Source organism: Flavobacterium jejuense (genome assembly GCF_006491595.2).
GTDB lineage: Bacteria > Bacteroidota > Bacteroidia > Flavobacteriales > Flavobacteriaceae > Flavobacterium > Flavobacterium jejuense.
This window is the reverse complement of the sequence record NZ_VEVQ02000015.1, coordinates 57,672-105,069: the sequence shown is the minus strand read 5'-3', so window position 1 is coordinate 105,069 and position 47,398 is coordinate 57,672. Positions and strand designations below refer to the sequence as shown.

Genomic DNA, 47,398 nt, shown 5'->3' with positions numbered 1-47,398 from the left:
AAAGACTCAAATAAATCATCATATTGCCCTTTGTATGATTCTTCATAAAGTTTGATTAATTCAATGTCTTTCATTTAAGATACGGATGTTTTTTCGTATTACAGGTAACGTTAGGCCGCTTGTGGCAGTTGCGTAAATTTATAACAAAACTTTACAAGTACAAAACTACTCATAGAATTTTCGGAGAAAATTCCGAAATAACCCAAGCCAAGCAATTGCTACAAACGGTGGTTGTAGGCAGTTAAATTACCAATTATGCATTAATTTAAATTTTGCATATTCTTCTTCATTTTGCATATAGAATAGCATAAAATCATCAAGTTCAATTTTAGTTTTACTTTGTCCCATATCTGCTCTTACAAGTTTAATTAATTGAAAATAAGTTTTAAATTGATTTATAGCTCCATTTTCTTTACTTAATTCCAGAGTCCATTTTGTGAACATTTTAAAAACATCGTCTGGTGCGTAAAGAAACATATCTTTTTTAATATCTAATATTCTTTTTAATAATTCACGTTCAGTCATTTTCTTTCCAATCTTTTCACCATTTGCTATATCAAAAAATATATAAATTAATTCAGAATATAATTTATATTTCTTTTCTGAAACAAGATTTTCAATATCTTTTATTTTATCTTTTTGATGTTGAATTCTCCAAATAAGAAAAGTACTCAAAGTACCTAAAATTAATAATAAAATCTCTTTGTATGGAACTTCTGTAATTAATATTTCGTTCATTTTTACGGATTTTTTATTAATTGCCTACAACTTGTATATATGTATGACAAAATCATACAAAGCCATCCAAAAGAAGGTAGATATGTATGACAAACGTCATCTTTTTTTATTTTTTATTCTTACAAATCTAAACGATCGCTTTCACTTCCACAATACGTATAAATACGTATTTTTTGCCTTTTTTTGTACGTATTTATACGTACATGAGTTGTTTTTAGGGATAAAAGTGCGTTTGTACTCTTTTAACTTTGGTAAAAATAAAAAGAAAGAAAATGGTTTTTTTACGGGAAAGCGTAAGGGAGAAAAGTTTTTTTAAAAGAAGGTTCTCGATACATTTTTTATTCCATTACATAAAAAACACTACCATTGACGGGCGAGGAGATTCTGAAACAAGTTCAGCATGACAAGTTTGACGATGAGGAGCTTCTTAGTTCGGTTGCTTTTGAAATGGGGTTTTAAAATTCTAAGCGTTTTTTATAGCCCAGATAGCAGTGGGAGTAAGTAGGTACTCGTTGCAAACTAGCATCAGATGGGTGTAATGGTTTCATTTTGAGAATCTTCGTGTGTCTGTTTATTCCCTCTTATGGTAATAAAAACCGTTCTTATTACATTTTTTATTATATATCGTCTATTTTTTTAAATATTTGAATAGAATTAAAACTAAATATTCGTTTGTGTAGCTACTAAGTATTTAATTCGAAAGGCGGATTCTGAAAAGCCTATTTAAATAGAGTAGGATAATTACTAAATTAAATATTATGAGTAAATTAGAATTAACTTCGGAATTATCGGAATCAATCCAAGCTCAACTATCTCAAGATTTTATGGATTCTTGTAAAAATTCAGTTAGTAAAAAAGCTTTAGCCGATTTAGTGTACAATAAAGCAATACAGAACCCTTACGTCCTTGCACCACAACCTGTTTGGACAGGTCAGCTTAATACTTTTTGGGTTGTATTAACTCAAATTGGAATGCATGTTAATTTGGGAGGTACTTGGATTACTTTTGGAGCATATGATGCAAAAGGATTGTATGAAAAAGGTGCATTTTACGATGGAAGTTCACAAATTACAGTTGGAGAAGTAATGGAAAATGCAGTTTGGATGCCTTAAAATGGATTAAGTAAAAAAATGCTCAATGATGAAAACGTACTTATTATTGGGCATTTCTTGATTATAGAGTACCTATTAATAAAAATATAATAAAAAAGTTCGAAAATTTTTTGTAGGCACGAGCTAGATGCTCACTCAAGAGGGGAGCGTTATTATAAAGACAATTTTTTTCATATACTTTTAGAACTGTTTTTTTGTAAAATATTGTTTTGTTGATTTAAGTGTATTTTTTCTTTTTTAAAGAATGAGCCATTTCATTGTAGTTTTTTTTGCTATTCTTTTTCCGAATAAGCGGTTAATTCTAATTCACTCATTGACCCAGCTACAATTATTTTATTGGGAGAAATAGCACAACTAAATTTTGTTCTTACCTCTGAATTTTCATGAAATAATTCCTTTCCTGTTGTAGTATTAAGTCCAAAAAAACCATTTCCCATAGTAGCAAAATAAACCACTTCTTTTGTTACTACCATTTTTCCAATAGTGGCATTGGAATGAAAATTCCAAAGTAAAGACCAAGGTGAAGTAGTAATATTAAAAGCAATAATATGATACCCTATGCAGAGATACAGTGCCGTACCATTATAACATAGATGTAAATTTGTTACTCTATTCTTTACTTCTACTATTTTAGAACTATTCATTTCTCCAGTAATAGGATTTATTTCACATAATTCAGTATTGGTATTTAAATAATATAAATGCTGATTACAATAAATAAGATTTGAACCTATGTTTGGTGTTTTTATTTGCCAAAGAAGTTCATTTGCTTGTAAATCGATACATTCTATTTCTTCTTTACCTAGTTGATTGCGAGTGGTTGCGTATAATTTATTATCTTCAATAATGATATTAATTCTGGCTCCTTTTTTCTTGAGTTTAAAAGAATTTGTCTTTTTTCCATTTTCTAAAGAAATGCTATAAATTGTTTTTCCTGTAAAAACATATATTAGATTATTAAGACAAATAGGTTCTGCAAGTACTGAAGCACTATTAGGTCCTAATCTACAAGTCCAAATTTCTTTGCCAGTATTTTTATCTAAAGCATATAAAGTACAATCTATATAGTACCCTCCAAAAATGATATAATTGTTATTAAAAATGGGTAGAGTAGCCTTTCCAGGTATTTTATATTCCCAGATAAAATCTCCTGTTTCTGGGTTTATTGCATAAAAAGAACCATTAGTTGCTGTATATAAAATACCTTCATAAATGAATGGATCAGCTATGGCTTCAAAATTAGTTTTAGTCCAGTTTTTTTTTAATTTTTTTTTTTGGTGCCTCAACATTCAAAAAGTAATTTCCGTTTTTTAAATCAAATTGTGGTTGTAAGCTCATAATGATTGAATTGAAGGTCAAAATTATGAACATACTATTAAATGTTTATCATCATAAATAGTGATTTTATAGTAGTATTAGAATGATGTTTAGGCTATTTTATTCATTTATAGTTGGGTATTGGTTTCAGAATTTAATTTGTATTTATTTGCAAAAGGATTTATTAAAGAAAGGAAAGAATAGGGAAGTTTTTTAGTTGTTTTCATGATAATTGTTTTTTAGGTTTTTAATTATTTTAAAGAAAAAACAATTATTATTTCATTTTGTGTTGTTTAGGAGGTGTTTTGATTGAGATTTAGTACAAATCTGACATTTGAGTTGTACTTCTAATATTAGATAGTAAATAGGTGCTTGTTGCAAACGAGCACTTGATGGGTTTGCAACGAATTTATGTTCCTGGTTCAGCTTCAGAAATACTGAGAGGAACTAAATCTGATATTACTTTTTGTTTTTCTTTATCCAAGTCATTAAAAGTTTTATTAAAAAACTTTTTTGATTTAAGGTCTCGAAGTTCATTAAATGCTTTTACAATCTCATTTTGAACAGCAATATAAACCTCGTAAGAAGTTTTTTTATCACTATGTAAAGAAATAACACCCTTTGAAGTTTTTTGTTTACCAATAAGAGGTAAATCAATCTCTGTTTTATCTGATTTTTTGACGAAGAAATTTTTTACTATTTCTTTCAATTCAGTAATTGTAGCTATATTGCCATCAACTATTATCTTACTCTCTTCATTTACTAAAACTACTAACTTATTTTGAGTTTCAATTACAATCGGTTTTTCCGTTGAAACTGGAGGTAATTTTCTTGTTAATCCATTTTCAAAATCATCCATTTTTATCTTATTTGCAAACAATACTAAACCTATTGTTCTATAGAAATCATTCTCAAAATCTTGAGCATTAAAGACTTTGAGAAAGTCTTGTGCTATAAGATTTGGTGTGGCATCTTCTTTTATATGTATTGATTCTAAAACACTCATAAGATATTTCAATTTTGAATGAGCTAAATCTACTGAATCAATCTTTGAAACATAAGTAGCATCCTGACAAAGCACACTTGATGGGATGTAACCAATGGAGTTAATATCTTGTATTAGTTGTGAGTTGATGGTGGTATTTAAATCTATTTGATCTCTCATTTGCTCAATTACTCGAATATAACTTTCGCCAGTTTTATCTAGTAAAATTTTATGTTTTATTAAAACGTTTTCAATTTTATCGATAGTGTTTTTAATATCAATATCATTTGCTTTGTGATGTTGATAAAAACATTCAAGAATACTGTTCTCTATTTTGTAGTCATAGTCAGTCTGCGCACATCCTGTTATGATGAAAAATAATCCTATAAAAATGTTGATTTTTTTCATGTAGTTTTTTTGCATTTTCTAAATGGTAACTATTATATTTAAATATTTCTGAGTAATCAAAACCCTTTTTTATTACTGTTTTTACTTTATCATAAGTTCAATAATACATTTGTCTTTATGAACAAAGCTAATAGTACTTAATAAAAATAATAAGATGCCAATTTTAAGTTTCATATTATGTTTACAATTTATTATTGGATACTATTATTTTTTGTCATTTTTATCAATGTAAATTTTCTCCCATGCCTTTTTTTTCATTGTAAAAAGTAATTCTTTTTCTAAATCAAATATAGATACCTCTTTTTCACTCATAACAATGTGTTGTTTCCATTCAACATAATCTTTGTAAAGTAGCAAAGTACAAATGTCAGTTGATGAAATGTATTCTGTTATTACATGTGAGTGAATTGTTGAAACCGTAGGATTTTCTTTATCTTCAGAAGCATATGGAAATTGCAAGATTGAGTTATGAATTTTTTCTTTTTTCTTAAATTTATTTTTCTTGTCGTAATTCAATTTATAATCGTTACCAAGTAATACAATTCCAGAAACTTGAGGTCCAGTTACTATAAAAACGATTCTTTCTTTATCTGTTATTACAGGAATAAAGTTTAGAGAAGTGTTTTCATAAAAGCTAAAAAATTTATCTTCGTTAGAATAGGTTCTTTCTTTTGCATCTTGTCGGATTGCGATTAGATTTTTTTCTAATTCAGTTGCTGTATGGTTTATTGTGTCAATTTTTATGGGTACTGGTTTTGGTAAACTATCAAATTCATATCGTATCAATATTTTGTCAGGGTTAAAACGACTGAAAAAAATAGTATTTATTGTATGTTCTTTCGTTTCATATGATAAATATCCACCAATTGAATCTTTTTTAGTTTGAAACCTAGCCAGCATATCATCTGTGCCATACCAAGAGCCTTTTTCTAATCTAAAAAGTAACTTTCCTTCTTTCAATATTTTTTCAGTTTCCTTATTTTGAGAATAAATAAGTGAACTTAACAATAGCAATAGGATGATGCTTACTTTCTGCATTTGCGTTTATTTTAATTTTGATGAATATTTAGTAATTATAAGTAGAGGCAGAGAGCCAAAACCATTTACAAACAAATATATAGTAAACTTTTTAATTTTAAAGATAGACAAGAACAGCAATTAGTAATAGTCATTTTCTATACCTTTTTTTTATTCTTATTAGTTATTCGAATATAAATCCAAATCGTTAATAAGAATAGCATTATAGAAGTAAATAAAGGAATTGTCCACATTTTTTCAGTTGCTATATTTAGAGTAAGGAGTAATGTGCCAACAGAAATTAGGATTGCCCAAGCAGCATAACCAATTTCGTCGTAAAACCAAGCATAAGGAAATAAATGAGCTCCAGTAATAATAGCGTATGCCATGATGAAATAATCAGGATGCTTGATTAGTGTAAAAATAAGGAAAGGGAAATAAATTAATTGCGCAAAATTAAGCCAAAGCCCTAAAGGTTGTAGTGGATTGTCTTTTACTTTCCAATTTGTTTTTATGATTTTGGATAACCCAAAAGCAAGAGGAAGCAAAATAGATCCTATCATAAAGGTGAAAATACTTTTTTGATATGAAGAATATCCTAAAGTCCAAATATAAGAGATTAGCAACCATACAATTCCAGCAGCTAGAATGAAATCAATTCCGTTTTTGGCTTGTAATTGAATCTCTGATTTTAAATCCGTTATGTTTTTTTGCTTCATGTTATGTTCTTTTTTTATTGTTTTATAGGCTGAAATATTCTTAATAAAAATGTTGAAGTTTTAGTTGTTATATGGTTATGACTAATTTCCTTTAATAGGTGTTAGTTTGTATTATTTATTACTAATCCTTTTTTATAATTTCATATTGTCCAGGTGAAACCTTTATAGGGTGAGGAAATCCTTTACCCAACACTTTCATAAAGTCAGAGTTTAGTCCTTCCTCGTTTTCAAATCCATTGTTTACAACCGCTTGGAAAGACTCATAAGAATCCCAAACAACAATGTTGACATAATTAAATTTATTCTCGCTATTTATAGAACGGTAAAAAGTTGCACTTACAAACCCAGCTTTAGTTTTGAAATAGTCCATGTAAAGGTCTCTAATTTGTATTGCTGTTTCTTCGTGACCATCAGGTACTTCTATTGAGTTGATTACGCTAATTGGTTTCATTTCTAAAATTAGTTAGGTTTTATTTTATTATTTAACAATAGTATCATTACAGTATTTGTTTTTAACAAATTTAAACTTTGCTTTTGCCTTCACAATACTCATTTATGAGTATTTTTTGTGTTTTATATGTGTTTAGGCGTGAGATTTATTAAAAAAAATATCGAATAACATATTAGTTTTGTGCTATAAAGGAGAAAGTTTTATTTAACATTATTCTAATTTACATTTTTATTTTTGGCTCTTTCCAATCTCTATTGTATTCATATTCCCCATTTTTGTCGCTTATTAAAAAGGTTTTTTGGAATATGTTTTTATTAACTATTTGTTTCTCGACTTTGAATGTTTTAGCATCTAGTGGAATTTGGTTTTCGTAGTGCCAAATCGTTTCTTCATCATGTATAAATCCGTAGGAGTCTAATGCATAATTGTTAGGCTGAATGGGAAGTATCTGATCTAAATAGAATACATGATTCTTATCTTTCCCAAAACAAAAGTCCAAGTATTCAAAAGAAATTGGGTCAGCTTCTTGCACTTTTTTTAGGATTTTGTTTTGTAGGATGTAAATGGTGTTTTTGTCTTTCCAGTAGACTGTGTCCCATTTTTCTTTGATATAGTTAAAACTATTTCCGTCCACTTCTTGCAATGCATAATATTCCCAAATGGCATTTGGATTATTCCCTTTTCCATTTTTTGGATTTATATTGGGAGGAGAATGAGGGGCTAATCGAGAAAGAAAGACAGCGTTTTTGTCGGCAAAAATTCCAGAAACATTTCTAAAAGTGAGTGGATCAGCATTTGGAATTTCAATTACTTGATTGGTAAAGGTTCTAAACTCAAAGACTTTGTTATCATAGCTGTAAAATTTGTCAAACAAAGGATATGGATTGGATTGAGTAGCTTCCGCTATTTTTTTTGGCTTTTCGGTTTCTTCTATATAAGACAAATACTTTTTATAATAGGATTTGAAATTTTTATAGAAATAATTACGTTTATTAATTGCTTTATCGGGTTCAGGAAACGAATTGTTATCGGAGAAAGACCAAAACTTATTAGATAAATGAGTGATGGTTTCTGTAGGAACTTCTTTAGTAGTGAGCGTCTTTATTTCGTTCGCTTTTATTTGGTAGGCTGTTAAAACTTCTGGGAAAGTAGTAGCTATAATAGCATAATCTGCAGTGTTTTCATGCTTTAATGTACTAATTATTTGTAAAAGAGACTCAAAGGGTTCAAAAAGAGTTTTATCATATTGATTGACTAGATAAGCGATAAAGCAAGTGGTCGTTTTAGTATCATAATTAAAGATGAAAACACTTTTATTGGTAATACTTTGATAGAGTAATTCGCTAAAATAATAGCCTATTTTTTTACCAAAGGAAACTTTTTTCCACTTGTGATTGAGTAGTTTTTTTAACTGAATTTCTTCTATGTTGAAATTTATAAAAATACCTGTTGCTTCTGCCATAAACCAATGCCGTTTTTGTTTTTTTGATTCTATTTTAGTTTATTATCCAAAAGATAGAATGAGTGACTATCAATTGATGTGTCTAAAATAGGAATTATTTTTCAGATGGTAAGCGTTTGGTTTTAGGTGTTTTAGAAGACTATTTATTGCTGTTTTGAATGAAATATACTACTGTGGTAAAACTGCTAAAAATAAGAGTTTTAATTATCCAATCTAACAGAATATAACCGAATGTTGATTGATACATAGTCCAGGAACTAGGCAAATAATCACGATGAAGAGTAGTTATAATAATCACATATCGTTCAAAATTGAATAGTAACAGGAAGCCTATAAAAAAACGAAGTATACTTTTTTGTCTTACATATTGCAAGCTAAACAAAAGAGAGATTATGATGTAAGTAGCTTGTTGGGCATACAAACTAAACCCGTAAGGACCTTTGAATCGTTGGAAAAGATGTTGGCTGTTTTCAGAATCAGAATTTATAAAAATGAGAGACCAATCGTAAACAAAATTGATTAGATAGATTAGTCCACAAAGGATTAGTGTCGTTGTTGTTGCTTTATCGATTGCTGTTAAGTTTATCTTCTCTTGGATTTTTTTCGAATGTTTGCAAAAGAGGTAAACCAAATTATAAACTCCGAAACCAAAGAAGCAATATTGGGTGAGTTGGTAGATGGTCATTGTTTGGATTTGAGCTTAAATAGCGCTATGAATATTTTTTTATTATAATTTTTTCATATATAATTCCTTTATCCGTTACAATTTTAATGAAATAAACGCCTTCATTTAATTCGTTTAAATCAATACTATTTTCATTAAAATCATTTACTTCTTTAACCAATCTTCCAGTTTGGTCAAAAAAGACTAAACTTAAAGGTATTGAATCTATTATTTTTAATTTAATTTTTCCAGAAGTAGGATTTGGAAAAAGCAAGAGACCTTTTTTATTTTTTTCAAAAGTATTTGTTTCTAAATATGATGTATTTAATGAACCGTTATCTGTATTTGCATAATTATCACATGTCACTTGAGAAGTAGATAATATGATGTGAACATTAATTTGATAGTTTCCTGGAATAGTAAGTGGAATAAAAAAATCATTATCAAATTGAAGAATAGGTAATGTATTATCAAACCAATAACATACTGATAATTCTATAACATTTCCAATTACAGTGTAATCATTACTCAAATACCCTGAACCAGTTCCAGATACAGTTTTGACATTAACATTTATTCCACCACTTACCACTGTTGAATTTAATTCTGTAATTAGAATATTTTGTGAATATGTAGTAGAAATAATTAATAAAAATAATAGAAGTATTTGTTTTCTCATATTTGAGTATTTAAAATTTATTTGTTTGAAAGTTAGAGATTATAGTTCAATAATTTATATTTTGTAATTAACTTGATTTTAGATTTTTTACAAAATCCCTCTTGCTTTAATTTCTAGATATTTATTTATGGTATCTAAAGTAAGGTTTTCAGGTTGTGTTAAAACGGAATAAATACCATATTTTCTTAATTCGTTAACTATTAATCGTTTTTCAAAGGCAAATTTTTCTGCGATGACTTTATCATAAATTTCTTGTACCGTTTCTGCTTTTTTCTCAATTAAATCATTTAATTCTGTATTATTGAAAAATACAATTACTAGTAAATGGTTTTTAGCAATTCCTTTTAAGTAAGGTAGTTGTCTGTGTAAAGCATCTAAGGTTTCAAAATTGGTGTATAACATAATCAAACTTCTGTGATTGATGTGTTTTTTTATGTCTACATACAAACGACTGTAATCGCTTTCGAAGAAATCGGTTTTAATATTGTACAAACTTTCCATGATGTTTTGCATTTGGCTTTGCCTTTTTTCGGCTACCACACGGTTTTCTACTTTTTTAGAAAACGCAAACATTCCTGCTTTGTCTTGTTTTTTAATAATAACATTGGATAAAACCAAAGTCGCATTAATAGCATAATCGAGTAAGCTTAATCCATTAAAAGGCATTTTCATGACACGCCCTTTGTCGATTACCATGTACACGTTTTGTGATTTTTCATCTTGAAATTGGTTGACCATTAACTGATTTCTTTTAGCTGTGGCTTTCCAATTTATAGTACGAATGTCATCACCTTGTACATATTCTTTAATTTGTTCAAATTCCATAGTATGGCCAATACGTCTGATTTTTTTTAAACCATATTGGAACAAATTATTGGAAAAAGCCATCAAATCATATTTTCTCAATTGAATGTAAGAAGGATATGTTGGCACCATTTCATCTTTGCTAAAAGTATATCTTTTGGCAATTAATCGAAGCGGAGAATTGGCATAGAAATTCACATTTCCAAAGACATATTCACCACGTTCTGTTGGGCGTAAAAAATATTGGTATTCATCAGTTGAAGAGGCTTTTACTTTTCTTTTTACTTCAAAACTACGTTGTTGAAATTGAACTGGAATTTCATCTATAATTTTAGCAAGGATAGGGAAGGAGTACTTGTTTTTTATTTTAATTATTATGGGATTTTCATCACCATTAGACAATTTTTCAGGAGTAATTCTTGTGGCTTCAATTTTGTTTCCAAAACCAAACAGTAATAGGATGTCAATGGCTGTAAAAATAAGTAATACATATAGTAAATACCAGCAGGCGTTATAAAACATAGGAAACAAATAAGCAACTACAAATAGGAGAATGATTCCCATGAGGCAATAAAAAAATAAATTATTGAGATATAGTTGTTTTAAAAATTGTTTCATTCTTTACTAAAGCTTAAGATGTTTTTAGACACTTTCTATTTGATTATCTAGGAATCTCTACAGAGTCTATAATTTGTTTGATGATTACTGTGCTGGTTACACCTTCCATTTCACGTTCTGGTGTAACCACAACTCTATGTTGTAAAACAGGAATTGCAGCTTCTTTAATATCTTCGGGGGTTACAAAATCACGATTTTTAAGTGCAGCAAAACCTTTTGCAGCATTTAAAATGGCAATTGAAGCTCTAGGAGAAGCTCCTAGATACAAGAATGGATTTTCACGAGTATTTAATACAATTTTTGCTATGTATTCCACTAAATGTGGTTCGATTAAAATTTGTTTTACCAAACCTTGAAATTCAAGAATATGGCTCTTTTCAATTACTTTTGCAATGGTAGCTAGTTTATCATTGTTTTGCAATTCATTTTCTTTTTGGAGAATAGCTATTTCTTCTGCTAAATTAGGATATTCAATATTAATTTTAAAAAGAAAACGATCTAATTGTGCTTCTGGTAAACGATACGTTCCTTCTTGTTCGATTGGGTTTTGAGTAGCAATTACTAAGAAAGGTAAGTCTAGTTTGTAGGTTGTACCATCAGCTGTAATTTGACGTTCTTCCATCACTTCAAATAAAGCAGCTTGTGTTTTTGCTGGAGCACGGTTAATTTCATCAATTAAAACAAAATTAGAGAAAACAGGTCCTTTTTTGAATTCAAAAGTAGATTTTGATAAATCGAAAACTGATGTTCCAATAATATCTGAAGGCATTAAATCAGGTGTAAATTGAATACGACTAAAATCTAAACTTAAAGTTCTTGAAAGTAGTTTAGCTGTAATTGTCTTAGCTACTCCAGGAACACCTTCAAGTAGTACATGGCCATTAGAAAGTACGGCTACTAATAATTGATCAATCATTTTAGATTGTCCAACAATTACTTTTGCAATTTCCGTTCTTACTTGGTTGATACTTTCTTGTAAAGGTGCTAAATTTAAACGTGTTTGAAAATTAACATCTTCGCTTGTGTTTTCAATTGTGTTTTCTACAGTATTTTCAAAGGATTGCTCCATTTTATTTTCGGCTGTATTTTCGTTTTCGGTATTTTCGAAATTATTTTCCATATGCTTTCTTATTTCTTATTCTTTACTTCTTTTTTAATACATTAGTCAACTTAATCATATATCTAATCTCTCTAAAGCATTGTTAAATATAACTAAATCTTTATCTGAACTTTCTATTTGATTTCTATATTTCTTAATGAGCTGAACTATATTTTCAATTTCTGTTTTGCTTTTTCCTGTCTTTTGATGCAAGCGATTTACAAAAGTTTCGTTCAAATCAAAAGTATCTACTAAATACTCATTTCTTACTTTTTCAAGAAAGAATTTTATTTTTTTATTAATAATATCTTGATGATTTCCTTCTTGAAAATATAAATTACCAATTGTCTTAGTGAAATCGACTGTGGTGTTTTTTAATGGTTCTACAATTGGGATGATGCGTTGTTTTCTTTTGGCATTAAAAAACATAAAAATAAGCATACTAATTATAGCAATTTTCCATGCCCAATTTAAAGCAGGTTGGCTAAAAATATAACCCATTTTGCTTTTTATTTGATCACGGCTTCCTTCCAAATACCAAAAAATAGTAGCATCATCTACATGTGAAAGTACTTGTGCAGCATATTTATAATTGTCTTTTTTTAGCAAATAATAGTTAGTAAAAGATATAGGTTGAGTATGTAAATAGAAATAACCATTAACATGAGGAATTCTTATAAAGTTAGCAACGGAGTCTTTGGTTTTATTTCTTTGGTAACCCAAAATTTCAGTTCTAGTAGAATCAAAATCTGTAAAATAAACATTATCAGTTCCTTTTAAATAACTAAATTCTTTATTTTTTCCTTCTGAAAAATAGAGAGAATCTGCAAAAATATTACTGTAAGCATAATTGAAGTTTAATGTGTCTCTAAATTTTATAGGAAAGTTTGTTGCACTAATAAATGCAGTATTTCCATGAGAGACAAAATACAATAATTCTTGTGCGGATTCATCATCAATATTAGAAGATTCATCAATATACATAATAGTTCCTTTGGTTGTGTAAGTACTATCTTTATATGAATATTTTGGATCTAAAAATTCGTATGGAGTTACACCAAAACGTTCTATTTTTTGTTCATTAAAGAGACTGTCTATTTCATTGTTAAGAACGAATAAACCAAAAGGAATTTTGTCTTTAACACTAAAAGTTGGAGACCAATCAACTGGTTTTGGTTTATTAGCATCAATAGTAATTATTCCTATAAGGATAAGCACTAGAATGGAAATATATATTTTAATACTTTTTGGCATTGTTACTTATTTGCTATTGCTTTTAAAAAGGCTGCTTCTGCTTTTGAAAAATCTTTTTCATTAATTTCAAATTCGCCATACCAACTATAATCGTAGATATAGGATAAATATTTGAAATTTTCTTTTAAGCTGATTGATTGAATTTCGTACAAATAATCTGAATTTGTTTTTTCAATATCCCATTCAATTATTTCTTTATCAGAAAGTGATTTCAATAGCCATAAATAATAATAACGAATACTTAATCGATATTCTTTATCTGTTTTTGCCTTTTTGATAATGTCTTTGAAATCTATGGTGTGAATATTTTCTTCCACCATTTCAGAAACTGTAATTTTCTTTTTCCTCTTACCAAAAACCCATTGACCTTCCTTATTTATAATTACTCTTACAATTAAATAGATAACAAAACCAATGATGATAAAGGCAATTATTTTTATAAAGATTTCAAATCCAGATAATGGAGCGTTAACATTACTAAAATCAAATAAACGTTCAAAAAAATCACCTACTGCTTTCCAAAAACGATCCCAAGCTGTAAGTTGTTTAGCATCGATAACGGTTTCATATTTAAAATCATTGTTGTTATACTTCTCTTTAAAGTTGGAGTTAAAATGTTTTGGATGCACTTCGGAGAGACCTTCTGAATCTTCAAAATATAATGAATCTGAGGGTTCTATCGAGTACATGTTTTGTTCTAACTCATATTCATTGGTTATACTATCAGATTGAGCAAAGCCAAAATGAGTAAAGAGAAAAACGAGTATGTAAAGAAATTTATTCACTGTCTGAACCTATTAAATCGATATCACTTTTTATTGAAATATTCTCTTTCTCGTCAGTAATACTGTAAAAAATAATACCTTGGTTAAGGAAAATAAGATTTTGTAGCGTATAATTTGAAAGAATGGAAAGAACCATTACAACTGAAGCCAAAATACTTATAGTTGAAAAAGCTTCGGTTTTATCTGGATTGGTTTGTATATCTGTAAAAATAGTTGCTAATCCAATAAAATAAGGAACCATAGTAAAAATTGATGATACAAAGTAAAAAATGATATACATAATAATGGTTGAACCTACTATAGGCCAAAACTTTACTTTTAATAAGTCAAAACCATTTCCTACTGATTTTAAATAATTATTCTCAGTTGTAATGTAATCATAATAGCTTAATTTTAGCCAACTAATAAGAGCTGGTCCAATGATAATTAAAAGGGGAAATCCTATTGCAATTATCATAAGTAAGACTAATAATATCATTACAATTGTAATTATCGGAAGAAAAACAAGCAAAGAAGCTAAGAAAAAAAGAATAGTTCTGCCTAATTTTTCTTTCATTAGATTAAAAATACTTTGTGTTGTAATCTCACTTTTTTCACCTATTAATTTTAGATAACTCACTGGGAAAGAGTAATTGATTAAACTTACAAGGATGATTAATACAAATGCTACAAATCCTAAACTTAAAAACAAAGGAATATTATTCATTAAGTTGTTTAAAATGTTGTTAGGATTAGGATTTTGAGTTGCCATAGTTGAGAAAACAGCATCCATATATACTTTCATTAGGAAATAGATGCAAACTACTAGTATAAGTAAGAGTGGTCCATTTATAATAAAATAGTTTTTAAAGTAATTTTTACCTTCTAGTTTTAAAAATTCAAATGTGTCACCAACAAATTCACTAAAACCTCTTTTTTTGTATAATTGAAACATATATTATTTTTTCATTTTTTTATGGACTAAGAAAGGATAAACTAAATAATAAAAGCTAATCATTCCTAGTGTAATTAAAATTATTCCAACACTTAAAAAAATAGGCATATCAATAGAATATCTTGTAATAAAACCTTCTAGGAAACCTGCCATAATTGTAAAAGGCATGGTGCTTAAAAATATTTTGAATGTATTTTTAAACCCAATTTTAAATGAATTAAATCTAGAAAAGGTCTTTGGAAATAAAATACTAGCTCCAAGAGCAAATCCTGCACCCGCTTCTATAACCATGGCAAATATTTCCATGGAACCATGAATCCAAATACCTCGAACACTTTCCCAAAACACATCTTGTTGGTAAAAAAAGGTTTGAAAAGACCCGAGCATAATACAATTTTCTATAAATATTAAAAAAGTTCCTATTCCTATAAAAATTCCTAAAAAATAAGACATTGCACCTACTTTTAAATTATTCCAAGTAATGCCAATATAACTTCCCCAATTAGTACCACTCTTATAAACTGCAACTGGATTACCTTCTTTGATGTTTTCTAGAGTCATATTAACATATTGATCTCCTAAAATAAGTCTTGGGAATGTATCGTCATTTAAAGCAGAAACTACGCCTATTGAAGTTAAGACAATAAAAATCAAAAAAGCATACAAAATATATCTTCTATATTCATAAACCAGCAGTGGAACTTCCGTTTTGAAAAAATATAACAAACGATTCGTATCTTCTCTTTTTGTTTTATAAATTTTTTGGTACGTTTGCGAAGCTAAATAATTAAGATAGACAACTGTCTTGCTTTTTGAATAGTAAGTTTGTGCATACGCTAAATCATTAACCAAATGAATGTATAAACTGGCTAATTCATCAGGTTTTTTTTTAGATTTACCAAAAATTGCTTGTTCAAATTCAAGCCATTTTTCTTTATTTTGCTTAATAAATGCTACTTCTCTCATGAAGTGCTAAAATAAAAAAATATGTCACAATTAACTATAACTACGACACAAAATGTTTCAATAAATTTCACTGCTGCATCAGTGGGAGAAAGGTTGTTGGGTCAAATACTTGATTTACTGGTTATAATTGCTTATTCAGTTGTAGCAGGATATGTTATAGAGTATTCAGGCTTAGAGGAATACATATCTTCAATGGATTATTGGTCAGAGATGGCTGTTTACATTCTAATTTATTTGCCAGTATTTTTTTATACACTCATACAAGAGAGTATTTGGGAAGGAAGAACTATAGGAAAGCGAATTATGAAAATAAAAGTTATAAAGATTGATGGTTATCAAGCAGGTTTTGGTGATTATTTAATACGTTGGTTATTTCGATTAATTGAAGTTTTACCACCTTTAACAGTTGTAGGTTTAATAGCTATAATTTTTAATGGAAAAAATCAAAGAATAGGAGATATGGGAGCAGGAACAGCCGTTATTTCGTTAAAAAATAAAATTAACATCAACCATACTATTTTACAAGAAGTTAATGAAGATTATGTACCAACATATCCTTTGGTAATCAAATTATCAGATAATGATATGAGAATCATTAAAGAAACCTTTGAAATAGCCGTTAAAAACAGAGATTACAGTACTTTAATTAAATTAAGAGAGAAAGTAATTGCTGTAACTGGTATTAAAAATCAATCAGGTAATGACCAAGACTTTATTAGAACTTTACTGAAAGACTATAACTTCTATACACAGAATATGTAGTTATTTGTCCAAATAAAGATACCCATTTAGAGGCTCTGGGTAACTAGGGTCATTTAGATATAAAATATAGAAATAGGTTCCGTCTGGAGCTAATTTTGATCCTATACCTTCTTCAACATAACCGTTCCAATCTGGTTTGTCGTTATTCCCTATCCAAAGTAATTTTCCCCATCTGTTGTATATTTCTAATCTGAAATTAATAAAAATATCGCGTAGACCATCAATAAAGAAGGAATCATTTAAATTGTCGTTATTAGGAGAAACAGCATTATAAACTATCGGGGGACAATTTTTTACTTTCAAAAGAAAAGAGGTTATAGAGTAGCAATTGTATTCATTTTCAATGCGAATGAAAATTTCTTTAGGAGTACTAGTAGCTTCATAGTTGCTAGTATTAAAAATAGGATCTTGTTCATTTTCTGCATCATCATAGTTTTCGTAAAATGTAACTATTTGTGAAATAGCTATCTTTACTTGCTGTTCATAATCTGAAAAATCAAAAATTGCTTTTGTTAATCCTAAATTACAACTCAAAAGCGGTTCGAGAATGTTAAATTCTGGAGAAATTAAAAGTTTAATACCAATAGTATTAGAATTGTTAGTTTCTACTAATTCGGTTACTATACCATTTCCATTTCCAATATCATCAACAACAGCAGTAAGGGTGAAATTTTGGGAAATACTATTAGGTATTGTTATAACAGTGCTTCCAGTTTCATTGTTGCCAATGGGAATTATATTTTGTGTTTGAGAAGCTCCTACCAAAACTCCTTCAACATAAAAAGCAATAGGTGTATTAGCTTGTAAAATTTCTGTACTATTTACATTATAAACGGTATAATTTATTGGAATTTCTCTATTATTACAAGTTAAATCATAATCATCAATAACAATAGTTGCATCGGGTAACTGACTGTTTAACTTGGTTACCACTGTGTTGATCATTATAAAGTCTTGAAAAGAAGATAGTGTAATATTTGCACTTGTATTTCCAATTTGAATATAATTCTCAATGTCATAGATGTCTAAATCCATATTATATAAATCAGTAGCACCAGTGATTGAGTTTGTTCCATTAAAAACATTATTTATAGGATTTGAACCATTACTTATTACGGTTCCATTTATAGCAAATGTTTCAGTTGGTAAAGAAGCATCTCCTTCCCAAGCTATAAACCCAGCAGTTGCATTATTGTTGTCAATAACAAAAAGATTAGTTAAATTGATACTCAAATTGCTTGGTACACCTTGTAAACCATCATAAACGTTTATTTGATTTAAAGGTAAATTACTATTTTCATAAACGATTAGAATTGCCCATCCTGAATAGTTTGTTGAAATTTGTTTGTGATATACTTCAAATGCAGAGATATCTAAATTAGACAAAGTGTAATCTCCATTACCATTGTTTTGAATATAAGTAGTGATGTCTTTAAAAGCACTAAAATACGTGAAAGTTTGATTATTTCCAGAAATTCTACTATGATTGAATGTTCTATCAGGAGTAATTGGGATTCCATTTAAATCCACTTCAAAATCACCATCTCCACTACCAGACCAATATAAAAAAGCTTTTATTACAGTATCATTAGAATTCAAATTTAAATTGGCAGTTGAGGAAGTACCAGTTACTAATCCTGCAGTTATGTTGTTTTCAGCTGAATTCATGGTATTTCCTATAAAAGTAAAATCATATCTACCGTTAATTTGTGTATAAAGCGAAATGTCCTGTCCGTTTAAAAATAAAGGGAAAAGTATAATGGCAAAGTAAATATAAAAGTACTTTTTCTGCTTCACTTTATAGTAGTTAATGTGTTTATTCTTGTCCTAAGATAAGAATTAATTTGATAAAATGTGTTGATATAAATGTAGATGAATTAAAAAATTAGTAATTTTCGGGATTAATTTCGATTTTTTGAAAACGTATCAAGTAAAAAAATACACTACTGACCATTATTTAAAGTGGAATGAATTTGTTGCCAATGCTAAAAATGCAACTTTTTTATTTCATAGAGATTTTATGGAATATCATAGCGATCGCTTTGAAGATTATTCTTTACTAATATTTGACGAAAAAGAAAATTTGAAAGCTATTTTACCAGCTAATAGTGTAGGTGATGTAGTTTACTCTCATCAAGGGTTGACTTATGGAGGATTAGTATTTGAAAAAAACGTCAAATACAGAGAAGTTAAGTTGCTTTTTGAGTTACTTTTTCAATTTCTAAAGACAAATAAGGTTAAGAATCTCATTTATAAACCTATTAATCCTTACTATCAAGTACAAAAATCAGAAGAGTATTTGTTTATTTTATTTGAAAAAAAAGCAACCCTACTCAAAAGAGAATTCAATTTATGTATTCCTTTTAGAGAAGCTTATAGAATTTCTAAAAGTAAATTAAAGCATTACAGAAAAAATTTGAAGTTAGATTTTGAAATTAAACATAATGATGATTTTTCTGTTTTTTGGAAGGATGTTTTAATTCCAAGGTTACAAAATAAACATGATGCAAAACCCGTTCATAGTTTAGAAGAAATTGAATATTTAGTAAGTAAGTTTCCTGATAACATTCATCAATATTCTATTTATTTTAAAAATGAAATAGTAGCAGGAATTACAACTTTCAAATCGGGTAAAGTAATAAAATCACAATATGGAGCTACTACAGATTTAGGTGAAAAATTAAGAGCTTTGGATTATTTGTATTTTAAACTTTTTGAAAAATATAGTAAAGAATTTGATTTTTTTGATATGGGTACCTGTACTGAAAATAATGAATTAGGATTTAATGAAGGATTACTTACTCAAAAGGAAGAGCTAGGTTGTTCTTTATTCAATCAAGATACTTATAGTATTACGTTATGATAAAATTCCTTGATTTACATAAACTCAATCAACCTTTTGAAGCATCATTTCAAGAGAAGATGAAACAGTTTCTAGATAGAGGTTGGTACATCCTTGGAAATGAAGTAAAAGCCTTTGAACGTAACTTTGCTAGTTACTGTGGAACTCAATATTGCATAGGTGTTGGTAATGGTTTAGATGCTTTATCGCTCATTTTTAAAGCTTATATTCAATTAGGAAAACTTAAAAAAGGCGATGAAGTCATTGTTCCTGCGAATACTTATATTGCTAGTATTTTGGCTATTTTACAGGCTGATTTGGTTCCAGTTTTAGTTGAACCAAAATTAGAAACGTATAATTTGAACCCCTATTTAATTGAAGAAAAAATTAATTCAAAAACAAAAGCTGTTTTAGCAGTACATTTGTATGGCCAATTAGCAGAAATGAATGCTATTAATGAAATTGCAGAAAGGAATAATTTGCTAGTTATTGAAGATGCAGCGCAAGCACATGGAGCTATTTTGAAAGTTAGAAATCAGAAGTTAGAAATCGGAAGTGAAGAATTAGAAATAAAAAGAGCAGGAAATCTTGGTCATGCTGCGGGATTTAGTTTTTATCCTGGGAAAAATTTAGGAGCGCTTGGAGATGCAGGAGCAATTACTACAAATGATAGTACTTTAGCAGAAATATTATTTTCTATGAGAAATTATGGTTCGAAAGTAAAATATGAAAATGAAATTATCGGAACAAACTCTAGATTAGATGAATTGCAAGCCGCTTTTTTAAATGTGAAATTACCTTATTTAGATAATGAAAACGAAAAAAGAAGAAGCATTGCAAAAAGATATTTGGAAGAAATAAAAAACGATAAGATTATTCTTCCTGTATGGAATGAATCTGATAATCATGTTTTTCATTTGTTTGCTATTAGAACAAAAAACAGAAATAATTTGGCAAACTATTTAAAGCAAAATGGAATTGAAACGATGATTCATTATCCTATTCCTCCGCATAAACAAGAAGCTTTGAAAGAATGGAGTGATTTATCTTTTCCTATTTCTGAAAAGATACATGAAGAAATACTTAGTATTCCTTTGAATGGAACCTTAGATGAAGTACAATTAAGGACTCTTATTACAGTAATAAACCAATATTAATGGATGAAGAAAAAAAGACATACAAAAATATATTATTAGCAACTTCTATTTTTGGGAGTGTACAAGTTATTACTCTCATTTCTTCATTTGTAAAACATAAACTACTTTCAATTTTGATTGGTGTTGGCGGTTATGGTATTTATGGAATACTTAATTCAACTGTAGATTTAATTAAATCAATTACTGGTTTTTCGATTGAAAATAGTGCGGTTAAAGCAATTGCTAGTGAGAAAAATACAAAAAGGAATAATGCTAATATTGTTATTAAATTATGTTTATTAACGGCTTTTTTAGGATGTTTTATAACAATTTTGTTTTCATCTTTTATAAGTGAATATATATATAGTACCAATAAAAAATGGTATTTAATAGCTTTTTTAGGAGTAGCAGTTTTTTTAAAACAAATTACAGGTGCTTTTACTGCTATTTTGCAAGGTAAAAGTAAGTTAAGACAATTAGCAAATTCTAATTTGATATCTAATGTATTGAGTTTAATTATTATAATTCCCTTTTTTTATTTTTTTAAAAAGAATTTTATTGTTCCAGCAATTATTATTACTGCCTTTGTAAATGTAATTATTTATTGGATATATGTTAAGAAAAACATTTCATTTGACATTAAAATAAGTTATAAAGAGGCTATTCGAAATGGGAAAGAAATAATTTTTTTTGGTGGATTACTAATGATGATGTCGTTTTTACCTTTATTAGTAAATTATGCAATGCAAGTTATAATCAATTACGAAGACGGAATTAATATGTTAGGTTTATATAATGTTTCCATACTAATATTAAATACATATGTTGGTTTCCTGTTTAGTGCTATGGCAACAGAATATTATCCTAGATTAGTTACTTTAGATTATTCTAATGAAAAATTATCAGAAACGGTAAGACAACAAGCTATTTTAACTGTATTGTTAATAGTTCCTGTGATACTTGTTTTTATTGCATTTGGTGAACAAATTATAATTTTATTATTTTCTAAAGATTTTACGAGTGCTTATAGTTTGTTAAAATGGGCTGTTGTGGGTATGTTTTTTAAATCAATATCTTTTTCAATAGGATATTTGTTTATTGCTAAAGCAGATTCAAAAGTATTTATGAAGACATCATTGGGATTTAACGTTTTATATTTTCTAATGTTATACTTTGGATATAAAATGGATCAATTGAATGGGATTGGTGTCGCTATAATGATTTATTTTTTGCTGCACTTGATAGGAGTTTATATAATTGCGAAAATGAGATACAAAATGTTTTTTTTTACTACTAAAGACATCCTAATTTTTATTTTATTGTTTTCCTTCATTATAGCTGCTTTATGTTTTATAATGTTTAATGAGAACTTTAGGTTAATTTTGCTTATCCCATTATTAATTATAAATTTTGTTTATACAATTTATAAGATTAATAGATTAGTTTCTTTAAAAGATTTATTTAAAAAAAGATGATATTTAAAAAAACAAGAGTAAAAATCAGTAAAGTCTTAAAAGTAAATTGGATAAAAACGATTTATTTTAATTTTAAAAAATTTCCTTTTCAAATTGCTAAAAAAATGCCAATTGTATTTTATGGTAAAGTGAAATTTCAGAATATTTCTGGTGAAATTAGTATAAATGCTCCTATAAAATTTGGAATGATTGGTTTTGGAAAACCTTACGAAATGAATAGTGTTCACCAAGGGACAGCTGAAATAATGCTTACTGGGAAAATTGTTTTTAAAGGACATGTACAGTTTGGTAAAGATTATTTTTTATTTGTTTCCAAAACGGGTTTCTTAGAAATGGGTGATATGTCTTCTATTGCTTCAAATGGAAAGATAATTTGCACTAAAGAAATCATTTTTGGAGCATATGCAAGATTAGGTTCTGAATGTCAAGTAATAGACACTAATTTTCATGAAATGGTTGATACACTTACAAATCAAAAATATCCAGTAAACGCTCCAATCAAAATTGGTAATTATAATTTTATTAGTAATAGAGTTACAATTTTGTCCAAAACAATAACACCAGATTACTGTACAATTGCATCAAATAGCTTGTGTACAAAAAACTATTCTTTATTTGGTAAAAATATTTTAATTGGTGGAATACCTGCTAAATTAATCAAAGAAAATATTTCAAGAAATTGGGTAGAAGAAAAAGATATTCTAGATGAATTTTTAAAGAATTGATTTTTTTTATAAAAAAGAAACTATAACTTATTATTTCAAAATAATGTAAAAAGTTGATTCTTTAGAGCTATTTGTTATTATCTTATTTAATATGAAATACTTAGAATTACTTGTATTGTAATTTCTTTGCAATATCTGTTTTTTGTTTTAAATTTAACGATTACTTTTTATTTGATAAAAGATTAAAGCATATTTTTGTTACTCAAAATAACAAATAATAATATGAAAAAACTTTATTTAGGATGCCTTTTTATGGCATCACTTGTTCATTCTCAGATTAACACTTCTACAGGTGGTTCTTCAAATGTTTTGGCAAATTCTCCATCAACAAATACAAATGTGGGTATTGGAACTGATAATCCTGAAAATAAGCTTGAAGTTGTTGGGGATATTGGAGCTAATCAAGGAATTTTTACTAGTAATCAATTGGATGGGACTAGTTATGTTTCAGGAGCTGTTAGAAATGATGAATCTGTTGTTTTAGCAGTCGGAAAAAAAATTGGAAGTGGACCAGGATATGAAAAGACTAGAATGTTTAATGTCTTTGATTTCCCAATTTCAAATGAACAAACTCAGTCAAGAATTTGGCTTGGTATTGAAGACAGAAATGATATGGGGAGATATAGATTTTGGGCTTATGCAGGAGGCTCTTCAACAATGTATATGAGTAATAGAAACCAACAAGAATTTTTTAAAATATATGAAGATGGTTCAGATAATGTTTTTATGCATTTGCCTAATACGAATTCAAGAATCGTTATAGGAGGTTATGGTGATTACTTACCTGAACATAAATTTGTTGTAAGAGGGAGTTCAAAAATTGAAGGAAATATTTTAACAGATGCAAATATTGGAATAGGAACATCAACTTTTGTTGATGGCACAGATACATATAGGCTATCAGTAAAAGGAAAAATGAGAGCTGAAGAAGTAAAAGTGTATACGACTTGGGCAGATTATGTTTTTAACAAAGAATATCAATTACCTTCACTTGATGAAGTTGAAAGACATATTAAGGAAAAAGGTCATTTAATAAACGTACCTTCAGGAAAAGAAATTGAAGAGAAAGGCTTATTTGTAGGTGATATGACTAAAATTCAGCAAGAAAAGATTGAAGAATTAACACTTTATTTAATTCAACAAAAGAAAGAAATTGAAGAGTTAAAAACACAAATGAAACTATTATTAGAAAAATCTAAGTAATTAATAATATTTTTAATTATGAGAAAATTTTATATAATAGTATGCCTTTTTGTTTTATTTTTTTCCAATGCACAAGATTATAACAATAATTGGGTTTTAGGAAATTCAAATGTAGCATTTGATACAAGTTCTCCAACTTCTAGTGCTATTTCTAATTCAAATAAATATGGCTTTGCTTCAGTAAGTGATAGTAATGGGGATTTACTTTTTTACAGTGATGGTTGTAAAATTTATGATAGAACTTTTCAAGTGATGCAAAATGGAGTAATGCTTTATGGTTTAGGAGTCGACTATAATCGTGTGCAACCAGTAGTTATTGTGCCATTTCCAGATAATCCTTTAAAATATTACGTTTTCATTAGCTATATTGAAACTGTTCTAAGTAATAAAAATGCACTTAATAGGGCTTATGCTCCTTTAGTAAATTATTATTATTATATTGTCGATTTTAGTGATTCGTCATATCCAAATGGTAAAATGACCTATCCTACACAAGGTTTTGAATTATATATTAATGCGAGTCCTAATTATTTTGGACCACTTACTGTTGTGAAAAATGCTTCAAATGATGGTTATTTTGTAATTATTCATACTAATCCATCGTCATCTTACGGCGGTGAACTAAGAGCATATAAGATTACTTCTTCCGGTATTGATTTGAGTCCAGTGGTTACTAGTCTTTCAAATGACATAGGTTATGAAAATTTTTCTGATGACCTTCTTATGTCAAGCACTAAGTCCATCATGAGGTTTGGTTCAAATAATACTAGGTTTGGTGAACTTGTTATTACAAATACTTTTTTTCAAGGACCAAATACAAGTGGTTCATCAAGTAGTTTTTTTACGATGGATTTTAATAATACGACTGGTGTTTTTAGTAATTTTCAGATGATTGAAAGTGATTTTTCACCTTCTTATAATGATTTTGAATTTTCAGATGATTCAGAAAAAGTATATTTTGTGAACAATAATGTTTTTGTTAAAGATCTTACAAACTTAAGTTTACCTTATAGGAAATTGTCTGAATTTAACAACTCAAGTTTATTTCCTACGGCATACCATATACAAAGAGATAAAAATGAAAACTTAGCTATTAGTAACGTGAATTCTAATTTTTTATACAAAATTAATACAGCAGACTCATATGCAAATTCTGCAATAGATATTAATTACGTTACTATGAATTCAACATTGATTAGCCATTTTTTACCTCAGTTTATCTCTAGCTTTACTAGTACATGTGATCAATCTCTAGTTTTGAATTCTGAACCAAATTTAAATTTCACATATATTAATTATGCTAATATAACCACTCAAAATAGTTACAATTTGAGTTCAAATAATAACATAGGAATGTTTGCTAGTGATTTTATATTATTGAAGCCAGGAACAAGAATTAACTCTGGAGCAACTTACCTAGCTAGAATATTACCATGTAACGTTAATTCAGCAAGAATTAGTGATAGGAAAGTTGATTTACAAAATGATTTTGAAAAAGAAGCGAAAAAAATATTACTTTATCCAAACCCAAATAATGGTTTGTTTAGTATTAATCTGCCAGTTTCAGAAAGGAAATCTATTCTGGATTTGTATATTTTTGATATTGCCGGAAAAGTGATTTATCAAAATAAATATAAAGATCAAGAAATTACTATTTCATTGCAGAATATTGAAAAAGGAATTTACTTTGTGAAATTAATTTCAGAGGAAACTAATTTTATTTTTGAAGAAAAGTTTATAAAAAATTAAAAAGAGTATTAATTTTTAAAAGAATTAGAAAGAATAACACTTGTATTTTTTACAAGTGTTATTCTTTCTATTATATGTTTGTATTTAACTAGTTAATGTGTTATATAGATTTGAGACTTACTTTAGTATATAAATAAATATAAATAAAAATATAGGAATAATTTCTTGAGTACACATTCCTTAGAAATTCATATTTAATTCTTTGAAGTAGCGCTTTGTGTTCTGATTTATCTTTATTTAAACGATATGCTTTTTGTAATATTGTATAAGAAGATTGATGGAGTTTTTTTGTTTTTGGGTTATTTCTTTTATAAAAATGCGCTCCTAGTGAGTTCTTTAGTTCTCTTTTTTTTACTAATATTTTTGGAATGTACTGAAAGTTATAACTTCTTGATAGTCTCACCCATAAATCCAAATCTTCATAAGATAAACTTTCATCATAACCACCTAGACTTTCAAAAATATCTTTTCTAATCATTGATGCTACCGAACAAATTTTAGTGGATAAACTAATCACCATTTTGTAAATATCTCCACTTTGTGGATTTTCATTTTTCGAATAATAGTTGGATATAAAGTTATTATGCTTATCAATTAATTCAATATTACCATAAACAATAGCTACATTAGAGAAACTCGTGTTTTGAAAGGCTTTAACTTGTTCCTCTATGCAATTTGGTAGTAAAACATCATCAGCAGCAAGATCGATTATATATTCTCCTTTTACATGTTTAAATGCATTATTAAAAGTTTTTGTGTTACCTAAATTTGTAGTATTAGGAAAAAAAGGAATATTAGGATTACTTTTTAACCAATTTTCGATTACTGCTTTAGAATTATCCGTACTAAAATCATCAGCAATTATTAATTGAATGTTTGAATAGGATTGTTGTAAAACTGAATTTAAAGTTTCCTCGATATAAGGAGCATGATTATAAGAAAGGCAGATAACACTTACTAAAGGTAAATTTTGCATATTAAATTTAAAAGAGTATTTTCGGCTAAATTAATAAAATGTAATTAAATAAATGGATTCTAATAAAATTGAAAAAAAAAAGATAGCACTTATTGGTTATAAATTTTGTTATGGTGGTTTAGAGAAGGTTATGAGTGACCTTTCTATTTTGTTTGAAAAAAATCAATATCAAGTAGTAACCATAGTTTTAGATAAAGAAATTTGTTATCCAAATGGTGGTCAAATAATAGCATTAGGAAACGAAAATAAAATGGTAAAGTATCTAAAATTAAATTCCATTTTAAAGAAAAATAAATTTGATTATGTTATCGATTTCAGATATCGATTAAATCCATTTATGGAACTGTTGTTTTTATTTGTTTTTTATTATAAAACAAAAATAATATATACAATTCACAGTTCAAATAATAAAGCTTATTTTACAAAATATAAGTTTATAGCAAAGCTTATTTTAAAAAAAGTAAATAAATTTGTTAGTGTATCTAGAGTTATTAAAGAAAAATTGGAAATACAATACCATAAGATGGATATTGAAGTAATTCCAAACGGATTTGATTTAGATAAAGTCAATCAACTTTCATCTGTAAAAGGTAGTAAAGTTCCCAATTTTAATTTCATCATGGCTATGGGAAGGTTAGCAGAAGAAAAACAATTTGATAAATTAATTGAAATTTTCGCAAAATCAATTTTACCTTCAAAAAATATACACTTGTTGTTTTTGGGTAGTGGTGCGCAAGAAGCTTTTTTGAAAGAAAAATGCAAAATACTCCATGTTGAAAATAAAGTACATTTTTTAGGATTTCAAGATAATCCATATGTTTACCTGAGAAAAGCTTTGTTTTCAGTTTTATGTAGTTCTTATGAAGGTTTCCCAATGGTGATCCTGGAGTCTTTAGCAGTAGGAACACCTGTAATTTCTTTCGATTGTCCAACTGGACCTTCTGAAATGATTGTAAATGATGAGAATGGTTTGTTAGTTGAAAATCAAAATTTTGAAGAGTTTCAAACGAAAATGGAATGGTTAGTTGAAAACCCTAAGATCATTAAAGTCTACAAAGAAAACACTATGGCAAGTGTGGCTAAATTTGAAAATAAAATTATACTAGAAAAATGGAATTCGATATTAAAATGAATAAAATAAAATTTATTGAGATACCAAAAATAGAAGATAAAAGAGGTAATTTGTCTGTTATTGAAAAGGAGATAGTGCCTTTTGATATAAAAAGAGTGTATTATTTATATGACGTTCCTGCTGGTGCTGAAAGAGGAGGACATTCACATAAAGAAACAAAAGAGTTCTTAGTAGCTCTTTCAGGTAGTTTTGATGTTATAGTTAATGATGGAAAGACGACCAAATGTATTACATTAAGCAAACCTTATGAAGGATTATTAATTGAGAATGGTGTTTGGAGAGAATTAAATAATTTTTCATCTGGTTCTGTTTGTTTGGTTATTGCCTCAGAAGTTTTTGAAGAAGAAGATTATATTAGAGATTTTAATGAATTTTTAAAAAGTAAAAAGTAATGTTTATTAATAAAAAAACTTCTTTAATAACATTTGGAGATTTTATTGATTTGTATTTGAAAATAAAGGAAAAAGGGTTTAAAGCTATTTTTTTTAAACTTACAAAGTTAAATTATAGTGATAAAGTTTCTTCAAAATGGGATAATTATGTTAATGAATCAGATTTTTGGGTCATTCCAGAAATAAGAAATCATTGGAATAAAACTATTTCGGGAAATGAAAACGTATCTTATGAAGAGTATGTTTCAAAAAAATACTTTTCAGATAAGAAAAAGATAAGCTTACTCTCAATTGGTTGTGGTGAAGGACTTCATGAGCGAAATTTTTGCGAGTATTTACATTTTCAAAACGTTATAGGAATTGATATTTCTAATGAAAGTATAAAAATAGCTAAAAATAAATCAGAAGAAGAAAATAAGAAAATTACATACATAAGTTCTGATTTTTCTAAAGTTGATTTTAAAAATGAAAAATTTGATATAATACTATTTGATTCAAGTTTGCATCATTTTGAGAAAATTAATACATTTCTTAGAAATAATATAAAACCTATTTTGAATGAAAATGGAGTTTTAGTAGTTTTTGAATATTGTGGACCTAATAGACTACAATGGAAAAATAATCAAATAAAAAAATGTAATGATATTTTAAAAAAACTACCAAAAAAATTTAAAAAATTTCAAAAAATTAATTATATAAAAAAGAAAGTTTATCGACCAGGAATTTTAAGAATGTTTGCTGTAGATCCTTCAGAAGCTCCGGATTCAGAAAACTTGCAAAGTGCTTTACATAATAATTTTGATATATTAGAGGAAAAAAAGTTAGGATGGAATGTTATTCAACCTCTTTTTAAAGGAATAGCACATAATTTTTTAAATAAAAAGAAGGAAACAAAAGATTTGATTAAATATATAGTTAATGAAGAAGAAAATTTTTTAGAAGAAAATAATATAAAGAGTGATGCGATTTTTGGAGTTTATAAACTAAAAAATTAATTATATGTAGAGAACTCAATTCCTATAGTTTTTAATTTTCGCTTAAAAGAATAGAGTAATTTTAGAAAAAAAGAGGGTAAAGAAAATAAAATTTGATTTTGAATTCCTATGTTTTTTTTGTTAATGCTGTTAAATAATTTTTTCGCTCGTTTAGTTTTTCCAATGGATTTAAATTGAATAGCATAAAAAAACTTATATATATCTAAAAATTCTTTTAAGTATTTATTTTTAATTTCTTCTTCTTTAAATTGTTCAAAATTCATTAAAGACATCGTGTTAATATTTTGTTTTGATAGACTTTGAGGAACAATAAAATTATAAATTGCTGTAATTTTATTTGATAAAGCAACAGGGTATTTAATTCCTATTTTTGTCCATAATTCTATGTCTTCACCAATAGTTACAGAAGAATTAAATCCATTGTAAAATTCTAACACATACTTTGGTACAGCTGTGGCAGAAGTCCAAGAAATTCGAAAAGGTTTGTTAGAATAAAAATAATTGATAACAATTCCTCTGAAGTCTTTTTCAATTCCTCTAAACGAAATTTTTTGAAAATATTTCTTCGCAGTTTTAATTCTATATAAATTACAATACATTCCACAATTTGGAAAATCATGATATAATTTTACGATTTCTTCTAAATGATTTGGAAACCAATAATCGTCAGCGTCTAAAAAAGCAATTAGTTTTCCTTTAGATTTTTCAATACCAAAATTTCTTGCAGCTGCCACTCCTTTATTTTCTTGCTTGTAGATACAAATTCTATTATCTAAAAATTGATTGATAATTTCCAAACTTGAATCTGTTGAACCATCATCTATAATTATAATTTCATAATCAGTAAATCGTTGCTCAAGGACACTTTTTAAAGTTTCCTCGATATAATTGACTTTATTGTAAACTGGTATTATTACTGAAAATAAAGGCATAACTTTTTTTTTGCTATTAATATGGTTTCATTTTCTGAGAATCCATAATAATCATCTTTTCTAAAATTAAGGACTTTAATTGAAAAACCTATACTTTCTAATCGATCTTTTAATCCTTCAATTGAATAAATTCTTACATGATCTTCTTGTCCAAAATGTTTTAATCTTTCAATTTCTGAAATTATAGAATAATCTTCGTAGATGTCTCCTTCTTTAAAAGGTGTTTGTATTAGTAGAGTTCCTTCATTGGTTAAAATTCTATAGAGCTCTTTCATAGCTTTTATGTCATCAATTACATGCTCTAGAATATGAAAACAAATTATTAAATTATATTTATTATCTCTTTGATTAATATTGGTAATGTTAAATTTTACATCAGCAATAAAATCGCCAGATAAGTCCGATGCTGTATAGTTAATGTTTTTTTCTTTTTTCCATTTTCGAAATAAACTTCGTGAAGGTGAAAAATCTAAAATACCAAGGTCTTTTTTTAAATAATTTTCAGAAATAATCTTATATAACCTTCTATCTCTTGATAGGCTTCCACAATTTGGACATAAATTATCTTTATTTTGTAATATAATCCAATTTGTGTTTTTAAAATAGCAAATATTACAGAAATGATTGTTACCTTTTTTATTAATTGAATACAATTCTCTTAAATAGGGCTCTATTTTAAAAAGTATTTTTTTTGGTACAATTTTAACAATGCTATTTTTTATTCTACTATACATTTTTCTTTTTATTTAGTAAACAAAAATAACCTAGTTTATATAAATCAAATTGAATCAAATTTGGATTTAATGAATTAAGATTTGTTACTAATGAATTAGAAATTTTTTTAAATAAAAATATAAAAATAGTTTCTAAATGAAAGAATTTTAAAGAGCGATAAGCTTTAGTTATTTTTGTGTCGATATAGTTTAATTCACCATTTGTAATTAATTGATTGAGCATAGTAATTGCAGTTTCAGTCTTTTTTATAAAAGTCAAATTTGATTCAAAATTGTAATGAATTAAGTGATTTTCTATATGGAGGATTTCTGTATTACTTCTCCTTAAATCGTTAATAAAGATTAAATCTTCATAACCATAGTGTTTGATACTTGTTTTAAAAGGGTTATTAGAAATAATTTCTTTTTTTAATAGTAAATTCCATGAAAAAACAAAACTATACGGGTTTTTTTTTCTTTCAATTAAACTTTTAGTTTCTCGATAAGTCCCATATTTCCATCTTAATACTTTTTCTTTATTAGGTTTCTTTTTAGGATAAATAACACCTCCAAATATTATTTTTGTATTCTGATTAATATTTGAGATTAGAATTTCTAAATATTCTTTTTTTTCTGGAAATGAGTCAGCTTCCATTATAAGAACATTTTCATATTTAGCTTTTGAATTTAGTAAATTAATATTTTTTCCTCTACCTAAATTTTCTTTATTAATTTCAAACGAACAGTTCTCTAATTCATTTATTTTAGAATTTTCTTCAATAAATAATGAGCTAAAGTCATCTTGAACTAAAATTTCATAATCGATAGATAATAAATCGGCTTGCTCTTTTAATTCCAAAACTAAAGGATAAGTATTGTAATTATATGTAGGAACTAAAATTGATAGCATTATACAGTTCTTTGTACTACTTCAAATACTTTCCCACTTTCAAATTTTAAGGTCTTAGCAGGAAATTTCAATAATAAGGCATAGTCATGCGTTGCCATAATAATAGTTTTTCCAGAGCTATTAATTTTTCTCAATACATCCATAACTTCAACACTAGTTTGTGGGTCTAAGTTACCAGTTGGTTCATCAGCTAAAATTAATTCAGGATTATTCAATAGAGCTCTTGCAATTGCTATTCGCTGTTGTTCTCCACCAGATAACTGATGTGGCATTTTTGATTGGTAATTTATCATTCCCACTTTATTCAATACTTCTTCAATTTTTACATTCATTTCTTCAGCAACTGTCCATCCTGTAGCTTTTAAAACAAAAAGAAGATTTTCCTTTACATTTCTATCAGGTAATAATTTAAAATCTTGAAAAACAACACCTAGTTTTCTTCTTAGATAGGGAATATCTTTCTCTTTTAAATCTCGTAAATCATAATCTACAATAGTTCCTTCTCCCATACTTAAAGGTAAATCCGCATAAAGTGTTTTTAAAAAACTACTTTTCCCAGCTCCAGTTTTACCTATTAAATAAATAAATTCCCCATTTTTAACTTCTAGGTTAACATTAGTTAAAACTGGATTTTTTTCTTGAAAAATAGAAATATCTTTTAATGAAAGAATACTTTGTGACATGGTTTACAAAAGTTTTATGCAGTAAAAGTAAGAACTTACTACTCGCTTTCAAAATTTAAAATCTATTTCATTGAAAAATTAATAATTATTATAAAAACTTGTTTATAAATTATTACAATAATATGTTAATGTGCTTCGTTAATACTTTTAGATAATCTTATCTTTGAAGTCTATTAAAACCAATCGAAATGATAAAAATCTTAAGAATTTCTTTATTTCTACTTTTTGTAAGTCCAACCATTTTGGCACAACAATCGTCTATCTACACGCATGATTTAAAGGAATATGATAGAGCAATTGCTTTGTATAAAGACAAGCAGTATCAATCTGCTCAAATTCTATTTGAAAACATTAAAAATCAAATTTCCAATCAGGAAGTTCAATCAGATTGTGCTTATTATATTGCTAATTGTGCTATTCGCTTAAATCAAATGGGAGCAGATGATTTAATTGAAAAATTTGTGGAAGATTATCCTACTAGTACAAAACAAAATCAGGCTTATATAGAAGTAGCCCATTATTATTTTGATCAAGGAAGTTATGCTAAGTCTTTAGAATGGTTTGATAAAGTAGATGAGAGTAGTATGTCGTATGAAGATCAAGAAAAATATAATTTTCAAAAAGGATATTCTTATTTTACAGCAAAGAATACTACAGAAGCTTCTAAATATTTTAATAAAGTAATTAATTCAAAAACTTTTGGAAGTCAGGCAAAATATTATTTAGGATATATGTCTTATGAAACTGATGATTATGATAATGCTAATCAATATTTTGACCAAGTACAGGATAAGGATAAGTACAAGGAAAAAATGGGCTATTTTCAGGCAGATATGAATTTTAAATTGGGGAAATTTCAAAAAGCAATTGATTTAGGTTTGGAACAATTACCAAAGTCTAATGCCATTGAAAAAAGTGAATTGTCTAAGATTATTGGAGAAAGTTACTTCAATTTGAAACAGTATGATAAAGCATTACCCTATCTGTTAGATTACAGAGGAAAAAGAGGGAAATGGAATAATACTGATTATTATCAATTAGGGTATGCTTATTACCAACAAAAAGATTATGAAAATGCAATTGCCCAATTTAATAAAATTATAAATGGAAATGATTTTGTTGCACAAAATGCTTATTATCATTTAGCTGAAAGTTATTTAAATACAGATAAAAAACAACAAGCTCTAAATGCTTTTAAAACAGCTTCAGAAATGGAGTTCAATCTTAAAATTCAAGAGGATGCCTATTTGAATTATGCTAAACTAAGCTACGAAATTGGTAATCCTTATCAATCTGTTCCAGAAGTTTTAAATGCATATTTGGATAAATATCCTAATAACCCTAACAAACAAGAAATTAATAACCTTTTGATTAGTTCTTATATCACTTCTAAGAATTATAAAGAAGCTCTGATTCTTTTAGAAAAGAATAAAACTCCAGAGAATAAGTTGGCTTATCAAAAAGTATTGTTTTATAGAGGCTTAGAACAATATACAGATAGTAACTATCAAGATGCTTTTTCTTTATTTAAAAAATCAATTTCTGAAAATAAAGATCCTAAATTTACAGCTCGTGCTACTTTTTGGAAAGCTGAAACTGAGTATAATTTAGATCAGTATAACGAGGCTATGCTTAGTTTTAAGCAGTTTATAAATGAAAAAGAAGCTGCTTCAACACCAGAATTCATAAATGTAAATTACAATTTGGCTTATTCTTATTTTAAGTTAAAAGAATATGAAAGTGCCATTACTCATTTTACCAATTTTATCTCAGAAGTAAAAAATGATAATGTAAGAAAAAATGATGCTTATCTTAGATTAGGAGATTGTAATTTTATTTCAGCTAAATATTGGCCAGCCATGGAAGCTTACAATAAAGCAATTGAAATGAAAAGTGTTAATGCAGATTATGCTGCTTTTCAAAAAGGAATTAGTTACGGTTTCGTAGGTAAAAATGATAAGAAAATTGACGATTTAGAGAAATTTGTAAAAACGTATCCAAATTCACAATATGCAGACGATGCTTTGTATGAATTAGGAAATACTTATGTTAACATTGAAAATGAATCGAAAGCAATAGGAACCTATGATAAGTTAATAGCTAATTATAAGACAAGTTCTTATGTTTCTAAATCGATTTTAAAACAAGGGTTAATTTATTATAATAACAATAAGAGTGAACCTGCTTTAGTTAAATTCAAAAAAGTAGCTGCTGAATTTCCAAATTCTCCGGAATCATTACAGGCTGTTTCAACTGCACGTTTAATTTATATTGATAATGGTAGAGTAGATGAGTATTCTGATTGGGTGAAAACATTAAGTTTTGTAGAAGTTTCTGATGCTGATTTAGACAATACTACTTATGAATCTGCAGAAAAACAATTTTTACAAAATAATTCAAAACAAGCTATTTCAGGTTTTAGTAGCTATGTAGCTAAGTTCCCTAATGGACTTCATGCTTTAAACGCTAATTTTTATTTAGCACAATTGTATTTTGCGGATGGATTAGAAAGCAATTCAATTAAACATTATGAATTCGTAGTGAACCAATCTAGAAATGAATTTACTGAACAAGCGTTAGCACGTTTATGTCAAGTTTATTTGAAAGCTAGTGATTATAATAAAGCAATCCCTGTATTAAAACGTCTTGAAAGTGAAGCCGATTTCCCTCAAAATAAGACATATGCTCAATCTAATTTGATGAAATCGTATTATGAAAAGGAAAATTATAATCAAGCTGTTGTTTATGCTGAAAAAGTATTAGCAAATGATAAAATTGATAACCGAATTAAAAGTGATGCACAAATTATTATAGCTCGTTCTGCTATAAAAAATAATGATGAAACTAAGGCAAAACAAGCTTATTCTGACTTATTAAAAATCGCTAAAGGAGAATTAGCCGCTGAAGCACTTTATTATGACGCTTATTTCAAAAATAAGGAAGGTAACTTTGAAGGATCTAACATAATTGTTCAAAAAATAGCAAAAGATTATTCTGGTTATAAATACTATGGAGCAAAAGGATTGGTAATTATGGCTAAAAATTTCTACGGTTTAAAGGATAGTTTCCAAGCTACGTATATTTTAGATAGTGTGATTAAAAACTTCACAGATTATCCAGATGTAGTAGAAGAAGCTAAAAAAGAATTAGCCAAAATAAAAACGGAAGAATCAAAAACAAACTCATCAATTACTAATTAATTCGTTACTAGTTACCACGCTAATTTTTTAGCATTCTAAAAATAATATTAGATATGAACAAATTCAAAATATATTTTTCAATAGTAATCATTTTAATAATGACTCAGTTTTCATTTGCACAAGTAAAAGATGAAAATATTGGATCTGAAGTAGTTAATATAGTAAAAGCTTACTCTCCAACCATTTCTGACGCTTTTAAAGTAAAAGAAACACCAGTTATGGAAGATGAAGATAATTCACAAAAAGAAGTAATTAAATATAATATTTTTTCTTTCCCTGTGGCTTCAACTTTTACACCTGCAAAAGGAAAAGCTGCTGCTGTTGACAAATCAGAAAGAGAAAAAATATATCGCAATTACGCAACTTTAGGTTTCGGAAGCTTTTCTACAGCAAATGCTGAATTATTTATTACAGAAAATTTTGGTCGTAATAGTTATGTAGGAGGAATGCTTCGTCATTTATCTTCTCAAGGAGGAATAAAAGATGTAGTGTTAGATGATAAGTACTATAATACAAGTTTAGATGTAACTTATGGCTCACGTGAAAGAGATATGAGTTGGAATGTTGATTTAGCTGTTAAAAATCAAATTTACAATTGGTATGGTTTGCCAACTTCAACTATTGCATTTGATGAAGCTACAATTGCTGCTATTGATCCAAAACAGTCTTATAATACTATTGCTTTAGGTGGAAAATTAAGTATGGAAAAAAGCTTTTTAAACGAAGCAAGTTTGCAATTCAAAAGATTTTCCGATGCTTTTGGTTCAGGAGAAAATCGCTTTTTTGTAAAACCAAATTTTGATATAGATGTAATGGAGCAAAAAATAAAAGCTAATTTTATTTTGGACTATGTTGGAGGTAAATTTGAGAAAGATTATCAAGCTATTGATGAAATAAAATACAGTAATATTATTTTTGGTACAAAACCAAGTATTCTTTATCAGCAAGATGATTTATCTGTTGATTTAGGAGTTGGAGTTTTCTACACAACTGGAAAAATAAATGGAGAAAGTGATAGTAAAATATTTGTGTATCCAAATGTAAAGGCTTCTTATAGAATTGTTGGAGATATTTTAGTGGGTTATGCTGGTGCTGAAGGTGGTTTAAACCAAAATTCTTATGCTGAATTTGTTGACCAAAATCCTTTTGTTTCTCCAACACTTTTTGTTTCTCCAACAGATAATAAATACGATATCTATGTTGGAGTAAAAGGTAAACTAGCTAATTCTGTTGCTTTCAACGTTAGAGGAACATTAAAAAATGAAGATTATAAACCCTTATTTGTGAGCAATGAATATGTTTTCGGAAATGCAAATGAAGAAGGATATACTAATGGAAATTCATTTGATATATTGTATGACAATGTAAAAACAGTTAGTATTTTTGGTGAAATAAAAGCCGATTTCTCAAAGCATGTCACTTTTGGAATTAATGGGACTTACAATAACTACACAACCGATGTTCAGTCAGAAGCTTGGAATTTACCACAACTGAATATTGGAGCAACGTTAGATTTTGATATCACTAATAAGTGGTATGCTGGAACCAATATTTTCTTTGTTGGCGAACGAAAAGATAGAGTTTCTGTTCAGAGTATAGCTGCTGTTTTTCCTCCACAATTTGATCTTCAAGAAGTTACTTTAGATAGTTATTTCGATTTGAATGCTCATATTGGCTATAAATACAATGACCGACTTACCGCTTTTTTAAGAGGAAATAATTTAGCAAACCAACAATATAACCGTTGGGCAAATTTCCCTGTGCAAGGTATTCAGGTTTTGTTAGGAGCTAATTATAAGTTTGATTTTTAAAAGTTAACCACAAGGTTTGCAAAGTATATGCAAAGCACACAAAATAATTGTAATTTTGTGTGCTTTGCGCCTTTTTAGTGCTCTTAGTGTTCAAAACAATAAAATGACTTTAAAAGAAAAAATATACAATCACTATCAACTTTTATTAGAGGAGAAAATAAAAACATTCCAGAAGATGATTGCTGATTTAGCTCAGGATGCTCAAAACGATGCTAAGGGTTCAGCGGGTGATAAACATGAAACTGCTTTGTCCATGATGCATTTGGAACAAGAAAAACTTAATCAAAAAGTAAAAGAAGCTTTAGATCAGAAAAGTGTTTTGGATAGTATAGAGATCTCAAAAGTAAGTAAAAAAGTATGTTTAGGTAGTTTAGTGTTTACTAATTCGTTTACGTTTTTCATTAGTCAAGCTTTGCCAAAAATAACTATACAAGGAAAGGATATTATAGCACTTTCTCCAAAATCTCCTCTCGGAATACAAATGATGAGTAAAAAACCGTTAGATGAATTTGCATTCAATACTATAAACTACAAAATAATAGCTTTGGAATAGAAAACCACTTTCATGAAAGTGGTTTTTTTATAAATTGTAATTTTTTGTAAGCATAAACCCATTTTTTACTTTCAATTAATAACTTAATTTTATTTTTTACTTTTTATTTATAATTAATTTTGTTTATGTTGTTTATTATTCATACCTAATGTGCCAAATTTGCTTCATCAAATAAACAATTATTTAGTTTTTAGATATTAACTTTAAACTTTCAAACCTTTAAAACAAACAAATATGTGTGGAATTGTATGTGCTTTCGATTTAAAACAAAAAGCTGAAACGTTAAGACCTCAGGTTTTAGAAATGTCAAAAATTATTCGTCATAGAGGACCAGATTGGAGTGGAATATATAGTAATGAAAAAGCTATATTAGCTCACGAACGGTTAGCAATTGTTGATCCAGCTTCTGGAAAACAACCTTTATTTACAAAAGATAAAAGTTTGGTTTTAGCGGCAAATGGTGAAATTTACAATCACAGAGAATTACGTAAGCAATTTGAAGGGAAATATGAGTTTTTAACAGAAAGTGATTGTGAAGTAATTTTAGCTTTATACAAAGAGAAAGGACCAAGTTTCGTAGATGAAATGAATGGGATATTTGGTTTTGCACTTTATGATGTTGAGAAAGATGAATATTTCATTGCAAGAGATCACATGGGAATAATCCCTTTGTATATAGGTTGGGATCAAAATGGCACTTTTTATGTAGCTTCTGAGTTAAAAGCATTAGAAGGATATTGTACAAAAATTCAATTATTTCCTCCAGGACATTATATGACAAGTAAAGATGGTGAATTCGTTCAATGGTATAAAAGAGAGTGGACAGAATATGATGCTGTTAAAGAAAATGCTACAAGTATTGAAGCGATAAAAACAGCATTAGAAGCAGCTGTAAAAAGACAATTAATGAGTGATGTGCCTTATGGAGTATTGCTTTCAGGAGGATTAGATTCGTCTATAACTTCAGCAATAGCAAAGAAGTATGCTCAAAAAAGAATTGAATCTGGAGACACTTCTGAGGCTTGGTATCCTCAATTGCATTCTTTTGCAGTAGGTTTAGAAGGTTCACCAGATTTGGCAGCAGCCCAAAAAGTAGCGGATCACTTAGGAACGATACATCATGAAATAAAATTTACGATTCAAGAAGGTTTAGACGCTATTAGAGATGTGATTTTTAATATTGAAACTTATGATGTGACTACTATTAGAGCCTCAACTCCTATGTATTTAATGGCCAGGGTTATTAAGTCAATGGGAATTAAAATGGTGTTGTCTGGTGAAGGTTCTGATGAACTGTTTGGAGGATATTTGTATTTTCATAAAGCGCCTAATGCTCAAGAATTTCATGAAGAAACGGTTCGTAAATTAAGTAAGTTGCATATGTATGATTGTCTTCGTGCGAATAAAAGTTTAGCTGCTTGGGGAATTGAAGGACGAGTTCCTTTCTTAGATAAAGAATTTATGGATGTAGCCATGCGAATTAACCCTCAAGATAAAATGATTAATGGAGAACGTATGGAAAAATGGGTATTAAGAAAAGCTTTTGAAGATATGTTACCTGCAAGTGTTGCTTGGAGACAAAAAGAACAGTTTAGTGATGGAGTAGGGTACAGTTGGATAGATACTTTAAAAGAATTAGTGGCCAAAGAAGTTTCAGATGAGCAATTAGCAAATGCGAAATATAAGTTTCCTATTCAGACACCAACTTCTAAAGAAGAATATTACTATCGTTCTATTTTTACAGAACACTTTCCAAGTGATGCAGCTGCTTTAAGTGTGCCTCAAGAAGCAAGTGTGGCTTGTAGTACAAAAATTGCTTTGGAATGGGACGAAGCATTCAAAAACATGAATGATCCATCAGGTAGAGCAGTTGCAAATGTTCATGATGATGCCTATGTTACACAATGATAATTTTAAATCAATAGGAAAGAATAAATTACTAATCTTAAAATAATTTATATAGATTGTCATAAAAAAAACACTTGCAAAACCTTTTCTGCAAGTGTTTTTTTATTAGATGTTATCTTGGGATATTTTAGTTAACTTCTAGAGCACTATCACTAGCATCAGAATCTGACATTAAAGCAAAAAACTTATCTATATTTGGTAAAATAATAATACGAGTACGTCTGTTTGAAGCTCTATTAGCTTTGCTATCATTTAGTACTAATGGCTGATGATAACTTCTACCAGATGCAATTAATTTTTCAGGAGCTACGTTAAAGTTTTTTTCTAATTTTCTTACTACAGATGTTGCACGAAGGACGCTTAAATCCCAATTATCTTTTAAAGAAGAGCCACCAACAATTTTTCGATCATCAGTATGACCTTCAACCATAATGTCTAAACTTTCGTCTGAATTAATAACTTCGGCTATTTTTTTCAAAATTTTATCAGCTTTATTACTAATTTGATAACTACCAGAATTAAACAATAATTCATCTGAAATAGTAATCATAACTACTGTTTCATTAATATTTACAGAAATGTCATTATCTTCACTCATGTTAGATTCTTTTAAAGATTTACGCAAATTATAACTAACAGCAAGATTCATAGAGTCCTTTAGTGTTTTAGCTTGAGACAATTCATTTTGATTAACATTTTTTAAGGTAGCTTCCATTTTATTTCTAACATTGTTAGATATAACGATGTCTCCACCTACTGTAACCAATTTTGCATTAGTTTCTTCAGTCAAAGAATTTATTTTAGAATTGTAATTATCAACTCTAGATTGAATTTCAGAAAATTTAGCATCTAAACTTTCTTTTTCTACTTGTACTTTTTGAAGTTGATTTTTAACTTCTCCGTTCTCTTTTTCTAGTGCAACATATTTCTTTTTAGAAACACAACTAGATAATAAGATTCCAGTAACGATAAAAATTGAAATTTTTTTCATAATTTATAAATTTGTTTGTTTTATTTTAAACGGACAAAAGCTGGTAATATTATAAATTATCAAAAACTGAATACTGTTTTTAGTAATAATTTAGATGATAAATTTTATTATTTAAGTCGTAATCATAAGAATCGAATTATAGTTAAGAAAAGATAGAAGAATTGCAAAATGATTTAAAATTCGTGAACTTTGTGATGTCTTTTTCGCTCAAATGAGGTTATAAGTTGTATTAAAAAATTAAGAATTGAGTTTTTAAAACCATGATAGATTTAGTAGTTATGGTTTTTGTTAATGTTCACAATGAAGCCTATGTAAAGTTGGTAAAACAATAAGAAACTGAATCAGTTATAATTAGATAAAATCTTGGATCATGTCATTCAATTCTAAAAACAAGCATATGATTTAAATATACTGGTTATGGTTTATTAATAAAACACCAACGGTATTAATTGGTGTTTTTTTGTTTTTAATTGCTTAAAACCATCTTAAAATGAAAATTTTCAACATTTGTTAATAACTTCAAGGAAAAAACAAATCTTTGAGGACTATTTTTTTTTCATTATGGTTATATTTGTCTGTTAAACATAATGAGTTTTTAAGAATTAAAATATGAGTGAAGAAATTAAGAAAAACAATTATTCAGCCGACAGTATTCAGGCTTTAGAAGGAATGGAGCATGTTAGAATGCGACCATCCATGTATATTGGAGATACTGGAACAAGAGGTTTGCATCATTTAGTATATGAGGTTGTTGATAACTCAATTGATGAGGCTTTAGCTGGACATTGTGATACTATATCAGTATTTATAAATGAAGATAATTCTGTCTCTGTAGAAGATAATGGTCGTGGTATTCCAGTAGATATACACAAAAAAGAAGGTATTTCTGCTTTAGAGGTTGTTATGACTAAAATTGGAGCAGGAGGAAAATTTGATAAAGATTCATATAAAGTTTCTGGTGGACTTCATGGAGTTGGTGTTTCGTGTGTAAATGCATTATCAGATCATTTAACAGCAACTGTTTTTAGAGAGGGTAAAATTTACGAGCAAGAATATGAAAAAGGAAAGTCTTTATATCCTGTAAAACAGATTGGAACAACAGATAAGAGAGGTACAATGGTTACCTTTAAGCCTGATGGAACTATTTTTACACAAACATTAGAATACAGTTACGATACTTTAGCAGCTCGTATGCGAGAGTTGTCATTCTTAAATAAAGGCATTACAATTACTTTAACAGATAAAAGAAATTTAGATAAAGATGGTAATTTTATATCTGAAATATTTCATTCTAAAGAAGGTTTAAAAGAGTTTGTTCGATTTTTAGATGGAAGTCGTGTTCCAATCATTAGTCATGTTATTAGCATGGAGAATGAAAAAGACGGAATTCCAGTTGAAGTTGCTTTAATTTATAATGAAAGTTATAATGAGAATATCTTTTCATATGTAAATAATATTAATACTCATGAAGGAGGGACACATTTACAAGGTTTCCGAATGGGATTAACAAGAACATTGAAAAAATATGCTGATGCCTCTGGTCTATTAGACAAGTTGAAATTTGAAATTTCTGGTGATGATTTTCGTGAAGGTTTAACAGCAATTATTTCTGTAAAAATACAAGAGCCTCAATTTGAAGGACAAACTAAAACAAAATTAGGAAATAGAGAAGTAGTTTCTCCTGTTTCTCAGGCAGTAGCAGAAATGCTAGAAAATTATTTGGAAGAAAATCCAAATGATGCTAAGATTATAGTTCAAAAAGTGATTTTAGCAGCACAAGCACGTCATGCAGCTAAGAAAGCTAGAGAGATGGTACAACGTAAAACCGTTATGGGTGGTGGAGGTTTGCCAGGAAAATTATCGGACTGTTCGGAACAAGATCCACACAAGTGTGAAATTTTTCTTGTCGAGGGAGATTCTGCAGGTGGAACCGCTAAACAAGGTAGAGATAGAATGTTTCAAGCTATTTTGCCATTAAGAGGTAAGATTTTGAATGTAGAAAAAGCAATGCAACATAAAGTATTTGAAAACGAAGAGATTCGAAATATATTTACTGCATTAGGTGTTACAGTTGGTACAGAGGAAGACAGTAAAGCCTTAAATCTTTCAAAGTTAAGATACCACAAAGTAGTTATTATGTGTGATGCCGATGTCGATGGTTCTCATATTTCTACACTTATTTTAACGTTTTTCTTTAGATTTATGAAAGAATTAATTGAAGGTGGTCATGTTTATATTGCTGCACCTCCATTATATTTAGTTAAAAAAGGAAACAAAAAAGAATATGCTTGGAATGATGATCAACGTGATAAAATAGCCTTACAAATGGGTGGCGGTGTAAATATTCAGCGCTATAAAGGTCTTGGAGAGATGAATGCGGAGCAATTATGGGACACTACCTTAAATCCAGATTTTAGAACATTACGTCAAATTACTATTGATAGTTTGTCTGAAGCAGATAGAGTTTTCTCAATGTTAATGGGTGATGAGGTTCCACCTCGTAGAGAATTTATTGAGAAGAATGCTGTTTATGCAAAAATTGACGTATAAATGAAAAATACGCTTAAATGTTTTGCTGTTTTTTTATTTTTTTTAAAGTTAAATGCACAAACATCTAATGATTTTGAACAAATAGGGTATCTGCTATCAGATGCCCTTTTGTATTCTGAAAGATATATAATTCCTATAACAGATGCAGCTGTTTATCAATCGTCATCTGGTTGGATTCTGTCTCCAAAAAAGAAAGAGAAATGGGATTTTACTTTAGGTATTCATACCAATGTTTTTTTTGTACCTAAAAAAAATAGAAATTTTCAAATTAAGAATTCTGATTTTCAGTTTTTTGAAGTTGAAGGTTCAACTTCAGCAACAGTGCCTTCAGCATTAGGAAATAATGATCAAATTTACTTGATAGGAGAAATAGGAGGAGAACAAGTGCGATTTGAAACACCACAAGGAATTAATCAGGAAACAGTAATTTATCCTTATTTACAAGTAAGTTTAGAATTGCCGTATGGATTTGAATTTATCGGAAGGTATTCCACAAAAACGAAACTTAAAAAAGGGGATTATCAGGTTTATGGTGCAGGATTAAAATATAATATTAGTCAACATTTTTCAAATTGGGAAGCCAGAAAAATTCATTTAGCCATAGCTACTATTTATTCAAAAGAAGATATAAGTTTTGATTTCTTAGATGTGAATACTTCTTATGGGAATTTAGGTATTAATAGAATAAATGGATTAGTTGATACTTGGCATTTTAATTTTTTAATGTCTAAAGAGTTTAAAAAATTTGATTTAAATGGAAATTTTATATTAAATAACAGTAGGTTTGAATATTTGGTAAATGGTCCTAAAGGAAGTATAGAGGGATTAATTCCAGTGCAAGATGTTATTAATAATTTATTGACTCGAATAGCAAAAGATAAAACGAATTGTATTTTTGAAATCACAGGAGTCTATCATATAGATAAATTAGCATTGCAAAGTTCATTTGCTTTTGGTAAATTTGCGAATCTCAATTTAGGAGTACAATATCAATTTTAACATATAAATAATCAAAAACAATAAAATGAAAGTAACAATAGTGGGAGCGGGTAACGTTGGTGCAACATGTGCAGATGTTATTTCGTACAGAGGAATTGCAAGTGAAGTAGTATTATTAGATATCAAAGAAGGCTTCGCAGAAGGGAAAGCAATGGATATTATGCAATGTGCTACTACTACAGTATTTAATACAAAAGTTTCAGGTAGTACAAATGATTATTCTAAAACTGCTGGAAGTGATGTAGTAGTTATTACATCGGGAATTCCAAGAAAACCAGGTATGACTCGAGAAGAATTAATAGGTATTAATGCAGGAATTGTTAAGTCTGTTGCAGATAATGTATTAACACATTCACCTGATGCAATTATTGTTGTCGTTTCTAATCCTATGGATACAATGACTTATTTGACATTGAAAGCAACTGGATTACCAAAAAATAGAGTAATAGGAATGGGTGGAGCTTTAGATAGCTCTCGTTTTAAATATTTCTTATCGCAAGCTTTACAAAAACCAGGAAATGACGTTCAAGGAATGGTAATCGGTGGTCATGGAGACACTACTATGATTCCGTTAACACGTTTGGCTTCTTATAATGGCTCACCTGTTGCTAATTTTTTGTCTCAAGAAGAAATGGATAAAGTAGCTGCTTCAACTATGGTTGGAGGTGCTACGTTAACTGGTTTGTTGGGAACTTCTGCTTGGTACGCTCCAGGAGCTTCTGTAGCTTATTTGGTGGATAGTATTTTGAATGACCAAAAAAGAATGATTCCTTGTTCAGTAATGCTAGAAGGAGAGTACGGTCAAAATGATATTTGTATAGGTGTTCCATGTATAATTGGTAAAAATGGAGTAGAAGAAATCGTAGATATTAAGTTAAATGATACAGAAAAAGCATTATTTGCTAAAAGTGCAGAAGCTGTTCGAAACATGAATGCAGATTTAAAATCGGTATTGTAATAGTATCATAATCAGATAATAAAACTGTCATTTTGATTTGGCAGTTTTTTTATATGTAGTTATCAAAAAGGAAATATTAATAAAAACCAATTTAATTAAGAAATAAAATTGGTTAATCCTATTGTAAATTATATATTTGTCCGTTTTTATAAAAATAAAGAATAATTAATTTTAGTAGTAATGCAGAATAAAGGACTAATTAAATTTTTCGCAATTATCTTTGCTTTGGTATGTGTTTATCAATTATCATTTACATTCGTAGCAAATGGAATTGAGAAAGATGCAAAGGTTTTCGCAGGTAAATTTCCAAAAGAAATTCAAACTCAAAAAGAAGTATCTTATCTAGATTCTTTAGCAAAAAGTAAAGAAAAAGTATTTCTTTGGAATACGTATGATGAAGTAAGAAACAATCAAATCAACAAAGGTCTTGACCTTGAAGGTGGACTTAACGTAATTCTTCAAATATCAGTTAAAGATATTTTGTTTGGTTTAGCAAATGAGTCTAAAAATCCTGGTTTCTTAAAAGCACTGGAAGATGCGAAGAAGAACCAACAAGGAAACCAAGATTATATTGATGCTTTTTTTGAAGCAGCAAATAAGGCAAATCTTCAATTATCTAATGTAGATGTTTTCAGAAATAGAAATTTAGATCAAGTTATTGAGCTAAATATGACTAATGCTCAAGTAGAGCCAATTATCAAACAAAAAGTAATTGAATCTGTTGAGAGTGCTTTTGGTGTATTAAGAAAACGTATTGACCAATTTGGTGTTACACAACCAAACATTCAAATGTTAGGTAACTCTGGAAGAATTTTAGTAGAACTTCCTGGAGCTAAAGATGTAGACCGTATTAAGAAATTATTACAAGGAACTGCTAAATTAGAATTTTGGGAAACTTATAAAATTGAAGAAGTAGCTAATTATTTAATTTCTGCTAATGAAGTATTGAAAAAAACTGAAGTAGCTAAAAAAGAAGTAAATGAGGTTGTAAAGGATTCAACTGAAAAAGATTCTACAGCTACAGATCTAGATGCTTTATTGACAGATGAAGCAGATACTACTGCAGTTCAAATAAATCCTTTATTTGATAAATTACAAATTACACAACAACAAGGGTATTCTGTTTTAGGGTATGCTAAAGTGGCTGATACAGAAACAATAGGTAAATATTTAAGAAGAAAAGACGTTAAAAGAACTTTGCCAAATGCTATTGCAAATGTGAAATTTGTATGGGGTAAAGAAAACGAAAAAACACCTGGAATTGTTGAATTATATGCTTTAAAGAGAACTGGTAAAGATGGTAAGGCTCCTATTAGTGGAGGTGTTATTGTTGATGCAACTGATACTTTTGATCAGTTAGGTAAACCTGCTGTTTCTATGCAAATGGATGGTACTGGTTCAAGAGAATGGGAGAAATTAACTGGAAAAGTATCACAACAAGGTAATGCAATTGCAATTGTACTTGATAATATTGTTTATTCTGCACCTGGTGTAAGTAAAGGCGCAATTACTGGTGGCCGTTCTGAAATTTCTGGTAGTTTTACAGTAACAGAAACTAAAGATTTAGCTAACGTTTTAAGAGCTGGTAAATTACCTGCTGAAGCAAGTATCGTTCAATCTGAAGTTGTTGGACCATCATTAGGGAAAGAAGCGGTTGATAATGGATTTTTATCTTTTATTATTGGTTTCTCGTTAGTTTTATTGTGGATGGTAGTTTATTATGGTAAAGCTGGTTTCTATGCTAACTTAGCCTTATTGGTAAATATTTTATTCATATTTGGTGCTTTAGCA

General features: G+C 28.3%; 41 protein-coding genes (1 of these 41 running past the window's edge). 19 read left to right on the top strand and 22 right to left on the bottom strand.

Annotation, left to right across the window (positions count from 1 at the left end; translation table 11 throughout):
• Positions 1-246: 246 nt before the first annotated feature.
• A complete protein-coding gene (locus FIA58_RS18095; RefSeq protein WP_140964106.1) occupies positions 247-738 on the bottom strand; it encodes a hypothetical protein in 492 nt (163 codons plus the stop codon).
• Between the two features lie 758 nt (positions 739-1,496).
• Between FIA58_RS18095 and FIA58_RS18090 the strand changes: the two genes are divergently transcribed.
• The gene (locus tag FIA58_RS18090) at positions 1,497-1,850 is read left to right on the top strand and encodes a hypothetical protein (protein ID WP_140964105.1); all 354 of its coding nucleotides are present in this window, start codon (positions 1,497-1,499) and stop codon (positions 1,848-1,850) included.
• A 272-nt stretch (positions 1,851-2,122) separates the two neighbouring features.
• Here FIA58_RS18090 and FIA58_RS18085 read toward each other — a convergent pair whose 3' ends face one another.
• The 14 genes from FIA58_RS18085 to FIA58_RS18020 all read right to left on the bottom strand — a co-directional run bounded on the left by FIA58_RS18085 (position 2,123) and on the right by FIA58_RS18020 (position 16,012).
• The gene (locus FIA58_RS18085; protein ID WP_140964104.1) at positions 2,123-3,139 is read right to left on the bottom strand and encodes an outer membrane protein assembly factor BamB family protein; all 1,017 of its coding nucleotides are present in this window, start codon (positions 3,137-3,139) and stop codon (positions 2,123-2,125) included.
• A 437-nt stretch (positions 3,140-3,576) separates the two neighbouring features.
• The gene (locus FIA58_RS18080; RefSeq protein ID WP_140964103.1) at positions 3,577-4,560 is read right to left on the bottom strand and encodes an ExbD/TolR family protein; all 984 of its coding nucleotides are present in this window, start codon (positions 4,558-4,560) and stop codon (positions 3,577-3,579) included.
• A 204-nt stretch (positions 4,561-4,764) separates the two neighbouring features.
• Positions 4,765-5,598 (bottom strand): hypothetical protein, encoded by an 834-nt coding sequence (locus tag FIA58_RS18075; RefSeq protein WP_140964102.1) that lies wholly within the window; start codon positions 5,596-5,598, stop codon positions 4,765-4,767.
• 137 nt (positions 5,599-5,735) lie between these two features.
• The gene (locus FIA58_RS18070) at positions 5,736-6,296 is read right to left on the bottom strand and encodes a DUF7010 family protein (protein WP_140964101.1); all 561 of its coding nucleotides are present in this window, start codon (positions 6,294-6,296) and stop codon (positions 5,736-5,738) included.
• Between the two features lie 121 nt (positions 6,297-6,417).
• Entirely contained in the window at positions 6,418-6,747 is a 330-nt protein-coding gene (locus FIA58_RS18065) for an antibiotic biosynthesis monooxygenase family protein (protein WP_140964100.1), read from the bottom strand.
• A gap of 220 nt (positions 6,748-6,967) precedes the next feature.
• Positions 6,968-8,209 carry a DKNYY domain-containing protein gene (locus FIA58_RS18060; protein ID WP_140964099.1) on the bottom strand — a complete coding sequence of 414 codons (1,242 nt, stop codon included), beginning with the start codon at positions 8,207-8,209 and terminating at the stop codon, positions 6,968-6,970.
• A gap of 139 nt (positions 8,210-8,348) precedes the next feature.
• A complete protein-coding gene (locus tag FIA58_RS18055) occupies positions 8,349-8,894 on the bottom strand; it encodes a hypothetical protein (RefSeq protein WP_140964098.1) in 546 nt (181 codons plus the stop codon).
• Between the two features lie 25 nt (positions 8,895-8,919).
• A complete protein-coding gene (locus FIA58_RS18050; RefSeq protein WP_140964097.1) occupies positions 8,920-9,552 on the bottom strand; it encodes a T9SS type A sorting domain-containing protein in 633 nt (210 codons plus the stop codon).
• Between the two features lie 87 nt (positions 9,553-9,639).
• Positions 9,640-10,974 (bottom strand): DUF58 domain-containing protein, encoded by a 1,335-nt coding sequence (locus tag FIA58_RS18045; protein ID WP_165928950.1) that lies wholly within the window; start codon positions 10,972-10,974, stop codon positions 9,640-9,642.
• Positions 10,975-11,017: 43 nt separating this feature from the next.
• Positions 11,018-12,043 (bottom strand): AAA family ATPase, encoded by a 1,026-nt coding sequence (locus FIA58_RS18040; protein WP_243754701.1) that lies wholly within the window; start codon positions 12,041-12,043, stop codon positions 11,018-11,020.
• A 105-nt stretch (positions 12,044-12,148) separates the two neighbouring features.
• The gene (locus FIA58_RS18035; RefSeq protein ID WP_140964095.1) at positions 12,149-13,327 is read right to left on the bottom strand and encodes a DUF4350 domain-containing protein; all 1,179 of its coding nucleotides are present in this window, start codon (positions 13,325-13,327) and stop codon (positions 12,149-12,151) included.
• 2 nt (positions 13,328-13,329) lie between these two features.
• Positions 13,330-14,112 (bottom strand): DUF4129 domain-containing protein, encoded by a 783-nt coding sequence (locus FIA58_RS18030; protein ID WP_140964094.1) that lies wholly within the window; start codon positions 14,110-14,112, stop codon positions 13,330-13,332.
• Complete coding sequence (locus tag FIA58_RS18025) at positions 14,105-15,046, bottom strand: hypothetical protein (protein ID WP_140964093.1); 942 nt, start codon at positions 15,044-15,046, stop codon at positions 14,105-14,107. Before FIA58_RS18025 ends, FIA58_RS18030 begins: the two co-directional genes overlap by 8 nt.
• A gap of 3 nt (positions 15,047-15,049) precedes the next feature.
• Positions 15,050-16,012, bottom strand: coding sequence for a stage II sporulation protein M (locus FIA58_RS18020; protein ID WP_140964092.1), 963 nt, complete (start codon positions 16,010-16,012; stop codon positions 15,050-15,052).
• Between the two features lie 21 nt (positions 16,013-16,033).
• Here FIA58_RS18020 and FIA58_RS18015 point away from each other — a divergent pair, with 21 nt between their 5' ends.
• Positions 16,034-16,774, top strand: a complete 741-nt coding sequence (locus tag FIA58_RS18015) for an RDD family protein (protein WP_140964091.1) — start codon at positions 16,034-16,036, stop codon at positions 16,772-16,774.
• Here FIA58_RS18015 and FIA58_RS18010 read toward each other — a convergent pair whose 3' ends face one another.
• On the bottom strand, positions 16,775-18,571 hold the full coding sequence (locus tag FIA58_RS18010) for a T9SS type B sorting domain-containing protein (protein WP_165928949.1): 1,797 nt from the start codon (positions 18,569-18,571) through the stop codon (positions 16,775-16,777).
• Between the two features lie 118 nt (positions 18,572-18,689).
• On the opposite strand from FIA58_RS18010, the gene FIA58_RS18005 reads away from it, so the two are divergent.
• The 6 genes from FIA58_RS18005 to FIA58_RS17980 all read left to right on the top strand — a co-directional run bounded on the left by FIA58_RS18005 (position 18,690) and on the right by FIA58_RS17980 (position 25,904).
• On the top strand, positions 18,690-19,637 hold the full coding sequence (locus FIA58_RS18005; protein WP_140964090.1) for a FemAB family protein: 948 nt from the start codon (positions 18,690-18,692) through the stop codon (positions 19,635-19,637).
• Entirely contained in the window at positions 19,634-20,773 is a 1,140-nt protein-coding gene (locus tag FIA58_RS18000) for a DegT/DnrJ/EryC1/StrS family aminotransferase (RefSeq protein ID WP_140964089.1), read from the top strand. The genes FIA58_RS18005 and FIA58_RS18000 overlap by 4 nt, the downstream gene beginning before the upstream one ends.
• The gene (locus tag FIA58_RS17995) at positions 20,773-22,227 is read left to right on the top strand and encodes an oligosaccharide flippase family protein (RefSeq protein WP_140964088.1); all 1,455 of its coding nucleotides are present in this window, start codon (positions 20,773-20,775) and stop codon (positions 22,225-22,227) included. Before FIA58_RS18000 ends, FIA58_RS17995 begins: the two co-directional genes overlap by 1 nt.
• Positions 22,224-22,952: an acyltransferase gene (locus tag FIA58_RS17990; protein WP_140964087.1), complete on the top strand. Its 729-nt coding sequence runs from the start codon at positions 22,224-22,226 to the stop codon at positions 22,950-22,952. The genes FIA58_RS17995 and FIA58_RS17990 overlap by 4 nt, the downstream gene beginning before the upstream one ends.
• 222 nt (positions 22,953-23,174) lie before the next feature.
• The gene (locus tag FIA58_RS17985) at positions 23,175-24,155 is read left to right on the top strand and encodes a SlyX family protein (RefSeq protein WP_140964086.1); all 981 of its coding nucleotides are present in this window, start codon (positions 23,175-23,177) and stop codon (positions 24,153-24,155) included.
• Positions 24,156-24,173: 18 nt separating this feature from the next.
• Entirely contained in the window at positions 24,174-25,904 is a 1,731-nt protein-coding gene (locus tag FIA58_RS17980; protein WP_140964085.1) for a T9SS type A sorting domain-containing protein, read from the top strand.
• Between the two features lie 100 nt (positions 25,905-26,004).
• Here the strand turns inward: FIA58_RS17980 and FIA58_RS17975 are convergent, their stop codons facing one another.
• A complete protein-coding gene (locus tag FIA58_RS17975) occupies positions 26,005-26,880 on the bottom strand; it encodes a glycosyltransferase family 2 protein (protein WP_140964084.1) in 876 nt (291 codons plus the stop codon).
• A gap of 52 nt (positions 26,881-26,932) precedes the next feature.
• Between FIA58_RS17975 and FIA58_RS17970 the strand changes: the two genes are divergently transcribed.
• The 3 genes from FIA58_RS17970 to FIA58_RS17960 are packed head-to-tail and all read left to right on the top strand — an operon-like array spanning position 26,933 to position 29,399.
• Positions 26,933-28,012 (top strand): glycosyltransferase, encoded by a 1,080-nt coding sequence (locus FIA58_RS17970; RefSeq protein ID WP_140964083.1) that lies wholly within the window; start codon positions 26,933-26,935, stop codon positions 28,010-28,012.
• Positions 28,009-28,404, top strand: a complete 396-nt coding sequence (locus tag FIA58_RS17965) for a sugar 3,4-ketoisomerase (RefSeq protein ID WP_140964082.1) — start codon at positions 28,009-28,011, stop codon at positions 28,402-28,404. The genes FIA58_RS17970 and FIA58_RS17965 overlap by 4 nt, the downstream gene beginning before the upstream one ends.
• Positions 28,404-29,399 (top strand): class I SAM-dependent methyltransferase, encoded by a 996-nt coding sequence (locus tag FIA58_RS17960; protein ID WP_140964081.1) that lies wholly within the window; start codon positions 28,404-28,406, stop codon positions 29,397-29,399. The genes FIA58_RS17965 and FIA58_RS17960 overlap by 1 nt, the downstream gene beginning before the upstream one ends.
• On the opposite strand, the gene FIA58_RS17955 is transcribed toward FIA58_RS17960, so the two are convergent.
• Genes FIA58_RS17955 through FIA58_RS17940 form a run of 4 tightly spaced genes read right to left on the bottom strand, consistent with a single transcriptional unit; the run spans position 29,396 to position 32,637 of the window.
• A complete protein-coding gene (locus tag FIA58_RS17955; RefSeq protein WP_140964080.1) occupies positions 29,396-30,331 on the bottom strand; it encodes a glycosyltransferase family 2 protein in 936 nt (311 codons plus the stop codon). The genes FIA58_RS17960 and FIA58_RS17955 overlap by 4 nt on opposite strands.
• A complete protein-coding gene (locus tag FIA58_RS17950; RefSeq protein ID WP_140964079.1) occupies positions 30,313-31,065 on the bottom strand; it encodes a class I SAM-dependent methyltransferase in 753 nt (250 codons plus the stop codon). The genes FIA58_RS17955 and FIA58_RS17950 overlap by 19 nt, the downstream gene beginning before the upstream one ends.
• A complete protein-coding gene (locus FIA58_RS17945) occupies positions 31,058-31,954 on the bottom strand; it encodes a glycosyltransferase (RefSeq protein ID WP_140964078.1) in 897 nt (298 codons plus the stop codon). Before FIA58_RS17945 ends, FIA58_RS17950 begins: the two co-directional genes overlap by 8 nt.
• Entirely contained in the window at positions 31,954-32,637 is a 684-nt protein-coding gene (locus FIA58_RS17940) for a cell division ATP-binding protein FtsE (protein WP_140964077.1), read from the bottom strand. The genes FIA58_RS17945 and FIA58_RS17940 overlap by 1 nt, the downstream gene beginning before the upstream one ends.
• Before the next feature lie 188 nt (positions 32,638-32,825).
• On the opposite strand from FIA58_RS17940, the gene FIA58_RS17935 reads away from it, so the two are divergent.
• From FIA58_RS17935 to asnB, 4 genes are all read left to right on the top strand, one after another.
• Positions 32,826-35,837: a tetratricopeptide repeat protein gene (locus FIA58_RS17935; RefSeq protein ID WP_140964076.1), complete on the top strand. Its 3,012-nt coding sequence runs from the start codon at positions 32,826-32,828 to the stop codon at positions 35,835-35,837.
• Between the two features lie 53 nt (positions 35,838-35,890).
• Positions 35,891-37,648 carry a porin family protein gene (locus FIA58_RS17930; RefSeq protein ID WP_140964075.1) on the top strand — a complete coding sequence of 586 codons (1,758 nt, stop codon included), beginning with the start codon at positions 35,891-35,893 and terminating at the stop codon, positions 37,646-37,648.
• A gap of 103 nt (positions 37,649-37,751) precedes the next feature.
• Positions 37,752-38,201, top strand: coding sequence for a hypothetical protein (locus tag FIA58_RS17925; RefSeq protein WP_140964074.1), 450 nt, complete (start codon positions 37,752-37,754; stop codon positions 38,199-38,201).
• A 234-nt stretch (positions 38,202-38,435) separates the two neighbouring features.
• Positions 38,436-40,109, top strand: coding sequence for an asparagine synthase B (gene asnB / locus FIA58_RS17920; protein ID WP_140964073.1), 1,674 nt, complete (start codon positions 38,436-38,438; stop codon positions 40,107-40,109).
• A gap of 127 nt (positions 40,110-40,236) precedes the next feature.
• Here asnB and FIA58_RS17915 read toward each other — a convergent pair whose 3' ends face one another.
• On the bottom strand, positions 40,237-41,100 hold the full coding sequence (locus FIA58_RS17915) for an OmpA/MotB family protein (RefSeq protein ID WP_140964072.1): 864 nt from the start codon (positions 41,098-41,100) through the stop codon (positions 40,237-40,239).
• 609 nt (positions 41,101-41,709) lie between these two features.
• Here FIA58_RS17915 and gyrB point away from each other — a divergent pair.
• The 4 genes from gyrB to secDF all read left to right on the top strand — a co-directional run.
• A complete protein-coding gene (gyrB, locus tag FIA58_RS17910) occupies positions 41,710-43,650 on the top strand; it encodes a DNA topoisomerase (ATP-hydrolyzing) subunit B (RefSeq protein ID WP_140964071.1) in 1,941 nt (646 codons plus the stop codon).
• On the top strand, positions 43,651-44,649 hold the full coding sequence (locus FIA58_RS17905; protein ID WP_140964070.1) for a DUF6588 family protein: 999 nt from the start codon (positions 43,651-43,653) through the stop codon (positions 44,647-44,649). It abuts the gene before it with no gap.
• Between the two features lie 25 nt (positions 44,650-44,674).
• On the top strand, positions 44,675-45,607 hold the full coding sequence (gene mdh, locus FIA58_RS17900) for a malate dehydrogenase (RefSeq protein WP_140964069.1): 933 nt from the start codon (positions 44,675-44,677) through the stop codon (positions 45,605-45,607).
• Positions 45,608-45,787: 180 nt separating this feature from the next.
• A protein-coding gene (secDF, locus tag FIA58_RS17895; protein ID WP_140964068.1) for a protein translocase subunit SecDF crosses the window boundary here: on the top strand, positions 45,788-47,398 show its 5' portion. The gene runs 1,365 nt beyond the window's last position; the window shows 1,611 of its 2,976 coding nt (coding positions 1-1,611); its start codon is at positions 45,788-45,790; its stop codon lies beyond the right edge, outside the window.

Coding starts and splice junctions, on each gene's coding strand:
- FIA58_RS18095 (WP_140964106.1), bottom strand. CDS start 738: ATGAACGAAATATTAATTACAGAAGTTCCATACAAAGAGATTTTATTA.
- FIA58_RS18090 (WP_140964105.1), top strand. CDS start 1,497: ATGAGTAAATTAGAATTAACTTCGGAATTATCGGAATCAATCCAAGCT.
- FIA58_RS18085 (WP_140964104.1), bottom strand. CDS start 3,139: ATGTTGAGGCACCAAAAAAAAAAATTAAAAAAAAACTGGACTAAAACT.
- FIA58_RS18080 (WP_140964103.1), bottom strand. CDS start 4,560: ATGAAAAAAATCAACATTTTTATAGGATTATTTTTCATCATAACAGGA.
- FIA58_RS18075 (WP_140964102.1), bottom strand. CDS start 5,598: ATGCAGAAAGTAAGCATCATCCTATTGCTATTGTTAAGTTCACTTATT.
- FIA58_RS18070 (WP_140964101.1), bottom strand. CDS start 6,296: ATGAAGCAAAAAAACATAACGGATTTAAAATCAGAGATTCAATTACAA.
- FIA58_RS18065 (WP_140964100.1), bottom strand. CDS start 6,747: ATGAAACCAATTAGCGTAATCAACTCAATAGAAGTACCTGATGGTCAC.
- FIA58_RS18060 (WP_140964099.1), bottom strand. CDS start 8,209: ATGGCAGAAGCAACAGGTATTTTTATAAATTTCAACATAGAAGAAATT.
- FIA58_RS18055 (WP_140964098.1), bottom strand. CDS start 8,894: ATGACCATCTACCAACTCACCCAATATTGCTTCTTTGGTTTCGGAGTT.
- FIA58_RS18050 (WP_140964097.1), bottom strand. CDS start 9,552: ATGAGAAAACAAATACTTCTATTATTTTTATTAATTATTTCTACTACA.
- FIA58_RS18045 (WP_165928950.1), bottom strand. CDS start 10,974: ATGAAACAATTTTTAAAACAACTATATCTCAATAATTTATTTTTTTAT.
- FIA58_RS18040 (WP_243754701.1), bottom strand. CDS start 12,043: ATGGAGCAATCCTTTGAAAATACTGTAGAAAACACAATTGAAAACACA.
- FIA58_RS18035 (WP_140964095.1), bottom strand. CDS start 13,327: ATGCCAAAAAGTATTAAAATATATATTTCCATTCTAGTGCTTATCCTT.
- FIA58_RS18025 (WP_140964093.1), bottom strand. CDS start 15,046: ATGTTTCAATTATACAAAAAAAGAGGTTTTAGTGAATTTGTTGGTGAC.
- FIA58_RS18020 (WP_140964092.1), bottom strand. CDS start 16,012: ATGAGAGAAGTAGCATTTATTAAGCAAAATAAAGAAAAATGGCTTGAA.
- FIA58_RS18015 (WP_140964091.1), top strand. CDS start 16,034: ATGTCACAATTAACTATAACTACGACACAAAATGTTTCAATAAATTTC.
- FIA58_RS18000 (WP_140964089.1), top strand. CDS start 19,634: ATGATAAAATTCCTTGATTTACATAAACTCAATCAACCTTTTGAAGCA.
- FIA58_RS17995 (WP_140964088.1), top strand. CDS start 20,773: ATGGATGAAGAAAAAAAGACATACAAAAATATATTATTAGCAACTTCT.
- FIA58_RS17990 (WP_140964087.1), top strand. CDS start 22,224: ATGATATTTAAAAAAACAAGAGTAAAAATCAGTAAAGTCTTAAAAGTA.
- FIA58_RS17985 (WP_140964086.1), top strand. CDS start 23,175: ATGAAAAAACTTTATTTAGGATGCCTTTTTATGGCATCACTTGTTCAT.
- FIA58_RS17980 (WP_140964085.1), top strand. CDS start 24,174: ATGAGAAAATTTTATATAATAGTATGCCTTTTTGTTTTATTTTTTTCC.
- FIA58_RS17975 (WP_140964084.1), bottom strand. CDS start 26,880: ATGCAAAATTTACCTTTAGTAAGTGTTATCTGCCTTTCTTATAATCAT.
- FIA58_RS17970 (WP_140964083.1), top strand. CDS start 26,933: ATGGATTCTAATAAAATTGAAAAAAAAAAGATAGCACTTATTGGTTAT.
- FIA58_RS17965 (WP_140964082.1), top strand. CDS start 28,009: ATGAATAAAATAAAATTTATTGAGATACCAAAAATAGAAGATAAAAGA.
- FIA58_RS17960 (WP_140964081.1), top strand. CDS start 28,404: ATGTTTATTAATAAAAAAACTTCTTTAATAACATTTGGAGATTTTATT.
- FIA58_RS17955 (WP_140964080.1), bottom strand. CDS start 30,331: ATGCCTTTATTTTCAGTAATAATACCAGTTTACAATAAAGTCAATTAT.
- FIA58_RS17950 (WP_140964079.1), bottom strand. CDS start 31,065: ATGTATAGTAGAATAAAAAATAGCATTGTTAAAATTGTACCAAAAAAA.
- FIA58_RS17945 (WP_140964078.1), bottom strand. CDS start 31,954: ATGCTATCAATTTTAGTTCCTACATATAATTACAATACTTATCCTTTA.
- FIA58_RS17940 (WP_140964077.1), bottom strand. CDS start 32,637: ATGTCACAAAGTATTCTTTCATTAAAAGATATTTCTATTTTTCAAGAA.
- FIA58_RS17935 (WP_140964076.1), top strand. CDS start 32,826: ATGATAAAAATCTTAAGAATTTCTTTATTTCTACTTTTTGTAAGTCCA.
- FIA58_RS17930 (WP_140964075.1), top strand. CDS start 35,891: ATGAACAAATTCAAAATATATTTTTCAATAGTAATCATTTTAATAATG.
- FIA58_RS17925 (WP_140964074.1), top strand. CDS start 37,752: ATGACTTTAAAAGAAAAAATATACAATCACTATCAACTTTTATTAGAG.
- asnB (WP_140964073.1), top strand. CDS start 38,436: ATGTGTGGAATTGTATGTGCTTTCGATTTAAAACAAAAAGCTGAAACG.
- FIA58_RS17915 (WP_140964072.1), bottom strand. CDS start 41,100: ATGAAAAAAATTTCAATTTTTATCGTTACTGGAATCTTATTATCTAGT.
- gyrB (WP_140964071.1), top strand. CDS start 41,710: ATGAGTGAAGAAATTAAGAAAAACAATTATTCAGCCGACAGTATTCAG.
- FIA58_RS17905 (WP_140964070.1), top strand. CDS start 43,651: ATGAAAAATACGCTTAAATGTTTTGCTGTTTTTTTATTTTTTTTAAAG.
- mdh (WP_140964069.1), top strand. CDS start 44,675: ATGAAAGTAACAATAGTGGGAGCGGGTAACGTTGGTGCAACATGTGCA.